The 57,671-nt window shown below is 45.0% G+C and carries 40 protein-coding genes (2 of these 40 cut by a window edge); 6 read left to right on the forward strand and 34 right to left on the reverse strand.

The genetic code is table 11. The features are described from left to right. The 8 genes from FE394_RS10035 to yfcD all read right to left on the reverse strand — a co-directional run. On the reverse strand, positions 1-3,704 hold the 5' end (the start) of the coding sequence (locus FE394_RS10035) for a non-ribosomal peptide synthetase (protein WP_319926252.1). It extends 9,364 nt beyond the left edge of the window; only the first 3,704 of its 13,068 coding nucleotides appear in the window; its start codon is at positions 3,702-3,704; the stop codon falls past the left edge of the window. A gap of 60 nt (positions 3,705-3,764) precedes the next feature. Then, on the reverse strand, positions 3,765-4,547 hold the full coding sequence (locus FE394_RS10040; RefSeq protein WP_319926253.1) for an amidohydrolase: 783 nt from the start codon (positions 4,545-4,547) through the stop codon (positions 3,765-3,767). Between the two features lie 62 nt (positions 4,548-4,609). Further along, positions 4,610-5,839, reverse strand: coding sequence for an SDR family oxidoreductase (locus FE394_RS10045; RefSeq protein ID WP_319926254.1), 1,230 nt, complete (start codon positions 5,837-5,839; stop codon positions 4,610-4,612). A 99-nt stretch (positions 5,840-5,938) separates the two neighbouring features. Then, positions 5,939-6,706 (reverse strand): SDR family NAD(P)-dependent oxidoreductase, encoded by a 768-nt coding sequence (locus FE394_RS10050; protein WP_319926255.1) that lies wholly within the window; start codon positions 6,704-6,706, stop codon positions 5,939-5,941. Continuing rightward, the gene (locus tag FE394_RS10055; protein ID WP_319926256.1) at positions 6,703-9,819 is read right to left on the reverse strand and encodes a PfaD family polyunsaturated fatty acid/polyketide biosynthesis protein; all 3,117 of its coding nucleotides are present in this window, start codon (positions 9,817-9,819) and stop codon (positions 6,703-6,705) included. The genes FE394_RS10050 and FE394_RS10055 overlap by 4 nt, the downstream gene beginning before the upstream one ends. Further along, positions 9,816-14,291: a polyketide synthase family protein gene (locus FE394_RS10060; protein ID WP_319926257.1), complete on the reverse strand. Its 4,476-nt coding sequence runs from the start codon at positions 14,289-14,291 to the stop codon at positions 9,816-9,818. The genes FE394_RS10055 and FE394_RS10060 overlap by 4 nt, the downstream gene beginning before the upstream one ends. A gap of 202 nt (positions 14,292-14,493) precedes the next feature. Next, positions 14,494-20,445 carry an SDR family NAD(P)-dependent oxidoreductase gene (locus tag FE394_RS10065; RefSeq protein ID WP_319926258.1) on the reverse strand — a complete coding sequence of 1,984 codons (5,952 nt, stop codon included), beginning with the start codon at positions 20,443-20,445 and terminating at the stop codon, positions 14,494-14,496. A gap of 1,493 nt (positions 20,446-21,938) precedes the next feature. Beyond that, entirely contained in the window at positions 21,939-22,478 is a 540-nt protein-coding gene (yfcD, locus tag FE394_RS10070; RefSeq protein WP_319926259.1) for an NUDIX hydrolase YfcD, read from the reverse strand. 209 nt (positions 22,479-22,687) lie between these two features. Here yfcD and FE394_RS10075 point away from each other — a divergent pair, with 209 nt between their 5' ends. Both FE394_RS10075 and FE394_RS10080 read left to right on the forward strand, forming a co-directional pair. Then, a complete protein-coding gene (locus FE394_RS10075; protein ID WP_319926260.1) occupies positions 22,688-23,308 on the forward strand; it encodes a glutathione binding-like protein in 621 nt (206 codons plus the stop codon). A gap of 166 nt (positions 23,309-23,474) precedes the next feature. Beyond that, positions 23,475-24,389: a TIGR01777 family oxidoreductase gene (locus tag FE394_RS10080; protein ID WP_319926261.1), complete on the forward strand. Its 915-nt coding sequence runs from the start codon at positions 23,475-23,477 to the stop codon at positions 24,387-24,389. A gap of 8 nt (positions 24,390-24,397) precedes the next feature. Here FE394_RS10080 and FE394_RS10085 read toward each other — a convergent pair whose 3' ends face one another. Continuing rightward, complete coding sequence (locus FE394_RS10085; RefSeq protein WP_319926262.1) at positions 24,398-24,982, reverse strand: UbiX family flavin prenyltransferase; 585 nt, start codon at positions 24,980-24,982, stop codon at positions 24,398-24,400. Between the two features lie 673 nt (positions 24,983-25,655). On the opposite strand from FE394_RS10085, the gene FE394_RS10090 reads away from it, so the two are divergent. Beyond that, positions 25,656-26,969, forward strand: a complete 1,314-nt coding sequence (locus FE394_RS10090) for a sodium-dependent transporter (protein WP_319926263.1) — start codon at positions 25,656-25,658, stop codon at positions 26,967-26,969. A 228-nt stretch (positions 26,970-27,197) separates the two neighbouring features. Here FE394_RS10090 and purF read toward each other — a convergent pair whose 3' ends face one another. The 10 genes from purF to FE394_RS10140 form a co-directional block, all read right to left on the reverse strand. After that, positions 27,198-28,715 (reverse strand): amidophosphoribosyltransferase, encoded by a 1,518-nt coding sequence (purF, locus tag FE394_RS10095; protein ID WP_319926264.1) that lies wholly within the window; start codon positions 28,713-28,715, stop codon positions 27,198-27,200. 32 nt (positions 28,716-28,747) lie between these two features. After that, positions 28,748-29,236 (reverse strand): colicin V production protein, encoded by a 489-nt coding sequence (cvpA, locus tag FE394_RS10100; RefSeq protein WP_319926265.1) that lies wholly within the window; start codon positions 29,234-29,236, stop codon positions 28,748-28,750. 152 nt (positions 29,237-29,388) lie between these two features. Then, the gene (dedD, locus tag FE394_RS10105) at positions 29,389-30,126 is read right to left on the reverse strand and encodes a cell division protein DedD (protein ID WP_319926266.1); all 738 of its coding nucleotides are present in this window, start codon (positions 30,124-30,126) and stop codon (positions 29,389-29,391) included. Then, complete coding sequence (gene folC / locus FE394_RS10110) at positions 30,116-31,414, reverse strand: bifunctional tetrahydrofolate synthase/dihydrofolate synthase (protein ID WP_319926267.1); 1,299 nt, start codon at positions 31,412-31,414, stop codon at positions 30,116-30,118. The genes dedD and folC overlap by 11 nt, the downstream gene beginning before the upstream one ends. Continuing rightward, positions 31,407-32,360: an acetyl-CoA carboxylase, carboxyltransferase subunit beta gene (gene accD / locus FE394_RS10115; RefSeq protein WP_319926268.1), complete on the reverse strand. Its 954-nt coding sequence runs from the start codon at positions 32,358-32,360 to the stop codon at positions 31,407-31,409. The genes folC and accD overlap by 8 nt, the downstream gene beginning before the upstream one ends. A 216-nt stretch (positions 32,361-32,576) precedes the next feature. After that, entirely contained in the window at positions 32,577-33,278 is a 702-nt protein-coding gene (locus tag FE394_RS10120; RefSeq protein WP_419836327.1) for a DedA family protein, read from the reverse strand. Positions 33,279-33,353: 75 nt separating this feature from the next. Further along, a complete protein-coding gene (gene truA / locus FE394_RS10125; protein WP_319926269.1) occupies positions 33,354-34,202 on the reverse strand; it encodes a tRNA pseudouridine(38-40) synthase TruA in 849 nt (282 codons plus the stop codon). Then, complete coding sequence (locus FE394_RS10130) at positions 34,202-35,212, reverse strand: aspartate-semialdehyde dehydrogenase (protein ID WP_319926270.1); 1,011 nt, start codon at positions 35,210-35,212, stop codon at positions 34,202-34,204. The genes truA and FE394_RS10130 overlap by 1 nt, the downstream gene beginning before the upstream one ends. 54 nt (positions 35,213-35,266) lie before the next feature. Further along, complete coding sequence (gene pdxB / locus FE394_RS10135; protein ID WP_319926271.1) at positions 35,267-36,418, reverse strand: 4-phosphoerythronate dehydrogenase PdxB; 1,152 nt, start codon at positions 36,416-36,418, stop codon at positions 35,267-35,269. Positions 36,419-36,535: 117 nt separating this feature from the next. Continuing rightward, entirely contained in the window at positions 36,536-36,670 is a 135-nt protein-coding gene (locus FE394_RS10140) for a hypothetical protein (RefSeq protein WP_319926272.1), read from the reverse strand. 159 nt (positions 36,671-36,829) lie between these two features. On the opposite strand from FE394_RS10140, the gene FE394_RS10145 reads away from it, so the two are divergent. Continuing rightward, the gene (locus FE394_RS10145; protein WP_319926273.1) at positions 36,830-37,744 is read left to right on the forward strand and encodes a DMT family transporter; all 915 of its coding nucleotides are present in this window, start codon (positions 36,830-36,832) and stop codon (positions 37,742-37,744) included. On the opposite strand, the gene FE394_RS10150 is transcribed toward FE394_RS10145, so the two are convergent. Continuing rightward, entirely contained in the window at positions 37,682-39,115 is a 1,434-nt protein-coding gene (locus tag FE394_RS10150) for a sensor histidine kinase (RefSeq protein ID WP_319926274.1), read from the reverse strand. The genes FE394_RS10145 and FE394_RS10150 overlap by 63 nt on opposite strands. Beyond that, entirely contained in the window at positions 39,112-39,780 is a 669-nt protein-coding gene (tctD, locus tag FE394_RS10155; RefSeq protein ID WP_319926275.1) for a transcriptional regulator TctD, read from the reverse strand. The genes FE394_RS10150 and tctD overlap by 4 nt, the downstream gene beginning before the upstream one ends. A gap of 1,280 nt (positions 39,781-41,060) precedes the next feature. Here tctD and FE394_RS10160 point away from each other — a divergent pair. Continuing rightward, a complete protein-coding gene (locus FE394_RS10160; RefSeq protein WP_319926276.1) occupies positions 41,061-42,032 on the forward strand; it encodes a tripartite tricarboxylate transporter substrate binding protein in 972 nt (323 codons plus the stop codon). A 50-nt stretch (positions 42,033-42,082) separates the two neighbouring features. On the opposite strand, the gene fabB is transcribed toward FE394_RS10160, so the two are convergent. After that, the gene (gene fabB / locus FE394_RS10165; protein ID WP_319926277.1) at positions 42,083-43,297 is read right to left on the reverse strand and encodes a beta-ketoacyl-ACP synthase I; all 1,215 of its coding nucleotides are present in this window, start codon (positions 43,295-43,297) and stop codon (positions 42,083-42,085) included. A 204-nt stretch (positions 43,298-43,501) separates the two neighbouring features. On the opposite strand from fabB, the gene mnmC reads away from it, so the two are divergent. Continuing rightward, positions 43,502-45,553: a bifunctional tRNA (5-methylaminomethyl-2-thiouridine)(34)-methyltransferase MnmC2/FAD-dependent 5-carboxymethylaminomethyl-2-thiouridine(34) oxidoreductase MnmC1 gene (mnmC, locus tag FE394_RS10170; protein WP_319926278.1), complete on the forward strand. Its 2,052-nt coding sequence runs from the start codon at positions 43,502-43,504 to the stop codon at positions 45,551-45,553. Positions 45,554-45,704: 151 nt separating this feature from the next. Here mnmC and FE394_RS10175 read toward each other — a convergent pair whose 3' ends face one another. From FE394_RS10175 to hutG, 12 genes are all read right to left on the reverse strand, one after another. Continuing rightward, on the reverse strand, positions 45,705-46,232 hold the full coding sequence (locus tag FE394_RS10175; RefSeq protein WP_319926279.1) for a GNAT family N-acetyltransferase: 528 nt from the start codon (positions 46,230-46,232) through the stop codon (positions 45,705-45,707). Positions 46,233-46,314: 82 nt separating this feature from the next. Further along, positions 46,315-46,878 (reverse strand): hypothetical protein, encoded by a 564-nt coding sequence (locus FE394_RS10180; protein WP_319926280.1) that lies wholly within the window; start codon positions 46,876-46,878, stop codon positions 46,315-46,317. Positions 46,879-47,325: 447 nt separating this feature from the next. Further along, positions 47,326-47,601, reverse strand: coding sequence for a YfcL family protein (locus FE394_RS10185; RefSeq protein ID WP_319926281.1), 276 nt, complete (start codon positions 47,599-47,601; stop codon positions 47,326-47,328). A gap of 21 nt (positions 47,602-47,622) precedes the next feature. After that, positions 47,623-48,174: an elongation factor P hydroxylase gene (locus tag FE394_RS10190; RefSeq protein WP_319926282.1), complete on the reverse strand. Its 552-nt coding sequence runs from the start codon at positions 48,172-48,174 to the stop codon at positions 47,623-47,625. 22 nt (positions 48,175-48,196) lie between these two features. Continuing rightward, entirely contained in the window at positions 48,197-48,997 is an 801-nt protein-coding gene (locus tag FE394_RS10195; RefSeq protein WP_319926283.1) for a sulfite exporter TauE/SafE family protein, read from the reverse strand. A gap of 132 nt (positions 48,998-49,129) precedes the next feature. After that, on the reverse strand, positions 49,130-50,215 hold the full coding sequence (gene aroC, locus FE394_RS10200; RefSeq protein ID WP_319926284.1) for a chorismate synthase: 1,086 nt from the start codon (positions 50,213-50,215) through the stop codon (positions 49,130-49,132). Positions 50,216-50,365: 150 nt separating this feature from the next. After that, positions 50,366-51,301: a 50S ribosomal protein L3 N(5)-glutamine methyltransferase gene (prmB, locus tag FE394_RS10205; protein WP_319926285.1), complete on the reverse strand. Its 936-nt coding sequence runs from the start codon at positions 51,299-51,301 to the stop codon at positions 50,366-50,368. A 236-nt stretch (positions 51,302-51,537) separates the two neighbouring features. Beyond that, on the reverse strand, positions 51,538-52,902 hold the full coding sequence (locus FE394_RS10210; protein WP_319926286.1) for an amino acid permease: 1,365 nt from the start codon (positions 52,900-52,902) through the stop codon (positions 51,538-51,540). 94 nt (positions 52,903-52,996) lie between these two features. Continuing rightward, on the reverse strand, positions 52,997-54,529 hold the full coding sequence (gene hutH, locus FE394_RS10215) for a histidine ammonia-lyase (RefSeq protein WP_319926287.1): 1,533 nt from the start codon (positions 54,527-54,529) through the stop codon (positions 52,997-52,999). Positions 54,530-54,543: 14 nt separating this feature from the next. Further along, the gene (hutU, locus tag FE394_RS10220) at positions 54,544-56,223 is read right to left on the reverse strand and encodes a urocanate hydratase (RefSeq protein WP_319926288.1); all 1,680 of its coding nucleotides are present in this window, start codon (positions 56,221-56,223) and stop codon (positions 54,544-54,546) included. A 302-nt stretch (positions 56,224-56,525) separates the two neighbouring features. Then, a complete protein-coding gene (gene hutC, locus FE394_RS10225; RefSeq protein WP_319926300.1) occupies positions 56,526-57,260 on the reverse strand; it encodes a histidine utilization repressor in 735 nt (244 codons plus the stop codon). A 32-nt stretch (positions 57,261-57,292) separates the two neighbouring features. Next, a protein-coding gene (hutG, locus tag FE394_RS10230) for a formimidoylglutamase (protein ID WP_319926289.1) crosses the window boundary here: on the reverse strand, positions 57,293-57,671 show its 3' end. Its footprint extends 581 nt past the window's final position; 379 of the gene's 960 nt are visible here — the last part of the coding sequence; its start codon lies off the right edge, out of view; its stop codon occupies positions 57,293-57,295.

Genomic DNA, 57,671 nt, shown 5'->3' on the forward strand with positions numbered 1-57,671 from the left:
GCCATAAACTGATCTTGTGTTATCAACAGGCGCAGGCGGGCGTTCTCAATCACATAACGATTGCGTTCCAACGGATAATGAGGGTCCATGGGCACATAAGCCCCGCCCGCTTTCAGGATCGCCAGAAAACAGACTACGGCTTCCAGCGAACGATCAACACTCAATCCGACACAAACGCCCGTTCCGACGCCTTGCTGGATCAGAAAATGCGCCAGTTGGTTGGCCTGTTGATCCAATTCAGCATAAGTCAGGGTCTGCTCGCCAAATTCAACCGCAACCGCATCGGGATCACGTTGTACCTGACGCTCGATAAGCTGGTGGATGCCGATATTATCGCTGAACGGTTTGTCAGTCTGGTTCCACTCTTGCAGTTGTTGCCACTGAGCCGGGCTGAGCAGAGAAACACGCCCGATGGCTTGCTGGGGTTCATTGAGCAACTGCGGCAGGAAATGGCAGAAGTTCTCCGCCATTCGGGAGATCGTCTCCGGTAAAAAGCGATCACTGGCGTATCCCAATACGCCCTGCAATTCGTCTTTTTCGCGCCACATTTCCAGTGTCAATTCATACTTGGCGATGGGTATGCTCCACTGACGCAACGGGGAAAGCTGTATCGACCCCATTCGTTTTTCAGACGCTGGCGTATTCTGGTAGGTAAACAGCGTTTGGAATACCGGAGAAATCCCCGGATGGTGAATCTCCTCTCCGCTATTTTGTTGTAATGTAGATTGTTGTAATGCAGATTGTTGTAATAAAGGCAGCAACTGGCTGAAAGGCATATCCTGATGCTCTATTGCATCAATAAAGGTGGATTTTACCTGCGCCAGCAATTGCTCGAATGATTGGCTGATATCGACCTGATTACGCATAACCAATACGTTGAAAAGCAAGCCAACGGATTGCTGTTCCTGATTATGCTGGCGATTGGAAACCGGCGTTCCCAGCAGAATGTCGTTCTGACGTGAATAACAGGCCAGAAATGCAATAAATCCTGCCTGTAAAATCAGTTGAGGGGTGATCCCATAGTGACAGGCCAGCGCATCGACCTGTTCACTGAATGCGGTTGGCAGACTGAACGGTAACTGTCCGCCCTGATAGCTGCGCATCGCGGGGGTGGGAAAATCATACGGCAATTGAATTAAGGGTAATGGCCCCGCCAACTGACGCTGCCAGTATTGACGGGCGGCCATGCCCGTTGGCCCGTTAATCCGCTGGTGCTGAAAGGCAGCATGTTCCCGCTGACCATAATGTACAGGCTGGATGTCGGAGGCTTTTCCCATTTGTAACCGACTGTAATTTTCCAGCAAACCATCCCACAGCCGTTTAACGGATTCTTCATCGACAATCAGGTGATGGAACACCAGTACGATCAAGTGAGTATGTGGCCGCAGTGTCAGCCCGGCCACACGCAATAGCGGTGGCTGTGCCAGATCAAATGGCAGGGAAGCAAACTGGCTGATCATGTTTTCAGCTTGCGATTGAGCTTGTGCTCCGTATTGGCTGAGATCCTGCCAGATAATATCTGAAGAAATCTGTTCCGCTACCTGAGCAATCACATGCCCTTCCTGAGTCAGAAAGCCGGTTCTCAGGACGTCATAACAGGCAAACAGCGCCTCAAGGGATTGTTGCAGCCGGTCGTGATCCAGAGCACCTTGCCATTGGGCGACATAGGCCATGTTATAGATCGGGCTGGAAGCGATTGTCTGTTGAAGCAGATAAATGCCCTGTTGCTCGTAGCTGGCACTGTGCGGAGTCAATGCGAACTCTTCAACGCCCTTCTCTGCTGCCGACATCTCCGTGGCACTCAGCATTGCCGCACATTGCGCAAGGGTGGGATGCTGGAACAGATCCCCGAATTTCAGATTCAGCCCCATCTGTTGCCGGACTTGTGCGATCATGCGAATGGCTTGTAATGAGTCGCCCCCTAACGCAAAAAAGCTGTCATCACGCCCGATAGGTTCAATGTGCAGTAATGCTTGCCAGACAGCCGATAGTTTTGTTTCCCTCTCGCCCTGTGGCGCAAGGATATTCCCGCGTTCCTGAGCAAATTGATTGTGGGATGACCGATTGAGAGACGCCTGACGATCAACAAGTGCTTGCAGTGCTTTGCGGTCAATTTTGTCATTGGGCAGAAGCGGGAACATGGACAAAAACTGATAATCATCAGGTCGCATGGCGGCAGACAAATGCGGGGCTAAATAGATATTCAGCGTTTTTGCCGTCACCCTCATTGACGGTGCCAAACGGATAAAGGCCACCAGCCGGATACCCTGAGGCTGTTCAAATGCCTGCACAACCGCCTGTTGTACGGCCGGGTGCTGTTCAAGCAGACTCTCAATCTCTGCCGTCTCAAGTCGTTGCCCGTTGATTTTGACCTGAAAATCATTGCGCCCAAGCAGGATCAAATTACCCTGCTCATCCATGCGACCGACATCCCCCGTGCGGTAAACAGGTTGGCCGGCTAATGCCCCTTTTTCTGGTGTGATAAAACGTAATGTGTTTTTGGTCGGTGCTGCTTCGGCCTGTGATGCCTCTGCCTGTAATGCCTCTGTCTGTGGTACATCTGTCTGTGGTAATAAATAGCCCGCGCTCATAAAAGGCGTGCTTATCCAAATTTCCCCGACACTTCCGGCAGGAACACTTTCCCCCTGTTCATCAACAATCATAATTGTTGTATCGTCAATGGGCTTGCCCGCAGGGATCAACGCACTTTGCGCGTCTTTCTCGGTCACCCGATGGTAGACTCTTGCCAGTGTGGTTTCTGTCGTGCCATACATGTTGATTAACTGGGCTTGTTTTAACCGGCGCTGGTAAAAGAGTTCCACCAGCGGCCCTTTCAACATTTCTCCTGACAGTACGGCATATCTCAGGGATTGCAGGTCATCAGCCGATTGCCGGCATTCCAGCAAAACCTGAAAGAAAGAGGGGATCTGGTGGGTAATGCTGATTTGCTGCTCACGCATCCAATCCAGCAATTCGTGTGGTGAATAGCGGATATCATGAGCCGGCGGAATGCACAGTGTTGCGCCGTTCAGCAAGGGCAGGAAGATGTCACGCAGGAAAGGATCAAACATTTGGGGAATGAGCTGACTGACTTTATCGGCCGCTGTTATGTTCAGTTCACGGCTTTCCCAGCGGATAAAATGCAATAAGCTGTCTGAACGCCCTAATATGGCTTTCGGTTGCCCTGTAGAGCCAGACGTAAAATAGACGTAAGCCAGCCTGTTTTTATGAGTGCTTATGTCACGAGTGCTTATATCATAAGTGCTTATGGGCTGCGAACTGCCCTGCCCGGCCGGAAGTACATGGTCTTCTCTTATGTCATCAGCCAGTATGTCATCAGCCAGAACCAGTGCATAATCCGCTTGCAGATGTTCAACCAAGGGCAACCACTGGCGGCATGTGATGATAGTCGCACCTTTAAATTGAGCCAATAATGTAGCAAGGCGTTGTTCCGGTAATTTTGGAGAGAGCGGAACAAATACGTTGTCCGCTTTCATGATGGCTAATGCCGCCATGACCAGAGAGATACTCTCTTCCATCAAGGTGATGACAAACTGACAGTCCGCTTGATGGGGCAACGCATGACTGAGCGCAGTCACGCGCTCCGACAGGGTGTGATAAGTCAGGTTTTTGTTTCCCTGTGTCACCGCGATATTTTCCGGGAAACGTGCAACAATTCGCTCAAATTCAGTTGAAATCACCATTAGCCATCTTCCTTCAATAAGACACTCTTACTTACCAGTACGTGATAAAACAACCTAAAATCATTCAGTTAAAACAAAGGGATCGGCATCTTTCAGGAAAGGGAAGCGCGCTCTCACATCCCGAACATGAGAAAGAGATATCTGCATGGTTTTCACCACTTCGTGATCTTTTTCATGCAGCAAGATTTCCCCCGATGGATCAATCAGCATGGAGTGTCCGTCATAGTCATGTTGATTGCCGTCCTGCCCCACACGATTGACCCCGATGACATAGCTTTGGTTTTCAATGGCGCGGGCCTGTAATAGCGAATACCAGTGAAGTGAGCGTTTGGATGGCCAACTGGCAATGTAGATTGCCGCATCGTAGCGACCATTGATGTTGCGTGACCAAATCGGAAAGCGCAGGTCATAGCAAATGAATGCCGCGATTTTCCATCCCTTGAAATCCACAATCAGCGGCGCATTCCCCGCAGTGTATTCGTGATGTTCATGGGCGAAAGAGAAGAGGTGTTTTTTATCATAATGAGCCACAGAGCCATCAGCATTGCACCACAGCAAGCGGTTATAGAAGTGCTGGTTTTCCGTGATAATCATGCTGCCAACAATCGTACAGCTTTTTCTGGCCGCCAGTTCTTGCATCCACCGGATACTGGGGCCGTCCATTGTTTCAGCAATGGATTGTGGTTTCATGCTGAAGCCCGTGGTAAACATCTCCGGCAGAATAATCAGGTCGCTGTCCGTGATCGGTTCAATATGTTGTTCGATATGCTCACGGTTTTTAGCTGCATCTTCCCAAACCAGATCGGTCTGAACGAGGGTCACCTTGAGGTTTTGTTGCATCATTATAAACTCCGTTTCAATACGCTTTTTTTAGTTATTAAAATTCAATATGACAGGCAGACTGATCACAGGTCTGCATCAAATAACTGCTCCAGAAAACCGCCCATTGCTGAAAGAAGCTTGATTTCTCCTTTTTCTCCCTGCTGTTGTGGTGACGGAATAAAACCGCATTCAATCAGATAGTTGAAATAACAGAAGAGGAGTTTCTTATCCGAAGGGGCACATTGCAGGCCACTTTCACGGAGTAAATCAGTCGTTATCTCTGTGGCATATTTGGCTTTTTCATTCAGTTCCAGACCGTCGTGGGCAAGTGCCAGTAAGTCAGTAAAGACTGAGCGGTAAGGCTGTCCATTGAGATAGAGGCAACTTTGCGCCAGAGATTCCATGTAAAGATCGTTATCAATAGTTTCGATGCGATACCCGAATTCACGCAGGGTAACAATGATATCGTTGAAAGTGATGGGGTTTGGATTCACCAAATGAAGTGTTTTGCCCTGAAATTTTTCGATATTCAAAATGGCATACAATGATGCTTTCGCAACGAAATCAACGGGCGTGATATCAAAATCTTCCACTGAACTGAAAGTAAGGCCGGTTTCCACCAGCGCCCGGAGCATTTCATAATAGATGCCCCTGACATTAGTGATCTTCAGTGGATAACTGCCATCAGTACTGTCCCCCCAAATATTGCCCGGACGCACAATGACCCACTTAAGGCCTTTTTTGCCGGCTTTATGTACGGCTTGTTCCGATTCAAATTTGGTCCGTTCATAATCCATGTCATCGAATCTCTGCCCCACATTCAGATCCGTTTCATGCATGACAAAGTTTTTATACAGATGTTCCCCCACCACGCTGAAACTGGAGGTATAGAGCATGGGTATATCGCCCTGTAAGCAGAAATCAATGACATGATGTGTTCCCTGCACATTTACAGGCGCAAGTCTGCCGTAAGATGCCACCAAATTAGTCCGCGCTGCACAATGGATAACCCGGTCAATCTTGCCGGTCAGTTCTGAGTACAGTTCTTGCGTCAGCCCGAAGTTCTTTTTCGCAACATCACCCAATACCGGAATAATGCGGTGAATCATGTTCCGGCACTGTTGTTCCTTATCATAGGTGAACAAAAAACCTTCCAGACGTTCCAGTGCCTGTTGGTCATTTTCGGCTCGTATCAGGCAATATATATTGGCATCAGTGGTCGCCAGAATTTCAAATAAAACTCTTCCTCCCATGACTCCTGTTGCGCCGGTAATAAATATATTTTTAATATCCTTTCGGGTATGGTCGAGCATGTTTACCCCTTATGCTTAAGCATTAAATCAGGCGAAAATTTGTCTGGTATTCCCGCTATTCCTGACGACTTAATTAATGACGTTTATTCGGTGACGTTCCTATATCGTGCCGACACGCATTCCTCCATCCAGAGGGATTACCGCAGTATTGAGATAATTGGTTTTGCAACTTGCTAAAAATCCGACGACTTCTGCCACGTCATCTGACGTTCCCCAGCGCCCGATGGGCACAATGGAACGTACAACCTTGTCTTCCACAACAGACTCCATCGGGCCGGAACTGACAAACTGATCCAGCATGTCGGTTTTGCAGATCCCCGGCGCAATGGCGGTAACGCTGATATTCAGTGGCCCTAATTCACGTCCCCAGGATTCGGTGGCCGAGATCAGCCCTGCCTTTGATGCCCCGTAAGCGGCACTGCCTGCCGCTCCCCAAATACCCGCGATTGAGGCAATGTTGATGATGCGGCCGTATTTCTGCTCTGCCATGTGGCGAACAAAAATTGAGGTACAGTTGAAAGCGCCGACCAGATTGACATCAATCACTTTGGCGTTTTCATTCAACCCCTTACCGGACAGGCAGAAGGCACGATGGATAATGCCGGCGTTGTTCACCAGCACGGTGATGGATTTACCCAGTGTTTCAGTTATTTGTTGCTCCGTCCGCGCGACGGAGGTTGTATCTGTCACATCCATTTCAAAGATGGCGAGGGATTCGGGGTGTCCGAGGCGCTCCTGAAGGAGCGCCAGTTTTTGCATGCTGACATCCGTTGCCGCCACCAGATAACCAATATCCAGCAACACCTTGGTAATTGCGGTACCAAATCCCCCCGCAGCTCCGGTTACAACAGCGATTTGCCGACTCATTCGGCGATCCCTTCTTTAAAGGTGATATCAATCACTTTGCGGGCATTTTCCATTGCATCAAAGATCCGCTCTTCAAAGAAACGCACATCATCCTGTGACATCAACAGGTTGGAGTACATGCGGGATAAGGGCGAGAACTGGATGCCGTAGCGCTTGGAAATTTCACGGATGATGATGTCGCAGAACTTAACTTTATCGCTGTAACCTTCTGAAGAGGTAACCGGCGTGTTTTGGGAGTGATAAACCAATGCAGTCGGCATTCCCTGTACCACCAGCGGCAAGTCAACCGCTTCTGCTGCTTTGACAAAGGTGTTGGAGATCTGGCGCATAATGTTGCCCATGCGGTCATAGCAGCCGGGGTCCTGCTCAATCAACCTGAACGTGGTCTGAATGGCAGCCAGTCCCAAAGGATAACCGTTGAATGTTCCTGCATGGATAACTTTTCCACGGGTATACAGGTTCATGATGTCACGACGGCCGGCAATGGCAGAGATTGGCATGGAGCCGCCGCCTAATGCTTTACCGAAAGTTGCCAGATGTGGCGTCACGCCCAAGAGTTCCTGCGCACCACCCAGTCCCAAACGAACTCCGGTAATGATTTCATCGAAAATCAGCACAATGTTGTATTTTTCACATAATGACTTGGCTTTTTCCAGATAGCCTTCGACCGGGAAAATACCGCCCCCGTTGATGCAAAGCGGCTCCATCAGAACAGCAGCGATTTCATTGTGATAGCGTTCGACGGTAGCAGTCAGAACATCAATGTCATTCCACGGCAACATGAAAGATTGATCGACCATGATGTTGGGATCACGACCCAGAGTATCCAGCAAGTCACCTTTGAACTGTTCTGGTACCGGGTAAGTCAGATCCTGCTTCTTGCGCCAGCCCATGATATTGTCGGCGTTACCATGATAATGGCCGTGGAAACGGATAAAGCGATTTTTACCCGTAAAGGCACGGGCAAGACGCAGCGCATTTTGAACGGCTTCTGTTCCGCTCAGGCAAAAACGCACCATTTCAGCACAGGGGATGTGCTTGACCATGGTTTCACAAACACTGACTTCCAAATCACAGGTATCGACTGAAGTGACTTTATTCATATAGTCAATCAGGGCGTTGTGGTAGTCCTCATTGTGATGCCCGACCAGTAATGCACCAAATTTACAGAACAGATCCAGATGCTCGTTGCCATCCAGATCCCATACACGGGAGTTCAGCCCACGGTTGAAAGGGATCACCAACGGGCGCTCAGGATCACCAAAGTTATAGTGTGAGCCGCCGGGCATCAGATCCCAGCACTTCTTGTAAAAACTTTTTGAGTTATCCAGACATAGTTTTGTTGAGAAATCCATAGCTTCTTTACTCCTCACCTGTGATTTTTGAGCTGATATTTCGCTTAATTCGTCGTTATTTAATTGAGCGTTATTTAATTGAGCGTTATTTAGTTGAAAGCTGAACGGTAGGTTCCGTTTAGCTTGGTCAGGTACAGCAACATTGAGTAATTCGAGTAGAGAGAGGCGGGTAAGATAAGCCGCACCATTCATCAGAAGATGGGCGATATCACTGACATGCCGGTTTTCCACCGCCTCCAGCGGACTGCCTTTCAGCCATTCATTCATGGCCCCCATTGCCGCGCCGCACCAGATTTGGTAATCCATATTGCGTTCAGGATCACCGGTAATGGCCCAGCGGGACGATTGACCGAGATACCATTGGAATACCAATGCCATTTTTTTCTTGGGCTGTTTTTCTGCTTTGGCGATCATTTCCGGCTGGTTGATGGCATGAAAATAATCGATGGTTTCCTGCCAAATCGCTGCCAGTGGTTGGTGAAATATCTGTTTTTCCAGCAAGGCAATTTCCTGCACAGGCAAGCTATCCAGACTGTCATGCTGTTTATACAGGTTGTACAGTTTCTGGGCGCGCACGGCATACATGCTGCCTTGTTTCAACACCTGCACTTTGGCACCCAGCTCGAACATATCCGCTGATGGAGCTGTCGCGACATCACTGATTTGTGCCTGTCCCAGCATTTTTTTCACGGCACCGGATGTCCCCGCTTCCACGCAACACTGATTGACCGAACCGGTGACAACATAAGCCGCTCCCAGTGCAAACGCGGACAGAACGGCATGGGGTGTGCCTAAACCACCCGCAGCGCCGATCCGGATTTGATAGGGATAAGAGGCTTCCTCTGCGATTTCATCCCGCAACTGTACGACTGAACGGAAAATACAGGCGAGTACGCCCTGATCGGTATGCCCTCCTGAATCGCCTTCTACGGTGATGTCATCTGCCATGGGTATCTGGCGGGCCAGATTTGCTTGTTCTGCGGTAATAAGTCCCTCAGCCAGCAGTTTTTTCAGGATTTTCTCAGGCGCAGGCCGTAAAAAATGCTGGGCGACTTCACGACGGGAAACTTTGGCAATCAGGCGATGGTGTCGCCGGATCGTGCCATCCGATTGCTGTTCCAGACCCGATTGTTGTTCCAGACCCGATTGCTGTTCCAGACCACTGGCGCGGTAATAAACCAGCGCCGGACTGAGGTTGATGTAAGCGGAGGCTTCGATGACCCGCACCTGATTTTCCATGCACAAGCGGACACAGGCCATTTCCCATTCAGGATGAGCGGGGTTATGCAGCAAATTGACCCCGAACGGCCCTTCGGGCAAAGCCTGCCGGATGCGTTCAACCGCCTCAGCGATCCGCTCAATACGCAGGCCACCGGAACCAAAAATGCCCAAGATGCGCTGTTTACCCAGCGCGATGACCATCTCTTCCGAATGAATACCATTGGCCATAGCGCCAGCATAATAAGCATAGTTCACGCCATAATCGGCCATGAACCCTGCATCCCCCAGACTGCCAGCCGTTATTGCCGGTAAACGGCCCAGTACGGAAGCCTGTTCGCCCACGGTTTTATCCGCAGACGTTTTATCAGCCGACGTTTCATCAGAGAATGTTTCATCAGAAAATAACAGTGATACTGAATCCCCGATTTTTACGACTTTCAGTTCAGCGTCCAACGCCTGTAAATGAGAAAGATTTTCCGTCAGCAGGTACGTTTTGGATTTATGAGACGATGAATTCACCGATAAGCGCTGATTCATATTGAGGCTTCCTGTTTCTGTTCTGCCGCATCGCCACCCATTCTTGGCTGTGGCTGACGGCGAATATACCTCACGCCCATATTGTCACTGACGCCGATAACACTGCCTCGGTAGAGGGTTTCCGCAATGAAAAACAATGTGATAGACGCCAGTTTGTCGCCGGAGTGTTTATCGCCGGAGTATTTGTCGCCAGAATAAGTGGTATCGATGGATTTACAGGTCAGCCGGAATTGCAACACATCCTGTTCGCATTTCACGCCTCCCCGGAATCTGGCACTGGTTGTATGGTTAGTCAGCGTCTGTGCTTCCCAATCAGGCCGGGAGTGCAGCCCAAGATAGAACAGGTAGAATTTCATCAACTGTTCTGCGCCTTCGACCAGTAATGTTCCCGGCATAATGGGATCATTTTTAAAATGCGCCTTGAATGCCCAGTGAGCAGGGTTGATATCAAGTTCCCCGACTATCTGCCCCAAACCAAACACGCCTCCCGCAGTATCGGGGCTCAGGATCCGGCTCAACATACGGGTATCAGGTGTACACAAATGTTTCCCGCTGAGACGGCCATAATCTGAACCAAAACAGGCCGCCAAATCGCCATTCATGACGTGGGTGATATCCTGTTCTGTGAATGTTGTCCGTTCACAATGCAACCATTCTCTGTGTATCAGGTCATTATGTATCAGGTCATCGTGTGATAACGGAGTGGCAGCTTCCGCCGATAGGCCCTTTCTGGCTTTGGCGAAATAGGGGCGGGTATCAAAGTTACCGGCCTTTTCCATGTCTTTGCGGCTGAAGAAACCCGAAGTGGCGGTCAACCGGAATACCAGACGATCCCCCACATAGCAGAGATATTCATACGTCGCCAACACCAAGCCTCCCACCCGATTGATAGAAGTGATATTGACCCGGCCACGCAATACTTCCCCTGTCTTGGGCATTTCACTGTAAATCGTGGTACTACAGTCCACCGCACGGTAGCAAAGCTGTCCCTTGAATATCATGTCACAGCCAATGACCGTAAATGCCACGATCATCGCATGGGAGGATTCCAGCGCGACGAATGAAGCAACCTTGCCATCCACGGCATACCACGCATCTTCAGGGATATCGTATTCCCATTCGATATAGCAGGGTTCCAGTTTGTCTTTAACGGCAGAAAGCGCCGTGATGCGGGAAACAAACATGAACGGAGGCGATGGCATACGGGTACGTATTGGATAGCTGTCCACTTCGGCGTAATCAGCACCCAAGATTTTTTCCACGCTACCGTCTGTCAATTCCAGCAATTGCTGCTCGTCAAAAACCACCGGAGACGTTTTCACTGCCTTTTCCGGTGTAACCGGTATGTGTGCCAAAGGCTGCTTTATTAATTGCTGATTTATGAGTCGATAGTATGTCTGTTCCAATTGCAGATAATGCAGATGGGTGGTGGCATTGCGTATGAAATGGTTTACTTCCGCAGAAGACGACATATTGCCCGGGGTTTCTGTCCCTGCCTGAGTTCCTTCCGCCGGCAATTCGACCTTAGATAACTCAGCCTCAGATAATGAGGCAAAACGTGCCAGTGTCTGTTCATTAAGGATGAACTCTTCTACCGTTTTTTCCCTTGCGGTATATGTCCTGATATTCAAACCCGCTTGAGTGGATTCTTGACGATAGGTTGAACGTGCACGTTTTCCATGCTGTGGCTCACTTAAAATGACATGGTTGTAAGAGCGATCAATACCCAAATGGCTGACTACCGCACGACGCGGGGCTTTTGGCAGTGCAGGCCAGGCTTCAGTATGGGCAGGTAAGTGGAATTTCCCCCCGGCATGGCGGGCCAGTTCCTGACGCTGTGGGTAGTCCGGCAATACCGGCAAATACCGTTGTGCCAGTTGCAATGCAGATTTGATGATGCCGAGCAGACCGGCAGCAGCAGACAGGTGGCCGTAATTGGCTTTCAGAGTCCCAATGGTGGCGGTCGGTTGTCCGCCTGATGATCCATAAACCCGACTGAGTGCAGCCAGTTCAGTCGCTATCTCTCCTGATTTTCCACCTGCATACAGTTCAATGTAACCAACCTGATCCGCGGTGCAACCCGCCGCTGCCAAACCGGATTGAGCGGCAGAAACGATGGCTTCTTCAATCACGGCACCTTCATTCATTCTGCCATCAAGGGAGCTGTCAGGCAGATAACTGATGCCCATTCCATCCAGCACAGCATAAGTTGGCGTATCATCGCTGATGGCATCCTGTTCGCGCTTGAGGACAATCACCCCGCCCCCATCGCCAACCCTCTGATTGCCTTGATAAGACTGATGATCCCACAACACATTTTCCAGACTGCCGCTAAAACTGCTGCTGGCAATCATCACCGCATCCACGTGCTGTCTGGTCAGCATAAACTGGGCCAGCTCCAGCGCCTTAAATGGGGAGGTTTCTTCTCCATAGAGGGTAAACGCCGGACCGTTCAGCTTTAAATGTGCCGCCACACGGCTTGCCACGATGTTGCCAATGCCGCCTGTAATGCCTTCGGGATAAGGTTTAGGGAACAGGCTGTCTTTGACAATTTCCTGCAAGGCAAGGGTATCTTCTTCTGACAGATGAATGCCGTGGCTAAGCAGACTTTGCCTGAGTTGCCAGCTAATTTCATTGCGCACCTGATAACGCAGTGAGCTGTAGTCAATGCCACCCGCCACAATCACGGCAATATTGCGTTTTTTGCCGTCCAGTGCATAACCCGCGTCGAGAAAGGCTTGTTCCGCGATAGGTAACAAAAACAGATGGCAACTTAAATGCGCGCCGATGACATTTGGCGGTAATTTGAATTGCTTGCAGTCAAATTCAAACGATTCAATGTAAGAGCCTAAAGGTGGCTGGCTGACTCCACGCATCGCCAGAACATCCGGCCGTTTTTCCATGCCAATCCAACGGGTTTTCGGCAGCGGATAGAAATGTTGTGTACCTTGCTGAAACGCGTGATCCAGTGTTTTGCTGTCTTCTGTTTTCGCCATGTGTACGCCGATCCCCACAATGGCCAGCCGATCAGCTTTCTGCGGGTTTTCCGGTTTAACCTGCGTATATGCCGCCCTCAGCTCATGGCTATCTTCACTGATGACCATATGTCCGTTAACACCACCGAAACCAAAGGCGTTAATACCGGCACGTTTGGCCCGGTGACTGACAGGCCAGGGTTTGGCTTCCCGCACGATATGATCAATATTCAGCTTGCCTTGGGGCGTGGAAACCAACTGATTGACCCGTGGTGTCGCAGGAATAAGGCTGTGTTTCATAGCCAACAATACTTTCAGCAAGCTGCCCATGCCCGATGCCGTGAGCATATGCCCGTTGTTGGCTTTGTTGGCACCGATTAGGGGAATTTTTCCGTTTCCACCAAGCACCTGTTCATCCAAAGCATGTTCATCCGAAGCGGGCTCACCAAAAAACGTTTCGATGGTCGATAGCTCGGTCTGATCCCCAATGTTTGTGCCGGTTGCATGACACTCAACATAGTCAATGTCACGCTGACTGTGCTGATATGCCCGTTCCAGCGCAATGAGCTGCCCCTTCTGATCAGGCACCAGCAGGTGTTTGGTTCCGGCATCATTGGACAACCCGATGGATTCAACTACGCCATATATTTTATCGTTATCACGGACAGCATCGGAATAACGCTTGATGGCCACCATGCCAACCCCTTCACCGGCTTTCACGCCTTTTGACGATTTATCAAAAGGAATGGAATCGCCTTTGTCAGGGAATACCTGCAAAATATTAAAACCGTGATCGATATAAATATGATCTACATGGCAGATTGATCCGACCAGCATCATGTCGGCCTTGTGGCTGAGCAGGTAATCAGCCCCTGATTTAATGGCATACAGCGCTGATGCACAGGCCGCATCAAGGCAGTAACGAGGGCCGGACAGCCCCAGAGCCAATGCGGCAATTGTGGCATTGTGCCCGCCGGTCATTAAATTTTGCTCAGAATGATTTGCCTGCGGCCAAAATTGATCAAACTGAAAATCGGGTCGTCCAATTAATTTCTGAATATAGGGTTGTAATATTTTGTGATAAAAAGGACTCATCATTTGTTTGGTTGAATGAGTCGGCATACCAATATTACCGAGAATTAACCCTGTTTTTTGCAATACGTTTTTATGTTGACGATAACCACTGTCATTTAATGCCTGTTCAGCCGCATAAATTGTCCATTTAAATAAATTGTCCAGTGTATTTAATTCTTCTTCCGGCAGGTTATATCCTTTGCCGTCAAAATGAAAATCACGGACATGTCCATTATTGACATAATTGATTGTATCAGGTGTACCAGCGACCGGAGAATAATAGCAGGCCGGATCAACACCCAGCTCCAGGGCCGATAAAGGTGTAGAGCTATCCTTTGCCTTCAGCAGATTATCCCAATATTTTTCAGGAGTATCTGCGCCGGGAAATAAACACCCAACACCAACAATTGCAATATGTTCCATAAAGGAGGGACTCCTTATTGTGATAGCATTTCCCTGATCAAATAAATTTTATCAGGTGTATTAGCAATCTAATTTTTATTATTTATATCTGTCGTATTTCATTATTTATTTCACGGTTTATCTCACTGTTTATCTCACTATGCTTTTAGCTGTTCTTTTCATTATTAATTTCACTATTTAATTTATTTATTATTTAGCGTAATTATTTCATTGTGGTCTTTGGCGGCAACGGTGCTTTGACTGCCCTGTAATTCTTTCCACCAATAGTGATTTGACGTGAACGGGGATCACCAAATTCGCGCACGAAACGTTGCGTCCCCTCTTCAAGCGGAATAATCACCATATTCTGGGTTTGGTATGCCCGTTTAAGCACATCGCTGACCATGCCACCATCCCACGGTCCCCAGTTTACCGAACGAATTATCTGACCCAGTTGGCTCTTGAGCGGCAGGTAGGCAAATTTGTTCAGTGCTTCATTTGCCAGCGAATAATCGGTCTGCCCGGCATTGCCGAAGAAACCGGCAACCGATGAAAACAGCATGATGTGGCGCAAAGAGGTACAGTCCAGTTCACGACACACATTTTCAAGCCCTTTGACTTTGGCATTAAAGACCGAATGTAAATCCGCCAATGTTTTCTTTTCAATCCGTTTATCCGCCAGATTACCCGCTCCGTGGATCAGGCCGGTTATCTGTCCGAATTGCCGCTGGGCTTCATTCAGTACACTCTTTATCTGATTCGGATCGGTGATATCACAATGCAGGTACATCACCTGTGATCCTGATTGTCTGATGTCCTGCAATGTCTCATTGATTTCATCAATATGAATCAAGCGACTCAGCATACTATTCACCTTCACAGGTGTCGGCTGAATACCCTGAGCCTGAAGGTGCGCAATGGCGGCAGTCTTGCGTTCATCCAGTGTATTCTTGCCTATTGCCCATTCCGGCAACGGGGCAGTCATATCGGTACGTCCGAGTAAAATGAATGTCGCCTGACTCTGTTTCGCCAAGGCGATAACGCAGTGTGCGGTAATACCCCGTGCGCCTCCGGTCACCAGCAGTACATCTTGCGAGTTAACCTGAATGGCAGGGGTTGATGGCAATATGCGTTCTTCCGCCAGCGCCAATGTCATGCGTTCACCCGTTACACTACGCCCGATTTCTGCCAATTCAGTGCGGCTGTCCTGCAGCTCCTCTATGACTATCTTCGCGACATCGCTGTTGTTGATTCTGGCATCGATATCGACTGTCCGGCAGAAAACATTTCCCCATTCGATATTCAGCGATTTGGTCAAGCCAGTGATACCCGCAGAAACAATCGGCAGGTATTCACGTCCAGAGGTCAGAAGTTCACCATCGCCCCGCATCACCACCATGAAGTAGCCAGACTGCGATCCCCCCCCGTTCAGGCTAACTTGCAGGCGTTTTGCCAGCAGGAAAGTCGTTTCAACCGAGCGGTAATCCTGCTCATTGAACACATTAACCAATGCGTTGACTCCCTGTTTCGGTGCCTGTAAATAGATCACGCCGTCAATGGTGCCATATTGTTGCTCAATCTCTGTCAGCACGGCATCCAGCACAGCCTCATCCCCCATGATGGCCGGATTTTGCCCCAGACTCAGGACAACAACTTGCTGTCCCTGCTGTCTGAGCGCGTTAACGATGCTATCTGCGCTGGCGGTTCCCTCATCTGCGACCAGCCAGCGTTTAGGGGATGAAAACACGTCCGGTAGACGATCCGGCATCGACAAAGATTGTTTCACAACGGTAAAACGTGAAACGGGTGAGTCAGCAAAAGGCTCTTCTTCATTATTTTGTGAAGCTATATTACTCAGTTCAGGCTGAACCGCAGGGGACTCTATCCGTTGCGATTCAGCTAGCGGCTTTTTTGCGCGGTAATCCTCAGAGGGTGTTACTGTCGAGGTCACAAATCCCAAAGACCGCAATTTTACCGACGATCCGTCATTTTCAGGCGTTGCGGATTTATCGTTTTTGGGCGCACTGTTTTCTGCTGACAGCGGCGTTTTTTCCGGTTCCGGCGCATTACCTTTGTTGCGTAAGGCACTAATCGCTTCATCAATCATTTGTTTGAAGAACAAACTCATTCTGGCGATGGTGCTCAACGAATCAACTTCAAAGTTTTCCAGATCTTTGTTTTTTGATGTTTCATTGTAAAGGCCGGTGTTCGTAGAGAACGCATCAAACATTGCACCAAAAATTTCCAACCGTTTGATGGAGTCAATACCCAAATCAGCTTCCAGATCCATCTCTGCGGTAATCATATCCTGCGGATAACCGGTTCTGTCACTGACGATAGTAATCAATTGGTTGATAATGCTTTCTTCTGTGATTTGTTCAAAACGCTTGATCTGATTTTCTACTTTAGGATCGAGCACCTTCGCCTGCGCTTTGATTTCCTCACTTGCTTTTGGCATTACTGGCATCTGTATTTCGGGAACGTGTATTTCAGCAATAATTGGACGTACTGCCGCAATCTCTTCCCTTGTTTCTACTGGCTGAATTTTCGATACGGATGCAGGGGCTGGCTCGGCAGCGATGACCGGTGCTGTCGCCACAGGAGCCGGAGTCACTGTTTCTGCTTGTGCTTGTGCTTGTGCAGGAACGGGGATCTGTACTGGCGCTTCTGCCTGTACCCACTCTTCCGCTTTGACCGGAGCAGTATAGCCAACAGCCGGTTGAGTCAGGCGATTCACTGACCCCGTCACTGATGCAGCCTGACCGGGCTGGAACAGGTTTTGTTGCGTCACAAAATAGCGTTCGTGGTTGGTATGGTACAGTTCAAGGTTCTTGTCCAACAGTTGAACGCTCTGGCTCAGGCTGGAAAGCATCGCTGGCAGGTTCTGGTGATCTTTGCAACTCTCCAGCAAACTATATTGTTTTTCTAACAGCGTATTCAGCAGTTGGATATATTCTGTCTGGTTAGACTGAAATTGTTGATGCAGTTGGCTCATGACTTGCTGAGCCTGCAACAATCCATTTAATGTGTGCGCATCTGGGCGGTTTTCACTCAATTGATTATTCTGTTCCATAGGTTCATCTCGTCTTTGAATAATTGTCAGTATGTTCTGTTGAATCATGTTCTGTTGAATAACATGGTCTGAAACAGGTTGTTTGTGTTCAACTTCCGTCAACACCCTGTCTTCTGGTTGCATTAATGAAGGAGCAGTGACTGGTGCAGGGATAGATTCCGCGATAAATTGCTCAACAACGGCGTGATCTCCATCACGCAAAGCATGTTGACGTCGCGCCTGGTTTTTCTGGGACAAGAAGAAACCGCCACTCAGTCTGAATGTCAGGCGCTTATTCTTGTCTTCTTCCATCGGTTGAATGCGGACATGTTGGTTTATATGCCGCAGCTTGATACCTTCTGCCAGTAATCTTGCCTGAGCACGGGCAAATTGCAGGCGCTCTTCTCCTTTATCACTGGGATTGACGGAAATTACCGCATGTTCTTTATCCTTCAGGATATCGGATACGAGTTTACCCAGTACGCCTTTCGGCCCTACTTCGACAAACAGCCTTCCACCCTGTTGATAAATGGCTTCAATGGTTTGGCGGAATTTCACCGGCCTGATCAACTGTTCTGCCAGTAGTTCCCGAATATCCGGCGAAGCATTGCCATAAAGTCCTGCGGTGGCGCTAGAAAACAGTTTGCATTGCGGTGGGTTGAACGTGATATCAACCAAACGCTCACGATAAGGCTGATAGGCTGACTGGATGAATTCTGTATGGAATGCCGCAGACACAGGCAGGATCCGGCAATTCACGCCCGTTTTTTTCAACTCTTCATTAAGTTGATGGATAAGGGTCGTCGCTCCCCCGAATACAACTTGCTGATCAGAGTTATCATTGGCGATCACAAGACCGACATAGCGTTTCAATATTTCCGCGCGTTGTGCCTGAGAAAGAGAAGCCGCCAACATTGCACCGGGATCCTGACCGGCTCCACGATGAATACCGGCAGAGGCCGCAGCCCAGCCTCTGGCAAGGGACACCCGGTGGAAATCTTTCTCAGAAAGCACTCCCGCCGCCCACAGTGCCGTGACTTCACCATAACTGTGCCCTGCGACAAAATCAGGCGTGAATCCCATACTGTTCAGTATATTGAAATAGCCTGCGCTGATAGCGCCCAATGCGGGCTGGGCATTGGCTGTATCCGTCAGCCGTTGTTGCTGGACCTGCTGTTCTCCCTCAGAAAATGCCGGGATCGGATAGATAGTGGTTGACAGTTCATGGCCTGATTCATTGATGGCAATATCATCCAGTGTTTCCAATGATTGGCGCATTTCGGGGTAATCATTGGCGATATCACGCGCCATATTGACATACTGAGAGCCTTGACCGGGAAACAAGGCGACTATTTTGCCATCAAAATTTTTCCCCTGCGGTTGGAAATAGATCCCGCGCGGGTGCTCCCAACCCAGAGTACTGTTCTTTTGCAGTTGATTAATCGCAAGGGATAGCAGTTCAACTGTCTGTTCAACGGATTCGGAGACAAACAGCAATCTGGCCTGCTGTGGCAGTAAATCATCAATATTTTGCTGCTCAAGATGCTGGCGAATGGCCTTATCTGATAACTCACCACTAAAACAGGAGAGCGCCTTTTCACACTCAGCAAGCAACTCTGTCGGATTATTGCCTTTAAACAACATGATCCACGGAGATTCGTTCAATCTATAACGACCATGCGTATGCTTTTCATATTCTTCCAGAATGGCATGGAAGTTAGTTCCCCCGAAACCGAAAGCACTCAATGCCGCCCGGCGCGGCGCAATGCTGAACGGGCGCAACCACGGTCTGGCTTCATTATTAACATAAAAAGGACTGCTTTCGGCCATCAATAAGTTGGTCGGTTGTCCTACATTTATGGTGGGAGGCAAAACTTTATGATGCAGAGCCAGCGCGACTTTCATCATGGATGCCGCTCCAGCGGCACAACGGGTATGACCAATCTGGGACTTGATACTGCCGATTGCGACTGATTTCGGGGGAACCTGATATTCACCAAACACCGCATGCAGGCTTTTGAGTTCGGTATCATCACCTGATGCCGTGCCTGTACCGTGAGCTTCCACTAATTGAATATCATTGGGTAATATTCCTGCACGGGTATACGCGCGTTTCAATGCCTTAACCTGTCCTTCCTGACGAGGGGCGAAGATACTTTTGGCCCGGCCGTCACTGGAGGCTTCAATGGATTTGATGACAGCATAAATTCTGTCTCCGTCCAATTCAGCATCTTCCAGTCGTTTCAGTACCAACATACCGACGCCATCACCTAACATCATGCCGTCCGCGTTCTGATCGAAAGGACGGCACAGGTGATTTTTTGATAACGCAGGTGTCTTGCTAAAGCATAAAAATGAAAAGATGGAGTTTTCTAAATTGATGCCACCCGTTAATACGGCATCACAACTGCCGGAATGTAATTCACCAATCGCCGATTTAATTGCTGCAAGGCTGCTGGCACAGGCGGCATCAACCATATAGGATGTGCCACCCAGATCGAAATAACTGGCAATCCGGCCACAAGCGACATTTCCCAAAAATCCGGGGAAACTGTCTTCATTCCAGCCAAGATATAATCCATGTGACCGTTCGATAATGTCATCTGCCACTTTTTCTGACAGGCCGGATTTAATCATGATGCGACGTAAATAAGGTGCTTGCTGACGTGCAGCCAGTGAAAATGATGTATTGCCATTTCCCGCACCGCCTAAAATAACACCGATACGATCACGATTAACTTTGCTATTTTCCTGACCAATCAACCCCGCATCCTGCATAGCCTGCTTGGCAACATAAAGGGCAAATAACTGTGCTGTGCTTATCGAATCAATAATAGCCGGCGGAATTTTGAATTCTACGGGATCAAAATCAATTTCAGGAACAAAACCAGCACGATGACTATATGTTTTATCAGTGGCCGTTGGATCAGGATCGTAGAAATCCTCTTTTCGCCAATATTCATCTTCTGATTTATTTGTGACATCAGTCAATGAATCCTTTTTATTTATGATGTTTTGCCAGAATTTATAAAGATTTGGCGCATCAGGAAAATGACTCGCCATACCAACGATCGCAATATCCCCACGAATTTTTCTATCATGTAAAAAATATGTCTCAGACATACATTCCTCGTGTGTTGAATAAAACAACCCTTGAATTCAACATATATCCTTCGTCTTTCAAGTTGTTACTCGAAATCCATTGGTTAGATATATGATGAATTGAGTGTTTTTACTGTCGTCCTCAGCCAGAAAAAACAATTCCCCCTCTGCTCATCAAAACAATCTCAATATATATCCTTCATCTTTCAGGTTTCAGCTTTGTTGGCTGTGCTGAAACCTGAAATCGATCAGATATCGACCAGGTTTGTTTTAAAAAAAGCAGATTATCGAAATATTCTGACAAGAATATTACTGGTAATTTTTAGATAGTTATTTTTCGCTTCCCATTAGTATCAAAAAAGGAACCAATAAATAGTTATATCCGTCATATTTTAAATTATTTTTTTATTGGCTACGCTCACTCACCTCACAATCACATATTAATAATAAATAAAGTGATAGTCACCAATTTACAAACATAGATTTATAAACATAGATTTATAAACATAGATTTATAAACATAGCATTATAAAAATAGTTTTATAAAATTTACGTTTTAAACGTTGAGTTATAAACATTGAGTTAGCATGTTCCCAGCCATTCATTCCTTTACTGCCTCGCTGAAACTTAAAATTTATTGGATGTTTTTGGTTCAATAAAATATACATAATATAAAACCACCAACAACTCTGACCAGATACTGGTTAGGATCATCAATAAAAATGGGATACAGAGGGTAATCAGTCCCCATATATCCCCGTCATCTTTCAAATTTCAGGTTGAAAGACGATGGAGGATAAGAACAGGGCCCCTATAACTCTCCTTAAAATTAACTAATTCCATTACATTATTTAATGGGGGAAGATTAATGTATTCAGAAGAGAGTAACTTAATTACAGATAAAATCATCACCAAAGAAAATATCACAAATCCAAAAAACAATGATAATGCAACCATAATTCTTTTACCTTGCTGCTGTGCTGAAATTTAAAATTTATTGGATATATTTATTACTTGCAGTGTTATAAAAATTATTACGAATAACAAGTAAGCATCATTCTTTAACGTTTTCCCTTAACGCTATATTTGTATACCCCTATTTTATTTACCTTTCAATTCTTAAAAAAAAACGATTCTAAAGAGCACTCAATACCTGTTTTTTTATATAACAATGAGTTAATAAAAATTGATCACGGACTAAAAGTGTAATCGATTAATGTGAGAATAAAAAAAAGAATATAATGCTAAAACCATATCAATACTTAGATAATTATTATCAATGATATATTTTAATACACCTGAAAAAATATTATTCCAATAACATGATTTTATCGATGATTTCATCCAAATACTATCATTGCCCGCAATACTATTACTTAGCGCAATACCTTCTTTTTCACTATCAATAACACTTCCCCGCTCGTTACAGAGCGAGGTTTTAGGGTGTTTTTTTATTTAAAGGTGAAATTATTTCTTCATTTCAAATAGATTAATAAAATAACTACATTATATATTCAGATAATATCTTTCTGGCTATTACGCGCTAACCACAGAGAAAGAGCCTTAAGTGAATCGGGCGTGAACTCATCACAACGAGCCGTAATTTCTTCTGGTGTTAGCCAGTAAACCGTACTCACTTCTTCTTCCTGTAGTGCAAACGGCCCATGACTGACACAACTGAATAACCCTCCCCATATCCGACAGGTATTTTCTTTGCAATTGTTCTCTTCATAGTAGAAAACACCATGCTCAGCAAAAGGAACATCGGCTATTCCTAACTCCTCTTCCGCTTCCCGACGAGCGGAATAAAGCAGATTCTCTCCCACCATAACGACGCCACCTGCTGTAGCATCCAGTTTTCCCGGGTAGAAATCTTTCGTCTCTGTACGATGCTGAACCAGAATTTTACCCATACCATCATGTACAACGATATAGGTAGCACGATGCCTCAAGTTTTGCGCTCTCATCTGCTGGCGAGTCGCCTGCGCAATCACTTCGTTGTCTTCATTGACGATGTCAACCCACTCAATAATTGCTGATTTTTCTTGCGCCATCCTAAAAACCTTTAATAAATGATCTACGCGCCAATTTTTGCTGTGTCACCCCATTAACGAGGCCAAAAGCGGATAAGGGGTGCCATAACTGGCTAAAATAAATTCGCTAACATCAATATAGAAAATCTGTAATATTTTACAGGCAAATAAAACCAATGGTAATGTAGCAAATCTATATTGTTCAAAGTGTTATTATTACCGGAGGTTATATGATAGATCTATACTATGCTCCAACCCCTAACGGCTATAAAATCACTCTGTTTCTCGAAGAAACCGGCCTACCTTACACCATTCATCCGATCAATATCAGTACTGGCGAGCAATTTAAACCCGGGTTTCTTGCCATTGCCCCCAATAATAAAATCCCCGCTATCGTCGATCACCAACCTGCTGACGGAGGAGATCCTATCTCCATTTTTGAGTCGGGCGCCATTTTACTTTATCTGGCAAATAAAACAGGCCAGTTATTAAGCAAAGAGTTACGTGAACGTACAGAACAATTGCAATGGCTGTTCTGGCAAGTCGCGGGGTTCGGCCCGATGCTCGGTCAGAATCACCATTTCAATCGGTACGCCCCTGAAGTTGTACCTTATGCGATTAAACGCTATGTAGAAGAATCACAACGTTTATATAACGTATTGAATACCCAGCTGGAAAAAACACCCTATTTGGGAGGAAATGAATACAGCATCGCAGATATTGCAACTTATCCGTGGGCTACATGCCATGAGCACCAAAAAATTGACCTGAAAGATTATCCAGCCGTTGAAAAATGGCTAGATAAGATCAGACGGCGCCCTGCAACACAGACCGCCTATAATGATGCCTAACTTCAATTTTCAAGAAATTCAGTTAATGGCGAAATTTTTCACCAAAAAACTTGATATTGATAACACATAGCAGCATTTTTCGCTGCCACACGAGTCATCCCCTGCTATAGTCAATCACTGGCTATAGTCAATCACTGGCTATCTATTTTCGTCACAGGGGGTGGCTATGCGTATCTTAATTACAGGGGGAACAGGGCTGATCGGGCATCAATTGACCTGCCAACTGCTTTCGCTTTCCCATTCCATTACTATCTTGAGTCGTTCACCGCAAAAAGTGTACTCTCTGTTCTCCGATCGTGTTGAATGCTGGACGACGCTGAATGATCAGCACGATCTCAACGATTTTGATGCAGTCATCAATCTTGCCGGTGAACCTATCGCAGATAAGCGCTGGACGCCAAAGCAAAAAGAGGAACTTTGCCAAAGTCGCTGGCAACTCACTGAACACTTGAGCAAGTTAATCAATACCAGCGAATCGCCGCCGTCTGTGTTTATTTCCGGCTCAGCCGTTGGCTATTATGGTGATCAAGGGCAATCAGTGGTGACCGAAAATGATCCGCCTCATGATGAATTTACCCATCAGCTTTGTGCACGCTGGGAACAGCTTGCCTTACAGGCTGCAAGTGACAAAACCCGTGTATGTTTGTTGCGCACTGGTATTGTGCTCGCGCACAAAGGCGGAGCATTGCAAAAAATACTGCCGCTGTTTCGCTGGGGATTAGGTGGGGCAATCGGCAATGGCAAGCAATATATGCCCTGGATACATCTGGATGATATGGTCAACGGTATTTATTACCTGCTGGTATCGCCTGAATTGCACGGCCCTTTTAATATGACATCGCCTTATCCTGTCCATAATGACCATTTCAGTAACACACTGGCGAATGCACTACATCGCCCCGCCTTGGTTCGAATTCCGGCATTTGTGTTAAAAGCAGTAATGGGAGAAGCGGCAACATTGGTTTTAACGGGGCAGCAAGCTATTCCTAAAAAGTTGGAAGAAGGAGGATTTGGCTTCCGCTATTTCCAGCTAGAGGAAGCCTTAAAAGATGTGTTAAAGGCAGATGCCGACGTATATTAATGATATGTCTATATTTCAATCGGCTTAGCACCCTGCCAGCGGGTAAAGAGATCTTCTGGCAGGTCTATATCAAACTGATCAAGTATGCGATTGACCGTCTGGTCAATAATGTCCTGAATATGCCCGGGACGATGATAAAAAGCGGGAACAGGGGGCATTATCACTGCCCCGATTTCCGCCGCTTGCGTCATTAATCTCAAGTGACCTAAATGCAGGGGTGTTTCCCTCACTCCCAGCACCAGCTTACGGCCTTCTTTCAACACGACATCTGCGGCTCTGGTGATCAAACCATCGGTATAACTATGCACAATACCCGATAAGGTTTTTATTGAGCAAGGCAGGATCACCATACCCAATGTTTTAAATGATCCAGAGGAAATCGAGGCGGCAATATCACGATTATCATGTACCACATCAGCCAAAGATTGGACTTCTCTCAGAGAATAATCAGTTTCCAATGACAATGTTTGCCGGGCAGATTGGCTAATCACCAAATGCGTTTCAATGCCTGCTACGGGCTGTAAAACCTGCAATAATCTGACACCGTAAATCGCACCACTTGCTCCTGTCAGCCCGACAATCAATTTTTTCATTTTTTTCCTCTGGAATTCTGGCTATAACTGGGGTCTGTTGACGTTTTGTGAAGGGAATTTGAAAAGTATGATAATTTGGTAGCATTGTCTTCGCCAAAAAACCACAATGCCGAACCATCATGCCGTGGGCAATGTTATCAAACCCCCGATGAAAGAAGCTAGTTGTATTAATGCCATAACGTGAGCTTGTTGATCACAAGAAAGCACCCCGACTCGCCTTCGCAGGCATTTTAAATGCCCTAGTATCATTCACGACCTTTAACAAATAACCCACTAATTTTTTATACTTGATTATTTATTATTACTATTTTTCATGCTATACAATAGCACCTTACCAGGCGTTCATTGATTTGATTGGCGCTAAAACTGAAAGTTACGATTAAATGATGAACATCAAGAGCAGAACTATGAACGTAATTGTAAACCTTCTACTAGGCCGACTACTATCCGAATAGGTGGCTGCGTTTATCTGTTTTTCTTATGAAGCCACCAGTCAGGTGGTTTTTATCTATCTTGCTGGTGGAACTGTTTTTTAACCGGAGTTCCTTGTGATTTTTTTTATTATCTCCAGCATTCGATTATCTTCTCACTTCAGCCAGAAGCTGAGTTGTTCTGTGTGTTCAAATTTAAGTTCAGATAAATATGCTAACGCCTTAGCGATAAGGAGCTTAGTATGAGTCAACAATGGACTTCTCGTTTTGGCCACGTATTAGCGGCTGCTGGTTCAGCTATTGGCATTGGTGCTATCTGGAAATTCTCTTATGTTACTGCAACAAATGGCGGTGGTGCATTTCTTTTAGTTTTTTTATTGTTCAGTTTCATCATTGGCTTAGCAGTATTGATGGCTGAAAATTTACTGGGAAGCAGCACTGGCGAAAGTGCAGTAAATGCATTTAAGGAGTTATTAGGTAAGCATTGGGGAATTGTTGGTTTTATCGGGATTTTCAGTTCATGGTGTATTTACAGCTTTTATAGTGTAGTGGGTGGTTGGACGATTGGTTATGTCACGATGGCGGCAGCCGGAGAGCTGAATGTAACGGACAGCAATCAACTCACGACTATCTTTAATAACTTCATCAGTAATCCTTGGTGGCCGATAATTGCACATTTAGTCTTTGCGAGTTTAACTTGCATTGTCGTTTTAGCTGGCGTGCAGAAAGGTCTTGAAAAAGCAGGGAAAGTTATGATGCCACTCCTTATTGTCATCATGATTGTTTTAATAATTATTGGGATTCGTTTACCTGGCTCATCTGCAGGGTTGAAAATGTTTTTGTATCCTGACTTTAGTAACTTAACAGGTAAAGGGATTTTAGACGCATTAGGTCTGGCATTTTTTTCCCTGTCTATCGGTTTAGGGATACATATTACTTATAGTGCCTACTTACCAAGTAACAAAGGAATTGGTCGCTCTAGTGTTTGGGTCGTTATATTGTCGTGTCTTGTCTGTATATTAGCCGGCCTTATGATTTTTCCTGCCCTAACTGCTGCTGGATTAGAACCTAGTGCAGGGCCGGGGTTAACATTTATGACGATGCCTATTTACTTTGCTCATTTGCCCGGAGGGACTATTTGGGCCATCACTTTTTTCACATTATTACTGATGGCTGCATTAACTTCATCGATTTCATTGCTTGAACATATTGTTGCTTATGTGCACTCTCGATTCCATTGGTCTCGTCGTAAAGCTGGCTTAATTGTTACATTATCCATTATGTTAATGGGAGTTCCTGTCTCTTTATCCTTTGGTGTGTTAAGTTTTCTTACGATTGGCGGGAAAAATATTTTTGATATATTGGACTTTATTACATCAAATATTTTGATGCCGGTGTTTGGGATTATAATTTGTTTAGTTTTTGGTTGGTCAAGTAAAGCTATTTTATTAATGCCAGCTAATATGTCACCGCTAAGCCGTAAGTGTTTATTGCTTGTATGGCGATATATAGGCCCGGCTTGTATTGGAATTATTTTGGTTCACGGACTGATCTGATTTTGTGGTGAATATATCAGCTTCTCTGTGTATTCTTACTAGAGAAGCTGATATCTGTTTGAATTGAGCACCCTTTATTGCGTTGTTGATTTATTATCAAACAGGCGGTTCTCGTTTCGCGCTAAAAACAACGCCAAACCCATCTGCAACAACTCTGCAACAACGTGGTATCAGTTGAGTGAGTTATAAACACAAAACGTCAACAGGCCCTAAAAGATAATAAAAATATTACCCTTCATTATATATCTCCAGATTCTCAATTTCGCCCTGTCCTCGTACTTTCAAGGCATCATCCTTGCGCAAATTTTCCAGATAATCGAGATAAATCTGGTCAATGTCTTTCGTCACATAGATGCCATCAAACACGGAGCATTCAAATTTTTCAATATCCGGATTTTCTTCCCGTACAGCCTGAACAAGATCTTGGAGATCTTGGTATATCAGCGCATCAGCACCAATGAGCTGGCGAATTTCATCGACTTCCCTACCGTGGGCAATCAGTTCGTTGGCATTCGGCATATCAATCCCATAAACATTCGGGAAACGGACTTCCGGTGCTGCTGAGGCAAAGTAAACTTTCTTGGCTCCCGCTTCACGCGCCAGTTCGACAATCTGCTCTGAGGTTGTGCCGCGCACAATCGAATCATCTACCAGCAAGACATTTTTACCGCGGAATTCAGCACGATTGGCATTTAGCTTACGGCGTACCGATTTACGGCGCTCTTGCTGTCCCGGCATAATAAAGGTGCGTCCTACATAGCGGTTTTTGACAAATCCCTGACGATAAGGCTTATCCAGTATGTGGGCTATTTCCAGTGCGATGTCACAAGATGTTTCCGGTATGGGGATAACGACGTCAATATGCAAGTCTTCCCACTCACAGGCAATTTTTTCACCTAACTTTTTACCCATCCGCAACCGCGCGTTATATACCGAAATTTTATCAATAAAGGAATCAGGACGGGCAAAATAGACAAATTCGAACAGGCAGGGTGTCAATGATGGGGTTTCTGAGCACTGGCGAGTGAACAGCTGCCCCTGTTCAGTGATGTAAATTGCTTCTCCGGAAGCCACATCACGCAGGAATTCAAAGCCCAGTGTATCCAATGCGACGCTTTCTGATGCCACCATATATTCATGGCGGCCATCTTCCAACGTGCGCTTGCCCAATACCAGCGGCCGGATGCCATGTGGATCACGAAAAGCCACCAAGCCATGCCCGATAATCATGGCAACGCAAGCATAAGCACCCCGTATTTTTCTGTGCGTTTCCGCTACTGCCGCGAAAATAGCGTCAGGCTCCAATGGAAAATTAGGGAATTGGGTTAATTCATTAGCAAAAATATTCAGCAGAATTTCAGAATCTGAGGTGGTGTTGACATGACGGCGAGCATTTTCAAACAGCATTTTTTTCAATTCATGTGCGTTTGTCAGATTGCCATTATGCGCTAGCGTGATACCAAAAGGAGAATTCACATAAAAAGGTTGCGCTTCAGATGCGCTAGAGCTGCCCGCTGTTGGATAACGGACATGCCCTATCCCGATTGTTCCCCGCAAACGTAGCATGTGTCGCGTCTCAAACACATCTTTGACCAAACCATTGGCCTTACGTAAACGGAATCCATTGTTACCATCAATAGTCGCAATGCCTGCTGCATCTTGTCCACGGTGCTGAAGCACCGTTAATGCATCATAAATCGACTGGTTAACCGGTGTAAAACCGGCGATACCGACAATACCGCACATGTAGTCTTTCCTCATCAGCCAAGCGGAGAGGATTATCTCTCCGGCAGGAAACTCGACGCACTTTGCAGGTAGTCAAAAAACCACCTGATGATTTGACTGAACTGTGGGATCAGTTGTGACTGTTGCCAGTCCTGACTTTTGGGAAGTGGCGTGAAAGAATCTGCAACAAACAGAATGGCAGACACAATCAATACACCGCGCAACGCCCCAAAGCAAATCCCCAGAACCCGATCAGTACCTGACAGGCCAGTTCGCTGAACAAGTGAACCAATTACATAGTTTACTACTGCGCCAACAATCAGTGTTGCAAGGAATAAGATGGCAATCGCTATCCCATTACGCACCAGTTCATCTTCAAGGCGGGTAAAATATACCGCCAGATAAGTATAAAAGCGGCTTGCGACAAAGAAAGCACAACCCCAAGTTATCAAGGAAAGCGCTTCGCGAACAAAACCACGGATCAGGCTAACCAGTGCCGAGAAACCAATGATGGCGATAATCGTATAATCAATCCAGACCATATTTCAATCCAAAAATAGGCCCCGGCATTCAAGTCGGGCGCATTCTAACAGAAAACGAAAACGTTTGCGTAATAGATTTATCACTCTATCGAAAATAATTTTTTATATCTTTACGGGAAGTTTTTGCTCCCCGTGAAATAGCAATCCAATGATTATTTATAATTTTTTATTTGGCCCTGTAATCCTGTTATATCCTTCAATTCGGTCAAAATGGATTCAAGAGCCCGCCTTGATGCGTTAGGACCCACATAAATCCGTGTCAATTGTCCCTGTACCGGAGAAGATGGAATTGTGTACACCTGATGCCCGGAAAGACGCAATCTCGCCACTATTTCATTCACTTTATCCGCATTTTTCAATGCGCCAAGTTGGACAACATATGCCGTAGCTTGCGGAGCCTGTTCGACTGGCTTCGATTTAGATTTAGTTTCCGAATTGCTTTCAGGGCGAGACTCAAGCTTAGCCTGTGGCTTGGTTTCCACTTTCTGCTGAGGGGGTGACTCAGGTTTGACCGTAACTTTTGGATCTTTAGCCGTAGTTACAGGAGAAACAGTTACAGGAGGAACAGCTACAGGAGACTCAGCCACCGGCTCAGTTTCTGTGGATAACGAGCCGGACAGCATATCTTCTGTATCTAACCGCTGTTGTTCCTGTTCTTGTGTTTGCATTGCTTCCGCCGCGCCTTCCGGTGGTGTAGATGGCATGTTTTGTGTCAGGGGCGAAATCGAATCGATATCCTCTTCATCTCCCGGTTTTGGCACCAGTGGAATAGAAGCAAACTGGTCTTCGTTATATTTCTTATCGCCGTCAAATATTATGGGCAGAACAATCACTCCCAATGCTACAAGAACAATGGCTCCAACCAAGCGATTCTGAAATTTACTTGCCACGTTCCTTCTCCTCCTCCAGTGCCTCCATGACATGAGCGACTGTATGGAAAGAACCGCAAACCACAATAATATCTTGGGCTGATGCATCTTCCATTGCCTGCTGCCATGCGGGTTCCACTTCTGCAAATATTCGGGATTGTGTAAGATGCCCGGCCAATACCTCTGCTTTTGCTCCACGCTGTTCATGCAATGATGCGCAATACCATTCGTCAATCTGTTGGGAAAGACAGGCCAGCGTTCCCGCTATATCCTTGTCTTCCAGCATACCAACTACACCACGAATTTTACTGTCTGGTGAACGGGGCAATTCTGCCAGTTTCTGTATCAAATAACCCGCAGCATGAGGGTTATGAGCCACATCTAAAATGACCCGTGGAGTTTCCCGGATAATCTGGAAGCGTCCCGGTAATTGGGCATTTATCAATCCTGTGTGGATCGCTTGTGCATCAATGGCTCGACTGACGTTGTCATTCTGTTGCAGCAAGCAGTGAATGACTCCCATCGCCGTCGCTGCATTTGCCAGAGGCAGATTGGGTACGGGCAATCCATTGAATTGCTGATCTCCGGTTAACCAATTCCAGCTATTTTCATCCAGTGAGAAATGCCAATCAGCACCACGACGGAAGAGTTTAGCCCCTAATTCATCAGCAACTTCAGCAATCGAGAGTGGCATATCGGGTTCACCCACTACCGCAAATCGCCCACGACGGAAAATGCCGGCTTTTTCACGACCAATATGCTCACGATCATTTCCAAGCCAATCCGTATGATCCAGAGCAATGCTGGTGATAGCGGCAATATCCGCATCTACGATGTTAGTAGCATCCAGACGCCCGCCCAAACCGACTTCGAGGATCACAACATCAAGATCGGCTTCTTTAAAAAGCTGCAACGCCGCCAATGTGCCATATTCGAAATAGGTCAATGAAATATCACCACGCCGGGTTTCGATATCCGCAAAGACACGGCAGAAATCCTGCTCTGTTGGTTCTTTACCCTGAATGCGCACTCTTTCGGTATAGCGTACCAAATGTGGGGAGCTATACACGCCAACCTTAAGCCCTGCGGCCAGGAAAATAGATTCAAGGGCATGGCAAGTTGTCCCCTTGCCATTAGTACCTGATACCGTGATGACTTTAGGTGCCGGATTCAATAAACCTAATTGGCTACCGAGTTTTCCCACACGCTCAAGCCCCATATCAATGGCTTTGGTGTGCAGGTTATTGAGATAAGAAAGCCACGTCATCAGTGACGACGTGGCTTTAGGAGTTTGCAAAGTATCAGACATCTTCTTTATTAATATTGATGTTTAGGTCAGCTTCGACATCAGCAGGTTCAACAACAATTTCTGTTACTGGTTCTGCTTTTGTGCTTGTTCCCGATTGCGGTTGATTTGTCAACATTGCAACCAGGTTGGCGACTTTCTCACGCATTTCCAGACGATGTACAATCATGTCTATTGCGCCTTTCTCCAGCAGGAATTCACTGCGCTGGAAGCCTGCCGGCAATTTTTCACGCACGGTCTGCTCTATTACGCGAGGGCCAGCAAAGCCAATCAAAGCCTTAGGTTCAGCGATATTGATATCACCGAGCATTCCCATACTCGCCGTAACGCCACCCATTGTCGGATGAGTCAGGATACAGATATAAGGCAAGCGACGATCTTGCATCTTGGCTAGTGCCGCACTGGTTTTTGCCATCTGCATCAATGACATCAGCCCTTCCTGCATACGCGCACCGCCACTGGAAGCAAAACAGATAAACGGACAGTTGTCTTCCAAAGCCTGTTCAACGGCACGGACAAAACGCGCACCGACCACAGAACCCATTGAACCGCCGATAAAACTAAACTCAAATGCACCAGCGACTACGGGCATCTCATGCAATGTGCCTTTCATCACGATCAACGCATCTTTTTCCTGCGTCTGCTTCTGGGCGGCAACTAAACGATCTTTGTATTTTTTGGTATCGCGGAACTTCAGAATATCTTTAGGTTCCAGCTCACTACCTAATTCCGTGCCGGTGCCTTCATCCAAAAATGTGGCCAGTCTCTGGCGGGCTGAAATGCGCATATGGTGGTCACATTTCGGACACACTTCAAGATTACGCTCTAATTCAGCACGATAAAGTACTTGACCACAACTGTCGCATTTTGTCCAAACCCCTTCAGGTATACTTGCCTTGCGGGTCTGCATAATTTTGCTTTTATTTAGAATCTTTTCAATCCAGCTCATTAATGAACCTTTCCGTCTGAATCTGGCCTATCCATTTTATACCCATCGTCTTTCAGGTAGCCGCTTTGTTGACTGCATCTTGAAATCCATTGGGTATATCTTTCAGGCTACTGCCTGAAGTCTATCGGATAGAGACCAACTTTTGTTTTACGTGCCATTAAACCACAATGCCATTGCAGTGTGGATAAAAAACTGCTCAAACCTGTTAACGGTTATTTACTCACTATCTGCTGCACTACCTGTTGCTTTTTTCGATGCAGCACGGCGATGACGCCAAATTTCAATGATACCCGGCAGAATAGAAATAAAGATTATTGCCACAATCAATAACTTCAGATTCTGTTGGATGATGGGCATATCACCGAATAAATAACCAGCATAAGTGAATAATAGCACCCAGATAAATGCACCGATGACATTATAAGCAGCAAAGTGGCGATAGGACATTTTCCCCATTCCTGCTACAAACGGTGCGAACGTTCTAATAATTGGTACAAATCGAGCCAAAATTATGGCTTTTCCACCATGTTTTTCATAAAACTCATGGGTTTTATCTAAATAACTGCGTCGGAAAATTTTTGAATTTGGGTTGGTAAATAGTTTCTCACCAAAAATTCGCCCAATGGTATAGTTTATTGCATCACCGATAATCGCAGCAGTAATCATCAGGATGACCATAATATGTACATTAAGATCATTAGAACCTAACGCAGAAAGTGCTCCCGCCACAAACAGCAGGGAATCTCCCGGCAAAAATGGCGTAACCACTAATCCTGTTTCACAAAATATGATCAGGAATAAGATGCCATATACCCAATCACCATAACTGGCAACCAATTCAGCCAAATGAGCATCTATATGTAAAATAAAATCGACAATGAACTTCGCAAAATCAATAAAATGAGTTAAAAACTCCATAATATTCCTCGTTATGCCCTAACATCCCTGTCATATTTTGAATATGTCAGATTAAATTATTTATCAAAAACTGAATCATTCTCTAAAAACGAGATCGTTTTCTAAAAACAGTGGCCCCATTATTGGTTCAGGTAAACCGAAGTGAACAGGATAGTCCACCGATACCAAATACAATCCTTCCGCTTTGGCCGTTGCCGCCGCTTTTGTCCTGTCTTTCAGTGCCAGTAGCTCAGCCATCCAGTCGATCCCCTGATTACCACAGCCAATTTCCAGCAGACTACCAACGATATTACGTACCATGTGATGCACAAAGGCATTTGCCTTAATGTCCACAATAATGTAATGCCCATGCCGGCTGACATTAATGTGCATCATATTGCGCCACGGTGAATTGGACTGGCATTGCACCGCTCTGAAAGAAGTAAAGTCGTTTTCTCCCAGTAAGCTTTGTGCCGCTTCATGCATTTTTTTCTCATCCAACGGATAATGAAAATGCGTGACACCCTTCGCCAATATCGCTGGGCGATAGCGATGGTTGAAAATCACATAGCGATAACGGCGGGCTGTTGCACTGAAACGGGCATGGAATTCATTGTCCACTGTTGTGACCCAACGCACTGCAATGTTTGACGGCAAATGAGTATTAACACCCATCGTCCATGCAGCATCTTTACGTTGTGCCGAGGTTTCAAAATGCACGACCTGCCCGGTCGCATGTACTCCTGCATCAGTCCTGCCGGCACAGAAAACCACAATCGGCTCATTTGCGACTTTCGACAGGGCGTTTTCCAGACATTCCTGTACGCTTTTCACTTCTTGCTGACGCTGCCAACCATAATACCGGCTGCCGTCATACTCGATTCCCAGTGCAATTTTCACTTTTTTCACCTCTGGCACAGGCTGGCTCAGCGCTGTATCAGACATCAGTAAAATTGCTCCTGCATCAGTTTTTCTGCGATTTCCACCGCCATCAATGCGCCGCCAAAACGAACATTATCGGCAACTGACCAGAACTGTAGCATTTCTGGCATACCGTAATCATTACGCAGGCAGCCAATGCTCAAACCATCATTGCCTGAGGCATCCGTTACCTGAGTGGGATAATCACCCTCTTCTGAGACCCGAATTTCTTCAAGACGTTCAAGTTCCCCACGAGCTTCTTCTATTCCGACCGGACGCAGTGTTTCCAAATTCACCATTTGCGCAATGCCATAGAATACGGAAGATTGGACACAGCTTACGGAAACAGGTAATCCTTCATCCTGCAATATCTTGCGGACTTGGTCGACAATACGGCGTTCTTCACACACAATCCCTTCAACATCAGGCAATAAAGGCAATAAATTGAAAGCTAATTGTTTGCTGAAACGGCCTTCTTCTGGTGGAATTCCATTCAATAAACGGGCACACTGACCAGCCAGTTCGTCAATTGCCGCTTTACCGTGTACGGAAACAGGCAATATATTGGTCAGTTGTAAGCGGGCAATACCAGCCGCCTCGATCAATGGCTTGATGGCAGTTAAAACCTGACTTGTTGAGCTGTCCGCCACAGCAACAATGTTGCGGTTACGATATTCAGCCAACGCATGAGGGTTAACACTCGGAACAACCAAAGGTACATCTGGTTCCGCCGCAAACAGGCCGCTACTGTCAATTACCAGACAACCCGATTCTGTTGCCTTTTCAATATATTGTGCCGTTGCTTCCATTGTCACGGCAAAAAAAGCGAGTTGCACTTGTGACCAGTCAAATTCTTCAGCATCACGGACAGTGATGTTTTTGCCATTAAAACGCAGGATTTTTCCAGCATTCTGTTCACTGGCCAGAAGATGTAGTTCACCAACCGGAAATTGGCGATCCTGTAATAACGCCAATATCGCTTCACCTACTGCGCCCGTTGCACCCAAGAGCGCAATATTCCAACCTTCAGACATGTTGGTTTTCTCCACTTCTTTTATTTTGCTGGCAGACAGGGAACCCTGTCTGCATTAAATCAATTTTGCATTAAACCCAATTCGCGATAGTAATTGAGCACTTTTCTCTGAGTCACAATATACCGTCAAGGAAGACCACTCGCGGCGTTCTGGATACTCTTTGCGTAACCGATCAAAAGCGCCCTCCTGACCCGCGACCTGACGTAAAGGTGCATCATCACGGCGCACATCATACACTAAATGTATCAAGCGCTTCAGTATGCTTTCTGTCACTTCACCCTGTACGATAATTTGGCTGAAATCAGACGCAGGCAGTAGTTCGGACAATTCCGTTTTGCGCGGTTGCCCCAAGAACTCACAATAAGCCTCAAAAACCTGAGTAGTGCCCCGTGCCTTGCCTTCCAAGGTATAACCCGCAATGTGGGGTGTACCAATATCAACCAAATCCAGCAGGGGTAATGAAAGGTTAGGTTCTGGTTCCCAAACATCAAGCACAACACGTAATTTTTTTCCGCGTTTTTCCCCGCTTTTTTTCCCACATTGCAGAATAGAAAGTAATGCTTGATTATCAACCACTTCACCACGGCTGGCATTAATCAAAATTCGGTTGTCCGGTAATGCAGAAAGTAATTCGGCATCTGCCAGATGATAAGTCTGGTAAGGGCCTGACGGGTTAAGTGGTGTATGGAAAGTCAGAATATCCGCTTCCTTGACTAATTTGTCTAAAGGCCAGAATTCACCTTCATCACCACGATCAGCACGAGGGGGATCGCACAGTAAAGTTTTCACGCCCAGAGCCGCCAGCCGCTCAGCCAAACGCCCCCCGACATTGCCAACACCGATAATACCGACCGTTTTATCTTTGAGTTGAAACTGATCTTGTTCAGCCAATAACATCAGTGCAGAAAATACATACTCAACTACAGCGATCGCATTGCATCCGGGTGCGGCAGAAAAACCAATTCCAGCTTGCGACAGCCATTTTTGATCGACATGATCCATTCCCGCAGTAGCAGTACCTACAAATTTCACTGAACTGCCCTGCAATAAAGATTCATTAACTTTAGTGACAGAACGCACCATAAAGGCTTTCGCATGTTCCAAAACACCCTCTGGCACCGGACGCCCCGGAATTGCCTGTACTTCACCTAATTGCTGAAAGAGTTGTTCAGCATAAGGCATATTTTCATCAACCAGAATTTTCACTTTTCTCATCCAACGGCTTAAATGGGCGTGACCCGCTATTCTGCCACTTTATCTGCATAAAACCTAATACCCTTCATCTTTCACTTTCTACCGTTCACTTTCTACCTTTCTACCTTTCTAAATTAATTGCCCGAAAGAATGAGCATGTAGAGTACACTCTGTCTCCGCATCCAATATTTCATCACGGAAAGAGAGTGTATCGAGTAGCGCTGGTTGAAACACTTTTTGATTCATCTCTGCCTTTTTGGTCATTTTTTCTCCCGCGATTTTTATGGCATGTAATAAATAAGGGTATATATCTTGTCTTAATTTCCACATCTGTTGGCTGATTAACAATATATATATTAAATCGGTCATTGCTAAACTAGATTAACTAGATAACCAATTTACTTATCGAAAAAATTGAGCACAATGAAGAACTTACTATTTCCTCTTATTGCCGTATTAATCTGGTCAATCAATGCCGTTGTCAGCAAAGCGGCCAGCACCGTAATTGAACCCGCTTCCATTGCTTTCTATCGCTGGTTTATTGCTTTCCTGGCTTTGACTCCGTTTGTCTTATTGCCAATCCTGAAACAGCGGAAAACAGTTGCCCGGTATTGGTGGAAGTTATTAACTCTCAGTTGTCTGGGCATGGTGCTTAACCAAAGTCTGGCATACTATGCAGCCCATACTGTCAGTGCGACGATAATAGGGATTTTCACTTCATTGATTCCATTATTGACTGTCATTCTCAGCATTTTTGCCTTGCGAACTACCCCTACAATCGGCATCACCTTAGGTACGGTACTTTCTTTGTTCGGCCTTGTGTGGCTGGTCAGCAAAGGAGAACCCGCCTCCTTATTGCAACATGGTTTGGGTATCGGAGAAATAATGATGTTTATCGCAGCGGCTTCTTACGCCTTTTACGGTGTATTAACAAAACGCTGGGCAATTACATTACCCAACTGGCAATCACTCTATGTACAAATTGCCTTCGGCGTTTTGCTGCTTCTGCCTAATTTCCTGATGACGGATAACGTTCACATAACGTCCGATAATATTTCCCTTGTGCTATTCGCAGGCATTCCCGCCTCAATTATTGCGCCCTATCTGTGGATACAGGGTGTGATTCGTATCGGCGCAAACATGACGTCTATTTTTATGAATTTGGCACCCGTATTTACTGCAATCATCGCTATTTTGGTTCTCCATGAAAAAATGCACAGCTACCATATCATCGGAGGCGGTATCGTACTGGTTGGCGTAATAATTGCACAACAGTTACGCATCCCGCTCACTCGCAGAAAACCGAAATATAATTCGAACCAGCAATCCTCCCAGTAACTCACTAGGCAAAAGCTGGAGAGCGGCACCGTGATACAGGCTGATTTCTTTGACGATAGTCAGCCCTAATCCAGTCCCCTCCAGCCCTGCGGCGTTATCCAGACGATTAAACGCCATCAGTGATTGGTCAATATTGTCTTGTGCGATCCCCGGCCCCGAATCATCAACTTCAAGGTAACAATATTTTTTGTCCGGGGTTATGTGCACTCTGCCTGTCACAATACCCATTTGAGGAGTATATTTGATGGCATTGTCCAGCAAATTGGCGCACATTTCCGCCAGCAATAAGGGTTCACCTTTAATCCATAAACACGCTTCCCCTTCATAGCCCAAATCAATATTTTTGCTGTCTGCTTGTTGTAAACGGGAAAAACAAGCTTGCTGCAATAGTTCGACAATATTGACTGGCTGATAATTTTGTATCGCCTCCTTTTCATGTACTTTAAGTTGGGATAACTGCAATAAGCGATCCGCCAGTGAAATCATGTTATCCAGACTTTTGTTAATCGCTGTCAGAATTTTTTCTCGCTGATTTGGATCTTGTTCACGATGTGCCACAGCAACCTGTGTTTTCAGTACAGCTAAAGGTGTCCTGAGCTGATGGGATGCATCTGCGCTGAATCGTTCCTGACGCCCAACCATTAATTTCAAACGTCCGATATATCGGTTGAAAGCCTGAAGTAGTGGGGAAAGTTCAGACCACGGCAAAATATCCGGCAAAGGTGTGAGATCATTCGCCGAGCGACAGAGCATAATGCCGGAAAGTTTTCGCAATGGTTTAAGTAGCTGCTTAAGTAAGATATAAGCAAGAAGCAGAGTCAATAAGACCACCGCCCCCTGATTTACCAAGGAAGAGAGCAAAAATTGCTGAGCTATGTCTTGACGGGAAATCACCGTTTCAGCTACCAATATCAGCGCCATTCCCATAATGCCGCCTTCATTGACGGGCTGGTACATTGCTACCACACGTATCGGTTGTCCCCGATATTCCGCATCATAAAAATATGCCAATGCCGTATACAAGGGTGAACGCTGGATATGTTGCGGTATTAAAGGGAGGTCATCATAACCCGAAATTGTCTTACCTTCCGGTGAGATTACTTGATAGTACAAGCGATCATTGGTATTGCGTTCAAAACTGTCCAAGACAACATAGGGGACATCAACGATCAAATGATTATCCCGAACGATCAGGCGCTCAGTCACCGTTCTGGCTGATGCAAGCAATGTACGATCATAAGCCTGTGTTGCGGAATTTTCCACATTGGTATATTGGCTATAAACAGAAGCGCAACCGAGCAATAATAACGGGACACCAAAGAACAGTAATAATTGATGGAATAATGACCGTGGTATTTTGAAAAACTTCATGATTCCTGCCGCCCCAGCCGATACCCCAAGCCACGTAATGTTTCTATTCCCACATCACTGTTGAGTAATTTTTTCCGTAATCTATGCACATACAATTCTATGCTTTGTAGATTTGCATCATCTGACAGAGAAAATACCTGCTCAAACAGTTGCTGTTTCGAAACAGGTCGTCCTCTACGCTGAAATAATGTGGTTAAAACTGATAATTCTCTGGGCGTCAGTGCCAACGGTACATTATCCAATAAGAAATAACCTTCGTCTTCATAAGACAATGAACCGAATTTCAGCGTTTCTTGCTGAATACCCGAACCACGTCGCAATAGCGCTCGTACGCGAGCCTCTAACTCCTGAAAATCAAAAGGCTTGGTTAAGTAATCATCAGCACCTGAATTTAATCCTTTCACGCGATCTGTCACATTTGTTTTCGCTGTCAGTAGTAAGACAGGTAAATTTTGCCCCCGCTTTCGCAGCCGTAATAGCAAGGAGATCCCGTCCAATCGAGGCAAAGCAACATCCAAAATCAGTAAGGCATAATTTTCTGTCTGCAAAAGCTGGTCTGCCGCAATGCCATCCTCAGCCAGATCAAGTACAAATCCAGAATTGCTCAATGCCTTCTGTAGCCAGTGAGATAAATCAGGATGATCTTCAACTAATAAGAGACGCATATTAAAAATATCCCCATATATTGATGATAATAAGTAAGTCATATTATCGAAGGAATGAGCCTATTTAGAACTTATATTTAATCTCTCTGTTAAAAACAATCCTAAAAAACAATGAAGATTAATTACATAGCCGCGATATTTAGATAACATGATTATGTATAAGCTAACAGAAAAGTCACACAGAAAATTAATTCATTGAAAATAATCTTATCTAGTAACTTAATTATATTTATATCTCCTAAATTTATTATGTTACACATTCCTCCCCTAAAATAACTGATACATATTATAGAATAAATATCATGAGTACTTAAAAATATCATCCAGAAATTAATATTTATATAGTAGGGGAAAATTTATAAAAAAATCATTCATGTATTTAAAAGTTATTTTCTGTGATAAATTCCCACCGTCATCCCTGATGAAACAGGACTCAAGTTGACGTTCTCTGTCATTATTGTCACAAATCAGAAGAAATCAAATAACATGGTAAAGGAAGTTCGTTACCACTGCTATGTCTGTCACAGGATTTTTCAACTGTAATTATGGCTACTGCGCCTGCAAGTCAAGAGTTAATTGTGATTATGGGATGAACAACTCCGACATCTGTGACACCACATAAGTACTGAAATTGTCTATTGGAACAATCATGAAAATATTTAAAATTCATTCTCCGAAATGTGGCAACAATTCCACTATCAACGACACTTAGTAGACACACCATCCAGTTCATCCTCGAAGTCAATAAGCAATGGTCGTGGATAGCAGAAGAATAGTGCGAGTTCGGGTATGCCTGAGAGTCTCGTTTGAAGCAAATTATAATGCATGTTGTGGGTGTCGGGAGCTCCACGATTTTGCGTCAACTTCTGGAATTATTATCGTCTTTTAACATCCATCTTTCTGTACGGATAGTTTTAATTATTTTTTGTGATGACTATCAAATCACAAATGAAAAATCTTCCCATTTAAAAAATTTAACACTTAATATTATACATATGCATTTTATTACTCTTATTAATTATTAATAATATTTTTTAAATGACAATTATTAAATTAAAAAATAATTTAATAATCCTATATTCACAAAGAGTAAACTATCAATAGAACAAAAATTATTTTTTAAAATATAATACCAAACATTATTAAATTTAGTAGATCCAGATCACATCTAGATATTTTTTTAAGCCAATGAAAGGTAAATGAAAGATTTCACAGTTATTAATAGTATATCCCAGAAGATTGTCTGAACAATTTTTTACTGGTGCCATGAGAAAAATAAAATGAAATCGATCAAAACTCTAACCGCTGCAACTTTACTTTTTTTTACCAATATTTCAGATGCCTATTTTCCTGAAAAAACGGAGTGTATTGCCCCAGCAAGACCTAGCGGTGGATTTGATTTAACCTGTAAATTAGTTCAAGTTACCTTATTGGATACTAAAGCAATTAATTCTCCAATGAGTGTAACTTTCATGCCAGGAGGAATTGGTGCTGCCACCTATAATACCATAATTGCTCTACGACCTGCTGAACCCGGCACTATTGTTGCATTTTCAGGAGGATCTCTGTTAAATCTTGCTCAAGGAAAATTTGGTCGTTATGGCGTAAATGATGTACGTTGGCTAGCTAGTGTAGGAACAGATTATGGCATGATTGCCGTACGTGCTGATTCACCTTATAAGACACTAAAAGACTTAATGGATGCATTCAAGAAAAATCCTGAAAGCATAGTATTCGGTGCCAGTGCATCCATTGGTAGTCAGGATTGGATGAAAACAGCACTACTAGCCAGAGAAGTAGGAATTAAGCCACAAAAAATACGTTATGTTGCGTTTGAAGGGGGCGGTGAACCGATTATAGCGCTGCTAAATAATCATGTTCAGGCAGTATCTTGGGAACTAAGTGAAACTTTCCCCTATATTACTAATGGTAAAATTAGAATTCTTGCTATCTATTCCGAAAAACGTCTAGGTGGAAATTTAGCTAATATCCCAACTGCAAAAGAGCAGGGTTATAACCTCGTTTGGCCAGTCATTCGCGGTTTATATATGGGACCAAACGTCTCTAATGAGCAATACCAATGGTGGGTAGATACATTTAATAAATTACAAAGGACAGACATATTCAAAAAACAGCGTGAAATGCGAGGATTGTTTGAATTCAACATGACAGGAAAGGAATTGGATGACTATGTAAAAAAGCAAGTGCTTCAATATCATGAACTAGCAAAATCTTTTGACTTAACAAAATAAAAATAAAAACCAATCCACTTAATAAGTGAATTGGCTTGCAGTATAAAAAATCAGTCTGAATATTTGCGCATCACCAGGGATGCATTTGTACCGCCGAACCCGAAGCTATTGGACATGACTGTTCTTAGCTCGCGTTCGGTAGGTTCAGTGATAATATTCATACCCAACGCTTTTTCATCTAAATCTTCAATATTGATACTTGGAGCAATAATGCCATGTTCCAACATCAGCAAGCTGTAAATCGCTTCATGAGCACCGGCTGCGCCCAATGAATGCCCGGTCATTGCTTTAGTGGCAGAAATAGCAGGTGTATTGTCACCGAAAACTTCTCTGATGGCTTCCAATTCTTTCAAGTCACCAATTGGTGTTGACGTTCCGTGGGTATTGATGTAATCCACATCACCTTCAATACTCTCTAACGCCATCTTCATACAGCGCACAGCACCTTCCCCTGAAGGCGCTACCATATCTGCGCCATCTGAATTTGCGCCATAACCAATGATTTCAGCATAAATATGTGCGCCACGAGCCAGTGCGTGTTCTAACTCTTCAACAACGACAATACCGCCACCACCAGCAATCACGAAACCATCGCGATTTTGATCATAAGTACGGGAAGCGCGTTCTGGTGTTTCATTATATTTAGTGGAAAGTGCTCCCATTGCATCGAATTCACAAGCCATTTCCCAACTTAATTCTTCGCCACCACCTGCAAAAATAACATCCTGCTTACCGAGTTGGATTAACTCAACAGCATGGCCGATACAGTGTGCTGAAGTTGAGCAAGCAGAACTGATGGAATAGTTGACGCCTTTTATTTTAAAAGGTGTTGCTAAGCAAGCTGATACACCAGAAGCCATCGCACGCGTAACCATATAAGGCCCGACGCCACGCAACCCACGGGAACGCATTCCATCTGAACCCGCAACTTGGTTATATGGAGAACCGCCTCCTGAACCAACAACTAGCCCACTCCGAAAATTAGAAACTTGTTCATCAGTGAGGCCTGAATCTTTAATCGCCTCATCCATTGCCAGATAAGCATAAATAGATGCGTCACTCATAAAACGTTGGATTTTGCGGTCGATCAAACCAGATATGTCCAGCTTTACGTCGCCCCAAACGTGGCTACGCATTCCCATTTCTTTAAATTTTTCTGAGAAAGTTATCCCGGAACGGCCTTCTTTCAGAGATTCCAACACCTCTTTCTGGTTATTACCAATACTGGAAATAATACCCAGACCAGTGATCACTGCACGTTTCATTGCTTACCTCATCAATATGTTTACCTGCGGGACTTTTTCCCCCGCACTTTAGCGTACACTTGTACGCCGAACAAGTCCGATCAGGTTAAAAATTTACGAATAAATTGACCTGAACTCCCCTCAGAAGCTTTTTCGTGGGTGGTGCAACCAAATGAAGACCGTTAAAATCTCCATATTATTCTCATCAACAGTACAGGCATTATTGTGAAAAACAGTGCTATCAGCAGTGCTACCCTAAGCTGGAATGAACAGGGCACTCCCATTTCAGAGCAGTTTGATGATGTTTATTTTTCAAATCAAGATGGCTTGGAAGAAACTCTATATGTATTTTTGAAAGGTAATAATTTCCCGCAACGTTTTAGCACGCATAGCCGTTCAGATTGCGTTATTGCAGAAACCGGTTTTGGTACTGGTTTGAATTTCCTGACTCTTTGGCAATCCTTTTTTCTTTTCAGAAAAAAATATCCTGAGGCATCGTTAAAACGACTCCATTACATCAGTTTTGAAAAATATCCATTAAAACCAGCAGACCTGAAAACTGCACACCAACGTTGGCCTGAACTTCAGGCGTTTTCTGAGCAATTATGTCAGCAATGGCCTTCACCTCTGGCTGGCTGCCATAGGCTAATTCTTGATAATGGCGCAATCACACTGGATCTTTGGTTTGGAGATGTAAATGATCTATTACCGAAGATAACGTCAAGCCTGACTGGAAAAATTGATGCTTGGTTTTTAGATGGTTTTGCCCCATCTAAAAATCCACAAATGTGGAGCGAACAGTTGTTCGCTGCAATGGCGAAATTCTGTCGCCCTGAAGGTACATTTGCGACCTTTACATCTGCCGGTATAGTCCGTAGAGGATTACAGGAAGCTGGCTTTACGGTTTCAAAAATTAAAGGGTTCGGACGCAAAAGGGAAATGCTGACAGGTATTTTATCTCCATCAGCCAGTCCTGTTTCCTCTTCATCTCACACGCCATGGTTTGCCCGACAAACAGCGTCCGATACCAATGATATAGCCATCATCGGTGGTGGTATTGCCAGTGCACTGACCGCATTTGCGTTATGGCGCCGTGGTGCAAAAGTCACGTTGTATTGTCAGGACGAAAAAGCCGCTCAGAATGCATCGGGCAATCAACAAGGTGCTCTTTATCCCTTGCTGAATGGTCAAAACAATCCATTAGAACGATTCTTCACATCCGCATTTACTTTTGCCCGTCGCCAGTATGATCAATTGCTGAATGAAAATGTATTGTTTGACCATCAATGGAGTGGAGTCAGCCAGCTCGCTTACGATGAAAAAAGCGGCAGAAAAATTGACAAGATGCTTCAAACATTCTGGCCGGAAGAAGTTGCGCTTGGCATGGATAGACAACAATTGAGTCAGGTGAGTGGATTGGACGTAAATTATCATGGTATTCACTACCCACAAGGAGGATGGTTATACCCTGCACAATTAACTCAGACAGCCATTGAACTTGCTGAACAGCGTGGAATGCAAGTCTATTTCAATCATAAAGTCACGCAGCTAATTCAAGGTGAAAATGGCTGGCAGTTACAGATTGAACATCAAGAAAACCTACAACACAAAAACCATAACGTTGTTATTATTGCCAATGGTCATTGTTTAACGCAATTTGAACAAACTAAGAAATTGCCAGTCACCGCTGTACGCGGCCAGGTAAGCCATATTCCAACCACAAACAAACTCAGCCAACTGAAAAATGTTCTGTGTTACGATGGCTACATGACACCCGTTAATCCCAATAATCAATACCACTGTATCGGCGCCAGTTATCAACGCCAACAACTGGATACAAAATACTCTCCTGCCGAGCAACAAGAAAACCGTGAGCGTCTGTTGAGATGTTTTCCTGATGTCGATTGGGTACAGGAAGTTGATATTTCGGAAGAAAAATCCCGTCAGGGTATACGATGTGCTATTCGGGATCATATGCCGATGGTCGGAAACGCTCCAATTCTCAGCGAGATTATGAAGAAATATGCCGATTTGCCCCAAAAGATAAATACTGATGAGGCTATTGAAGAATCCCCTTGTTACCCTGATTTATTTGTTTTGGGGGCGTTAGGTTCACGTGGTTTATGCTCCGCACCTTTGAGTGCTGAATTATTGGCGAGTCAGATTTTTGGGGAAGCATTACCACTTGATGATGAAACATTAGCCGCTTTACATCCAAATCGCTTTTGGGTGAGAAAACTGTTACGCGGCAAGGCCGTTAGAACTGAAAAATCTTAAAACAATTTATTCTTCTGCATTAAATATAGAAACGCATCAGGTAGAAAACTTCATGCCTGATGCAAATTCCAGAGTTTCCATTGTCATAGATCAGCACAATACCCCAAATTCAATACCTCAAATTAAATACCTCAAATTAAATACCTCAGATTCAATGTCCGGGTTCAATAATTAGACGTTTCATTGCGCAGCGCTGCTCTTCCGCAAATCCATAATCAATTTCATTTTTTAAAATTTGCTGCAATCCTTCAGTAATCTGCTGAGAGTCTAAGATATTAAATCCCAATCGGTGATAAAAAGGAGCATTCCAGTTAACCTGACGAAATGTTGTCAATGTAACTGCTTTAAGATGACGTTGCTCCGCAACTTGAATGACTTTTTCAATCAATGCCTTGCCTATACCCCTCCTCTGCCAATCTTCATGTACTGAAAGTTCCATAATATGTAGCGCATCGTCCAGTGGCTTAACTAAAATAAAACCAATGGGCTGAGAGTCTTCGCTAAGGGCAACCCAGCTATTACCTTGCGAGATATAATCCAGATGTTGCTGCTCGGTTTGCACATGAGCACCCGCTATCCAAGCTAATTCAGGTATAAATAGAAATAATTGCGCGGCGGAATGTTCTACTGCTGGTAACAGGTTAGCATCTGATTTTTGTGTTAATTGAATAGAAAGCATAATTTACCTTAATAACTACTCCATTTTAATTCTTTTATTAAAATAAAAAGATCTTAATGCTTTTACTTGCTCCATTGAAGACTCAAAGCATAAATCTCATGGAAGCAATAATCACACCAGAAACACCAAACATTATTGTCACCATCCATTTTGTTTGAGAAACGACTTTATCGGATAACTCCTTACTGATAGATGCCATTCCACTCTTCAATGATGATACATCCTCCTTCAATGATAATATATCACCCTTCATTGATGATATATCACTCTTCAATGATGATACATCCCCCTTCAATGATAATATATCACCCTTCATTGATGATATATCACTACGTACAGATATCATTTCATGGCTCAACAACGACACATCGCCACGTACAGAAGATATTTCTTTGTGAATCAACGTATGAATAGCCTCAACATCTGCTTTTGTCGCATAGTTTGATTTTATGACCGCAATATCTGTTTTTATTTGTGTAACATCTGATTCCAGGTTTTCAACTCTTTTCTCTAATATTGTATTCATTGTTTTTCTCCCAAAAAAGTTTAAGTAATCAAAATTTATCGACTTCGATAACAAGTTTATTTTATTATTTTCAGTATGATATCTATAATTATTTTGAGAAAAGCTGCTTTCCGGTTTCATAGAGGTTCTCCTGAAGTATCCTTTTTCAGTTTAAACTTATCAAAATGAGTTTATCTATTCTGTTAATACCCTACTCTCCTTACTAATTTACTTATAATCTCTCCCCTGGCTAATTAGTCGACTATTTACATATATTAGTTACCTAATTAGATAAAACCTCTTCTTTTCCACCGCATTGTTATTCAGACTTTAACATCACTACTTATTTAAATCATCAGGAGTTCAACTAATAATATGATTAAATCACGCCTCACCAAAAGTATATTTCGACTCAATTCTAAAGCCACATCACTGTACTTCATATCACTATAAAAAAATCAATGAAATTAGAATTCTCACTATTTATTCTAAGTATTTTTTTGTAATTGTGAAAATGTGATAGCTCTATTCAAGACAAGAAAAAAGGGCTATATAAATAGCCCTAAGCGAGTCTTTTGCATTATTTGATTAAGATTTCGCGCTGTCCAGCAATTTTTGCCAAGTTGCCAAAACCAGTACCTGATCCGGCGGAGTCAACTCTCCTGCCTTGATTGCTTTATGAACGCTCTCTTCAACACGCTGGTGAAGCTGTTCGGCAGTATTAGCACCTTCTTGTTCCAGCTCAGCAACAGCCAATGTCAGATGCCCGCGGAGATATCCACCAGCAAATAATTCATCATCACTGGCATGTTCAACCATGTCATCAATTTGCGCCAGAATGCGTGTTTCAAACTCTGCGAGCATTATTTTTCCTCAAAATCTATTTCAATTAGCAAAAGGATCTTCCGGGTAAGGAAAATGTTCTGCTTTTAGTGGGGGCGTATTGTAAAACGATTGCAGTCCCTGAATAAAGCGCGCTGCGCGCGTAGGGATTCCATTTTCAAGATATTGCATAACTTGCTCATGCACTTTGCGATGAAAAGCAAGACGATCCGGCTCAAAGTCGCCTTCGAGATTGTCACAACTGACGTTGAAGGGAAAATCGGCTGCAACACAGAATAACCATTCCAACGACTGCGGCTTGATTTCCACTTTTTCAAACTCACCTTGTGTTTGAGCATCACGCCCGTCAGGACAGTACCAGTAACCAAAATCAACCCGTTTACGGCGCTCTTTACCCGCAATGCACCAATGCGAAATTTCATGCAACCCACTGGCATAGAAACCGTGGGCAAATACAATTCGGTTATAGCTCACGTCATTATCTGCGGGCAGATAAATCGGCTCATCATCACCTTTTATTAAACGGGTGTTACAGTCATCGCTAAAGCAATTATCAAAAATTTCAATCAGTTGATGATAATGATGTGCAGTCATGTATTAATGCAGGTTCCTAAAATCAAAAATAAAACGCCAACCAAGAACGGATAGTATCTCCATGATGTTCATAGAGAAGTTTGATGCTCATCAAAAAAGAAATCGTGACCAGCATTGGGCGGATCAATTTTTGTCCTCTGCTCAGAACTAAACCAGCACCGAGCCGCGCACCAATAATTTGCCCTATCAGCATCACAAAACCTACCAACCATAAAACCTGCCCGCCCAGGATAAAGAACCCCAGCGCACCGATATTGGAGGCAAAATTCAATATTTTGGCATGAGCAGTGGCTTTTGCCAAATTGTAGCCACAAAGCATGACATAAGACAGAGCGAAGAAAGAACCGGCTCCCGGCCCAAACACGCCATCGTAAAAACCGATCCCACACCCAGCAAAACAACCGAATGCAAGAGGGCCGAGGCGACGTTGCCGATCTTCAGCTCCGATATTGGGGACCAATAGAAAATAAAGACCGATGATCATCACCAGTATCGGCAATAAATAACGCAGAAAATCAGGAGAGACAAATTGAACCAGCAAAGCACCCAACATGGCACCAATCAGTGTCATAACAATCGCAAAACGCTGAGAGCGCCAATCCACCACTCCGCGGCGGATAAAGTAAAGGCTGGCAGAAAACGAACTTCCCGCTGCCTGTAGTTTACTTGTTGCCAGTGCCTGAACAGGAGAAACACCCGCCGATAATAGAGCGGGAATGGTCAATAATCCCCCGCCACCAGCGATAGAATCGATAAAACCCGCAACCATTGCAACCAAAAAAAGAATTCCGTAAATTTCCGGACCTAAGAATGACCATTCCATTATTCATTTCACCAGAATACAGATTATCTATTATCATGATGTCTTTCGGCATCGACCAGAGCTTATGTCAGGAGTACTCCTGATTTACCAGCGTGTTTACCAACGTACCAGTATTTACCAACGTACCAGTATTTACCAACGTAATAGTGGCGATGTCACATCAGCGCATTGCGCCCGCTGACGCAGTAAGTGATCCATCAATACAATCGCCATCATCGCTTCTGCAATGGGTACTGCACGGATGCCAACGCAAGGATCATGCCGACCGCGAGTCACCATATCCACTTCTTCACCTTGTCGATTAATTGTTTTGCCGGATACCATAATGCTGGATGTCGGTTTCAGGGCGATATGCGCAACAATCGGCTGGCTGCTGCTAATCCCGCCCAGAATACCACCAGCATGGTTACTGCTGAATCCTTGGGTTGTGATTTCATCACGGTTTTCGCTGCCCTGTAAGTTAACGACACCGAAACCATCACCGATTTCAACACCTTTCACCGCGTTAATACTCATCAGGGCATGAGCGATATCTGCATCCAAACGATCAAATACGGGTTCTCCCAATCCTGCGGGGACATTTTCGGCAATCACAGTGACTTTTGCACCGATGGAATCCCCTTCTTTTTTTAGGGAACGCAGCAATTCATCAAGTTGAGTCAGTTTACTTTCATCTGGGCAGAAAAACGGATTTTGTTCAACGAGATCCCAATTGTTCAGCTCGCAGTGAATATCCCCCATCTGGGTCAGGCAGGCACGAATGAGGATGCCGTGTTTTTCAAACAGGTATTTTTTGGCAATTGCCCCAGCCGCAACGCGCATGGCAGTCTCACGGGCAGATGAACGTCCGCCGCCACGGTAATCACGCAGTCCATATTTTTGTTCATAGGTATAGTCAGCATGTCCCGGGCGGAAAACATCTTTAATCGCACTGTAATCTTGTGAACGCTGGTCGGTGTTTTCAATCATCAGGCCAATGCTGGTACCTGTCGTTACTCCATCAAAAACACCGGAAAGAATGCGAACTTGATCTGGCTCACGGCGTTGTGTGGTATAACGGGATGTTCCCGGGCGACGCCTGTCCAAATCGATTTGTAAATCAGTTTCTGTTATCGCAATACCCGGTGGCACGCCATCAACAATACATCCCAATGCGATTCCGTGAGATTCACCAAATGTAGTGACACGAAAGAACTGCCCAATACTATTTCCTGCCATTCCTACCCTGCCATCATTATTTATGCGTTAAAAATGAGATCGAACAACAATAACTCACTCAATGATTAAAACCTATCTTATTTCAGCAATTTTATTTGACTTTAATGCCATTAAGTATCTGTTTTAACCATTGAGTGATGTGAAAAAATATCAGTCTTTGAATTGTTGGAAATATTCCTGATGTTCAACAAGCTGCCGGCGACTCAGCACGAAAACACCATCACCATAATCATGTTCGAATGTCAGCCATTTAAATGGTACGTCAGGGTATTGCTCAATCAGGTGCACCATACTATTACCCACTTCACATACCAGTATTCCATCTTCCGCAAGGAAATCCGGGGCAGTTGCCAGAATACGACGAACCAAATCCAACCCGTCAACACCTGCAGCCATGGCTAATTCAGGTTCATGATCGTATTCCCGGGGAAAATCACTCATATCTTCTTCATCGACGTAAGGAGGATTAGTGACAATAATGTCATATTTCACCGATGGTATATCATGAAACATATCTGAACGAATCGGGATTACACGGTGAGAAAGCTTATGATTCTCTATATTTATTTCTGCAACTGCCAACGCATCAGGAGAAATATCAACAGCATCAACTTCGGCTTCCGGGAAGGCATGGGCACAGGCAATTGCAATACAACCGCTTCCTGTACAAAGATCCAAAATGGCCGATGGCTGACGTGAGATAAGTCCTTCAAAGCGGTTTTCAATCACATCTCTAACCAATGAGCGTGGAATCAAAACCCGCTCATCGACATAAAATTCATGACCACAGAACCAAGCTTTATTTATCAAATAAGCAACAGGAACACGTTCATAAATACGACGCAAAACAAGTTCCACAATGCGCTGACGCTCTGTTAATGTCAGACGTGAAGCCATCATTGAATCAGGGACATCCATAGGCAAATGCAATGAGGGAAGAACTAATTGCAAAGCCTCATCCCACGGATTACATGTAGTATGTCCACAATAGATATCCGATTCGCTAAAACGGCTGGTAGACCAACGCAACATATCTAAAATGGTACGCAGCTCTGCAACAGCCTCATCGACTAAGATCTTATCCAAAAAACACCTCCAAACAACAAAAAAGATATATCAACTCGTTAGTTTGCCATGATCCCGAACACAAATCAGCTTTCTTAGCACAGGAATTGTCTTAGGATAAAATGGTATTTACAAAATATATTTATAAGACATTGTATTAAGAAAAAGATCTTTCAAGGGAAGATAACGCCACTGAAAATAAAATGTATTCGGGAAGGCAAAAACCACCCTATATAGATAGGGTGGTAGTGAGGTGGCTAGCTATTACCTGTTTTTTTCACCCATAGGTAATAGCTGATTGTCAGCAAGGCTATCCATACAATTCCAACGTACAATGCAATTCGGGTACCGGGGAAATATCCCAATACACCAATCACGAATGCCATAAATGCAATGGTCAGTACGGGTGCCACAGGCCAGAAAGGAACAGGGAATTTAAGCTGTTTCGCTTCTTCTGCCGGCATCTTACGACGCATCATATATTGTGACAGCAAAATCATCAGCCATACCCAGACGGTTGCAAAGGTTGCAATAGAAGCAATGATGATGAAGATTTTTTCCGGCAGAAAATAATTCAAAACGACACCCAGTAATAAGATCCCTGACATCACCAATACTGTAACCCACGGCACACCATTTTTCGTGAGTTGCGTGAAAGAAGCGGGAGCCTGTTTTTCCTGCGCCATCCCGTACATCATGCGTCCGGCACCAAAGATATCACTGTTGATCGCGGAAATTGCAGCCGTAATCACAACGATATTCAAAATATTCGCCGCTGAATCAATGCCCAGACTGGAGAATATCTGAACGAACGGACTGCCATTTTGTCCTATTTGATTCCACGGATAGATGCACATCAAAACAAACAGAGTCAGGACATAAAACAGCAAAATACGGAATGGAACCGCATTAATTGCCCGTGGGATGGATTTTTCCGGATTTTTCGCTTCACTGGCGGTAATACCGATAACTTCAATACCGCCAAATGCGAACATAACGACCGTAAATGAGGCGATAACTCCCGCCATGCCGTTTGGCATGAATCCGCCATGTTCCCATAAATTTGATAGACCGGTAACGTGTCCTGCTTCTTGACCGAAGCCATACATCATAAGGGCAAAACCACCGACAATCATGAAAATAATCGCCGCAACTTTGATGATAGAAAGCCAGAATTCCATTTCACCAAATACTTTCACATTACACAGATTTATCGCCCCAATGAAAAAGACGATACCAAGTACCCAAATCCACTGCTCGACATGGGGAAACCAAAGTTTCATATAAATGCCAAATGCAGTGACGTCGGCAAGACAAACAATCAGCATTTCAAAAACATAAGTCCATCCGGTCAGAAAACCTGCCAATGGCCCTAAATAATGGGTCGCATAATAGGAGAAAGATCCCGGCGCTGAACGATGAACTGCCATTTCCCCCAATGCCCGCATGACCATGAAAACCGCAGCACCACCAATCGCATAAGCCAGTAATACCGCAGGCCCTGCTGCTTTTATGGCTCCCGCTGAACCATAGAAAAGCCCTGTGCCAATTGCCGAGCCCAGTGCCATAAATCGAATGTGGCGAACGCTTAAGCCTCGCTTAAGTTGTGAAGTGTCTTGCATGATTTATCCTTGTGTCTTTTATTATTAGATTGGGAAAGATAAATACTACGATAAGGCCGGTTTTTATCCCGGCCTAAAACGATGTGTCGGTGCTTTAGTTTTCTAAAATTTTCCCAGCAGGCAGCAATGCAGAAAGTTGCTGTTCAGCCAACAGTTGAATGGCTTCATCGATATCCGGGGCAAAAAAGCGATCTTTATCGTAATGTGCAACTTTATTACGCAGAATATGACGCGCTTTTTCCAGTATAGGGCTACTCCGCAAGCCGTGACGAAAATCCATGCCCTGACAAGCCGTTAACCACTCAATCGCTAAAATTCCCCGTACGTTATCCGCCATTTCCCATAAACGACGCCCCGCAGCGGGTGCCATCGAAACGTGATCTTCCTGATTGGCGGAAGTTGGCAAACTATCAACGCTGGAAGGATGTGACAGCGCTTTGTTTTCGCTTGCCAGCGCTGCCGCAGTCACCTGTGCAATCATAAAACCGGAGTTTACACCGCTGTTTTCGACCAAGAATGGCGGCAACTGGGACATATTGCTATCCATCAGCAAAGCAATGCGACGTTCTGATAATGAACCAATTTCTGCCAACGCGATAGCCAGATTATCCGATGCCATGGCAACAGGTTCTGCATGGAAATTACCACCAGAAATCACTTCATCTTCTTCAGTAAATACCAGCGGATTATCGGAGACAGCATTGGCTTCAACCATGATCACACCAGCCGCGTGGCGGATCTGGGTTAAGCAAGCACCCATCACTTGTGGCTGACAGCGCAATGAATAAGGATCTTGAACTTTTGAACAGTTTTCGTGGGATCCAGAAATACCACTCTGTTCTTCCAATACCAGACGATAAAGGATTGCCACATCAATTTGGCCTTTCTGACCACGCGCATCATGGATACGCGCATCAAACGGCTTGCGGGAGCCCAGCGCGGCTTCAACCGACAATGCGCCACAAATAATGGCTGATGCGAGCAAGTCTTCTGCGGCAAAAAGTCCTTTCAACGCAAAAGCGGTTGAAGTTTGTGTGCCATTAAGCAATGCCAGTCCTTCTTTTGCCACCAGACTGATCGGCTTGAGTCCCGCTTTTTCCAGAGCCTCTTTTGCCGGCAGCCATTCACCACGATAGCGGGCTTTGCCTTCACCTAACAATAACAGGCTCATGTGCGCCAACGGCGCCAGATCCCCAGAAGCCCCGACCGAGCCTTTACTTGGAATCCAGGGATAAACTTCAGCGTTAACCAAAGCCACCAATTCCTGAATGACTTCCAGTCGGATACCAGAATAACCCCGGGCAAGGCTGTTGATCTTCAATACCATAATCAATCGGACGATATCATCCGACAAAGGCTGCCCCACACCCGCAGCGTGTGACAAAACAATAGAACGCTGTAATTCTTCCAGATCTTGCTCTGCAATGCGGGTATTCGCCAGCAAACCAAAACCGGTGTTAATACCATAAGCGATTCTGTTTTCGCTGATGATGCGATTCACACAAGCGACGCTGCTTTCAATGGCAGGGAAGCATTGCTCGTCTAAACGAATGTGAACAGGATGCTGATAAATATGGCGCAATTCTTCAAGCGTCATTTTTCCGGGCTGAATAATAATGTTTTTCATATTAATAACGCTCCTTACTTTGCATCAATCATTGGCAGGTTAAGTCCCTGCTCTTTCGCACACTGGATAGCCAGCTCATAACCAGCATCAGCATGGCGCATAACACCCGTCGCGGGATCATTATGCAAAACACGGGCAATTCGTTCCGCAGCTTCATCAGTACCATCGCAGACAATCACCATGCCGGAATGCTGTGAAAATCCCATGCCAACGCCGCCACCATGATGCAGGGAAACCCATGTCGCACCACTGGCGGTATTCAGTAAGGCATTCAGTAACGGCCAGTCAGAAACGGCATCGGAACCATCCTGCATGGATTCGGTTTCGCGGTTAGGACTGGCGACAGACCCTGAATCCAGATGGTCACGACCAATCACGATTGGAGTAGACAGTTCTCCACTGCGTACCATTTCATTAAATGCCAACCCCAGTTTTGCGCGATCACCTAATCCCACCCAGCAAATACGCGCAGGCAATCCCTGAAAGCTAATGCGTTCTCTCGCCATATCCAACCAACGGTGTAAATGGGCATCATCTGGCAGTAGCTCTTTGACTTTAGCATCGGTTTTATAAATATCTTCAGGATCACCGGAGAGTGCCGCCCAACGGAAAGGCCCGATGCCACGACAAAACAGGGGACGAATGTAAGCAGGAACAAATCCCGGGAAATCAAAGGCATGTTCAACACCCGACTCTTTCGCCATTTGACGAATGTTATTACCATAATCGAAAGTAGGTATGCCCTGTTTCTGGAAAGCTAACATGGCTTCAACATGCGCAGCCATTGAAGCTTTCGCTGCCTGAATCACGATTTCAGGTTCAGTCTCAGCACGGCGGCAATATTCTTCCCATGTCCAGCCTGCTGGCAAATAACCATGTAATGGATCATGGGCGCTGGTTTGATCTGTCACCATATCAGGACGAACGCCACGACGTACCAACTCAGGTAAAATCTCTGCTGCATTGCCGCACAATGCTACTGATACTGCCTTACCTTCCCGGGCGTAGCGTTCCATACGTGCCAAAGCATCATCCAAATCAACGGCCTGTTCATCCACGTATTTGGTACGGAGGCGAAAATCAATGCGACTTTGCTGGCATTCTATGGTCAGTGAAGAAGTACCAGCCAACGTTGCAGCCAATGGCTGTGCGCCCCCCATGCCGCCCAGACCCGCAGTCAGTACCCAGCGTCCGGTCAGGTTACCGTTGTAATGCTGACGACCCGCTTCCACGAAGGTTTCGTAAGTGCCCTGAACAATGCCTTGACTACCGATATATATCCAGCTTCCTGCCGTCATCTGACCATACATTGCCAGACCTTTGGCATCCAGCTCGTTAAAATGTTCCCATGTCGCCCAATGTGGAACCAGATTCGAGTTGGCAATTAATACACGCGGTGCGTTTTCATGTGTTTTAAACACACCGACAGGTTTACCCGACTGTACCAGCAGCGTTTCGTCATTCTCCAGATTTTTCAAAGCATCAACGATCTTTTCGTAACATGCCCAATTTCTGGCTGCACGACCAATACCGCCATAAACCACCAGTTCACCGGGATTTTCAGCCACATCAGGATCAAGGTTATTCATAAGCATACGAAGTGGTGCTTCTGTCAGCCAACTTTTTGCTGTGAGTTGTCTTCCTCTGGGGGCCCGAATGATTGCGTTGCTGAATTTATTATTTTGCGTCGTCACGGTTTTTTCCTATTTCATATTTATCAATTTTGTTAATTGTATAGTTGTATATACATGTAGATTCAATAGAAAAAAATGTGACATTGATAAAGTTAATAACATGGAATTCATTATCATTTATGACCAAAATCAATGAGATAGCACTCATTAATTCTGTGATAGAGAGAGGAATATTTTTGCTGGTTTTGTGTTTTATATCACATTAAATTTACATTATCGTTACAACAATTATGAGAAACCTCTTCGTCCCGACAAAAGGAAAAAGAGGTTTTTTACACCAATATGAACAAGCTGAGAACAAATTATGAACTAAAGTGCCCTTTTAATTTATATCGATGTCCGGGAAACAGTAACTTAGCACTCGAAACAATATACTCTTTCGACCAAGTTCGGCGGCTGATTAACAAACAAGGCGTATTCTCCTCAATTTGCAGTAATCGGCAAGAACGGGCATCCCCTGCAACCGCTTCAACGATATGCTCCCCTTCGGTCAAAGGCGCGACTTGTGATAAGTAATCATGAGCCGTTTGCCGGCTGAAATCTTGTCTCAGATATTCCGGTGCAGCCTGAGCATTAACATAGCGATCTTCAATTTGGACAGGCACATCATTTTCATAATGCACAATAATGGAATGGTAGATAGGGGTATCTATCGCAATATTAAATTCTGCCGCCTGAGTCATATTGGCATTCACTTCAGACAATTTAAGCACTTTACAGTTATGCCGATGATCACGCGAAGTAATTTCATCCGCAATACTGTGGATCTCAAACAAAGCAGACTGCCCTTTTGGTTCAGAAACAAACGAACCGACGCCTTGTAAACGGAATAAAAATCCTTCGGCTGTCAGCTCCCGCAGCGCTCTGTTAGCCGTCATCCGACTACAATTAAATTGCTTAACTAATTCCGCTTCTGAAGGAACCCGATCATGGGGTTTCCATTCCCCTGTATAGATTTTCTCAATGATCGCTTGTTTGACTTTCGCATATAAAGGCACAGGTTTGACAAAGGTATCGGCTAAATCAGCTTTCACTATCAATTCCTTCTTACTTTTTATCCGTGCCACTGTTATCTATTCCACCAATGCACCAATTGCCAAGCCAGCCGGGCTGCCGCTTTGCCTCCCATTCCTTGAATGTCATACAAAGGATTGAGTTCGACTAAATCCACAGCCTGCAATTTTTTGCTCTGACAGATGAGTTGAACTAACGGCAACAAACGTTCTAATGGAACCCCTAACGCAGCAGGAGCAGAAACTGCCGGCATTTGCCAAATTGGCAGTACGTCCAGATCGATAGTCATGTAAATGATATCAACTTGATTAATGATGTCTTGTAGTTGCTGCTGGACTTTATCCAGCATGTGTTCGACACAGTGTGTATCCCAAATGATTGTGACATCAAGATGATTGGCTTCGTCCAATAATGCTTGTGTATTCGATGCCAGA

This window comes from Xenorhabdus littoralis (assembly GCF_033949345.1).
GTDB lineage: Bacteria > Pseudomonadota > Gammaproteobacteria > Enterobacterales > Enterobacteriaceae > Xenorhabdus > Xenorhabdus littoralis.

Coding starts and splice junctions, on each gene's coding strand:
- FE394_RS10090 (WP_319926263.1), top strand. CDS start 25,656: ATGAGTCAACAATGGACTTCTCGTTTTGGCCACGTATTAGCGGCTGCT.
- FE394_RS10175 (WP_319926279.1), bottom strand. CDS start 46,232: ATGCTTTCTATTCAATTAACACAAAAATCAGATGCTAACCTGTTACCA.
- FE394_RS10085 (WP_319926262.1), bottom strand. CDS start 24,982: ATGAAAAAATTGATTGTCGGGCTGACAGGAGCAAGTGGTGCGATTTAC.
- FE394_RS10060 (WP_319926257.1), bottom strand. CDS start 14,291: ATGGAACATATTGCAATTGTTGGTGTTGGGTGTTTATTTCCCGGCGCA.
- FE394_RS10180 (WP_319926280.1), bottom strand. CDS start 46,878: ATGAAACCGGAAAGCAGCTTTTCTCAAAATAATTATAGATATCATACT.
- FE394_RS10140 (WP_319926272.1), bottom strand. CDS start 36,670: ATGACCAAAAAGGCAGAGATGAATCAAAAAGTGTTTCAACCAGCGCTA.
- aroC (WP_319926284.1), bottom strand. CDS start 50,215: ATGGCAGGAAATAGTATTGGGCAGTTCTTTCGTGTCACTACATTTGGT.
- FE394_RS10065 (WP_319926258.1), bottom strand. CDS start 20,445: ATGTCTGAGACATATTTTTTACATGATAGAAAAATTCGTGGGGATATT.
- FE394_RS10045 (WP_319926254.1), bottom strand. CDS start 5,839: ATGCTCGACCATACCCGAAAGGATATTAAAAATATATTTATTACCGGC.
- FE394_RS10195 (WP_319926283.1), bottom strand. CDS start 48,997: ATGGAATGGTCATTCTTAGGTCCGGAAATTTACGGAATTCTTTTTTTG.
- FE394_RS10185 (WP_319926281.1), bottom strand. CDS start 47,601: ATGCTCGCAGAGTTTGAAACACGCATTCTGGCGCAAATTGATGACATG.
- FE394_RS10160 (WP_319926276.1), top strand. CDS start 41,061: ATGAAATCGATCAAAACTCTAACCGCTGCAACTTTACTTTTTTTTACC.
- cvpA (WP_319926265.1), bottom strand. CDS start 29,236: ATGGTCTGGATTGATTATACGATTATCGCCATCATTGGTTTCTCGGCA.
- folC (WP_319926267.1), bottom strand. CDS start 31,414: ATGTCTGATACTTTGCAAACTCCTAAAGCCACGTCGTCACTGATGACG.
- hutH (WP_319926287.1), bottom strand. CDS start 54,529: ATGAAAAACATTATTATTCAGCCCGGAAAAATGACGCTTGAAGAATTG.
- FE394_RS10080 (WP_319926261.1), top strand. CDS start 23,475: ATGCGTATCTTAATTACAGGGGGAACAGGGCTGATCGGGCATCAATTG.
- fabB (WP_319926277.1), bottom strand. CDS start 43,297: ATGAAACGTGCAGTGATCACTGGTCTGGGTATTATTTCCAGTATTGGT.
- FE394_RS10210 (WP_319926286.1), bottom strand. CDS start 52,902: ATGCAAGACACTTCACAACTTAAGCGAGGCTTAAGCGTTCGCCACATT.
- FE394_RS10040 (WP_319926253.1), bottom strand. CDS start 4,547: ATGATGCAACAAAACCTCAAGGTGACCCTCGTTCAGACCGATCTGGTT.
- tctD (WP_319926275.1), bottom strand. CDS start 39,780: ATGCGTCTCTTATTAGTTGAAGATCATCCTGATTTATCTCACTGGCTA.
- FE394_RS10055 (WP_319926256.1), bottom strand. CDS start 9,819: ATGAATCAGCGCTTATCGGTGAATTCATCGTCTCATAAATCCAAAACG.
- FE394_RS10190 (WP_319926282.1), bottom strand. CDS start 48,174: ATGACTGCACATCATTATCATCAACTGATTGAAATTTTTGATAATTGC.
- FE394_RS10050 (WP_319926255.1), bottom strand. CDS start 6,706: ATGAGTCGGCAAATCGCTGTTGTAACCGGAGCTGCGGGGGGATTTGGT.
- FE394_RS10150 (WP_319926274.1), bottom strand. CDS start 39,115: ATGAAGTTTTTCAAAATACCACGGTCATTATTCCATCAATTATTACTG.
- FE394_RS10145 (WP_319926273.1), top strand. CDS start 36,830: ATGAAGAACTTACTATTTCCTCTTATTGCCGTATTAATCTGGTCAATC.
- purF (WP_319926264.1), bottom strand. CDS start 28,715: ATGTGCGGTATTGTCGGTATCGCCGGTTTTACACCGGTTAACCAGTCG.
- FE394_RS10075 (WP_319926260.1), top strand. CDS start 22,688: ATGATAGATCTATACTATGCTCCAACCCCTAACGGCTATAAAATCACT.
- FE394_RS10130 (WP_319926270.1), bottom strand. CDS start 35,212: ATGTCTGAAGGTTGGAATATTGCGCTCTTGGGTGCAACGGGCGCAGTA.
- truA (WP_319926269.1), bottom strand. CDS start 34,202: ATGTCTGATACAGCGCTGAGCCAGCCTGTGCCAGAGGTGAAAAAAGTG.
- FE394_RS10120 (WP_419836327.1), bottom strand. CDS start 33,278: ATGGAGTTTTTAACTCATTTTATTGATTTTGCGAAGTTCATTGTCGAT.
- accD (WP_319926268.1), bottom strand. CDS start 32,360: ATGAGCTGGATTGAAAAGATTCTAAATAAAAGCAAAATTATGCAGACC.
- yfcD (WP_319926259.1), bottom strand. CDS start 22,478: ATGGCGCAAGAAAAATCAGCAATTATTGAGTGGGTTGACATCGTCAAT.